Raw genomic sequence first — 49470 nt, 5'->3', positions numbered from 1 at the left:
TGAGTTGTCCCTCTAGGCACGGATATAAGGTGGTTTAAATGACCACGCAACCAATTTAGTTTGGTAATAAAGTATATATCAAAAGGAAAGCTTCTTCGCTTAGAGCTGGTGCTGATACCCAGATTTGAACTGGGGACCTCACCCTTACCAAGGGTGCGCTCTACCGACTGAGCTATATCAGCACTCAAAATGAGGTGGAGCGGGCAGCGGGAATCGAACCCGCATCATCAGCTTGGAAGGCTGAGGTAATAGCCATTATACGATGCCCGCAACACGTAACTCTGAGAGCTATTTCCTTAAGAATATGGTGGAGGGGGACGGATTCGAACCATCGAAGGCAGTGCCGGCAGATTTACAGTCTGCTCCCTTTGGCCACTCGGGAACCCCTCCAAATTTTCATCCATTTTCTAGATGCTTACCAGCACACGAGAGAAAATGGTGCCGACTACCGGAATCGAACTGGTGACCTACTGATTACAAGTCAGTTGCTCTACCTACTGAGCTAAGTCGGCGTAAGTGGTGCGCATTCTATTGAATGATTTTCTTGCTTGCAATAGCAAAAGCCAAAAAAAATTCGATTTTATAATTTTTTGGTCTGATTGATGCTTTTTCGTGCAATTCTCAGCTTTTTACATAGGATCTGTCGATATTATCATTTGCTTTATCGGCTTCATCCTGTATCGTCGGCGATCTCTATTTCCTATAGGTATTGAGTGTCTTATGAGTCCTTATATGTCTTTTGAGCGTGCGAAATGGGCCGAACTGCGTAATTCGGTACCCATGACATTGTCTGAAGAAGACTTAATAGAACTACAAGGGATTAATGAAAACCTCTCTATGTCTGAAGCGGTAGAAATCTATTTACCTCTTGCTCGTTTACTCAACCTCTATATCGCCGCCAGACAAAGTAGAAATGACGTCCTACACAATTTTCTTGATAATACGGAAACCTCTCCACCTTTTGTCATCGGTATTGCTGGCAGTGTTGCGGTGGGTAAAAGTACCACAGCGAGAATTCTAGAAGCCCTATTGTCTCGCTGGGATAATCACCCCAAGGTTGAGCTTGTGACCACCGATGGTTTTATCCATCCAAATAAAGTTCTAAACGAGCGTGGCATCATGAAACGTAAAGGCTTTCCAGAGTCTTACGACATGAAAAAATTAGTTCAATTTGTCTCTGATGTGAAAGCGTGCAAACGCCACGTCACCGCGCCGATCTACTCACATATCACCTACGATATTACTGAAGAGAAAAAGGTGGTTGATTTACCTGATGTGCTCATCGTGGAAGGCTTAAACGTGTTGCAAAGTGGCATGGATTATCCGCACGATCCGCATCGAGTCTTTATCTCCGACTTTCTCGACTTTTCTATCTTTGTCGATGCCAATACTCCATTGATCGAAAAGTGGTATGTCGAACGTTTTCTAAAATTTAGACAGGGTGCCTTTACCAGGCCAGGCTCTTATTTCAGCCATTACACACTGCTGACAGAAGATGAAGCGATAAATGAAGCCCAAAACATCTGGACTTCAATTAATGGCTTGAACCTAGAGCAGAACATTCTTCCTACGCGTGAACGTGCCCAGCTGATATTGAAAAAAGGCACCAATCACACGGTTGAGCAGATTTTACTACGCAAATAATCTTAAACTGGCGCTGGCCCATATTGGTTTTCGCTTTCATCCCCTTTAAGAAAGCCGCATTCAATCAATATCCAAGCGCCACACACCAGTGCCAATATCGAACCCCACACTTGTATTTGGCTGGTATCCATTGCGCCAGCGGCGGGCACCAGTAGGCGGCCAGCCACAACCGGGACATTCAACAGTAACCACCAATTTGACTTACCTCGGTCATGCCACCTTTTTGCGGTTACCGCCAAATCAGGATAGAGCAACACAATTAAAAATATTGATGACACCCATTCCGACTGCATGGGGAAGGCCTTGCTAATCAAACCCACAACCAGAAAAATAATGACGTAATAGGCCACATTCCAATACCAAAATATGGAGCGATTTAAGCGCCCCTGAAAAGAGAACAGGACATGTTTAAGGTGCATAGTGCTCTAACCTTATAGGTGATGAGGTTTAACTGATGATTTTTTGAAAACAGGCGCTATCCATATCTCGCACATCAATGGTCAGACTGTGAACATGGCTAGCTTGCTCTTGCAGGGCTGACATCAAGGCTCGTGACAACTGCCTTTTTTGCTCTTCTTCTCGACCAGAGAGCAACTCAAACCTGATATGTATAAAATCTTGGCTGTCGCCATCATTGCCAATCAGCCAAGTATGATAACGAAGTGCACGAGACTTAACGGATGCCTGATCAAATAAGCCACTTTCCATTGTCACTTTGTGCAGGTCTTCTAACAGCCCCTGTACGTTCACTCGCTCATCCACTGAATTTGAATATTCCAAGATAAGATTTGGCATCAGTCTTCTCTCCTTCTTCATTGCCACTGGGGTATGTATATCAACCTCCTAGTCAGAACACAAATCTCAAACCCCAGCTTGCCATGCCTCCGCTGATCAATGTTCTCGGCTCAAAGGCAAAAAACAGATGATTGGCATCATGATCATCTGTTATATTCTTTCACAATTACGATTGTTATTTACATTAATAAATTTGGAGATATTCCTATGCGTCGTCCTGTAGTGATGGGTAACTGGAAACTAAACGGTAGCAAGACTATGGTCACTGAGCTGCTAACTGGTCTTAATGAAGAGCTTGAAGGTGTTACTGGAGTGGACGTTGCTGTTGCTCCCCCTGCCTTGTATGTGGATCTTGCCGAGCGTTTGATTGAAGCAGGTGGCAATAAGATCATTCTAGGTGCGCAAAACACGGACCTTCACAACAGTGGCGCATACACTGGCGACATGTCTGCTGAAATGTTGAAAGATTTTGGTGCTACACACATCATTATTGGTCACTCTGAGCGCCGTGAATATCACAACGAATCCGATGAATTCGTCGCGCAGAAGTTTGCCTTCCTAAAAAAAAATGGCCTAAAACCTGTTTTCTGCATCGGTGAATCTGAAGCTCAAAACGAAGCCGGAGAGACTGAAACAGTTTGTGCTCGCCAAATCGACGCAGTAATCAACGCACACGGCGTTGAAGCGCTCAACGATGCGATTATTGCCTATGAGCCAATTTGGGCTATTGGCACGGGTAAAGCGGCAACTGCAGACGATGCGCAGCGCATCCATGCTTCCATCCGCGCACATATCGCCAAGAAAGACGCAGCAGTAGCTGAGCAAGTAATCATTCAATACGGTGGCTCTGTTAAGCCGGAAAATGCCGCGTCTTACTTCGCTCAACCAGACATCGATGGAGCATTAGTCGGTGGTGCATCACTTGATGCAAAAAGCTTTGCAGCGATTGCTAAAGCAGCGGCTGAAGCAAAATAAAACACCATCAACGACAATGATGATGAATAGCAAAGGTCAGCGCATTAGCGCTGGCCTTTCTTTTTAGCCTGTAGTGTCAAACGGCAGAATCGAGTATTCTAGGATTTTGTGACTATGACCCACCATCAATGCAAGACAAACACGGCCTACTGACCGCGCCTATTCGCCATGTATTAAGACGAATGACGATACCCATGATTTTTGGCATGGTGTCGATATTAATGTTTAATCTGGTCGATACTTTCTTCATCTCTTTATTGGGTACACAAGCATTAGCTGCGATCAGCTTTACCTTCCCGGTCACTTTTGCTGTTAACTGCATCACGATGGGGATCGGCGTTGGCCTATCAACGTGTCTTGGTCGTTTAATTGGCCAAGGTGAAATTAAAAGTGCAGCTCGATTATCCACTCATGGTTTAATTTTGGCGGTGTTACTTGTCGCCTCTGTCTCTTTGATTGGTTTCTTTACTATCAATCCACTTTTCGTGCTGCTTGGCGCGACAAGCAAAACATTGCCACTGATCAATCAGTACATGCAGGTTTGGTACCTCACCATTCCCTTGTTAGTCATACCAATGGCAGGCAACAGTGCAATTCGAGCAACTGGCGATACCAAAACCCCCGCGATCATCATGGTCATGGCAGGAGCCATAAACGGCCTGCTCGATCCAATATTGATTTTTGGCTATGGCCCCATACCCGAGTTAGGCATCCAAGGCGCAGCGATTGCAAGCGCCATTAGCTGGATGTGTGCCCTACTCGCATCGTTTTACATTCTCATCAAACGCGACAAGCTCATCACCTCGCCTAGCCAACAACACCTAGGGCAAGATTGGGCTACCATTCTTAAAATTGGCACGCCAGCGGCGATTACCAATGCCATGACACCAATTACTGGCGCCATCATCATGATGATTCTGTCAAGCTTTGGCACCGCGGCAGTCGCTGCGTACGGTGCAGCCCAACGCATTGAATCAATTTTAATTATTGTGCTGATGTCACTCACATCCGTGTTAACGCCGTTTATGGCTCAAAACCTAGGCGCTAAGAATCCACACAGAAGCTTTGCAGGTATGTTGCTTAGCATGCGCTTTTCGATTCTATTCCAGCTGTTGATCTTCATTATGCTGATCCCAATAAGCCTTTCTCTAGCGTCAATTTTTTCCAGTGACCATTCAGTACAACACATGATATGGCTGTATTTGATCATTGTCCCAGCCAGCTATGGGTTTCAAGGGGTAATCATGATGTTGGTATCGAGCCTAAATGCCCTTCATCAACCAATGAAGGCCCTGCAATGGAGCTTGGTCCGCTTGTTTATCTTTATCTTACCCGGCGCGTATATCGGTAGTTATTTCTACCACGTTGAAGGTTTGTTTGCAGGAATTGCGATTGGCAATATCGCGGGAGGAGTTGGCGGTTACTTGTACGGTTTGAAGCTAAGGAAGAAATACACCACTCCCGATGCAATAACACCGAGAGGGGAAATAAATGGTGACTAAGAGAATTAGGGGCTAAAGCTCTTCCTCATCGACTTCAAAGTCAATATTTAAAGGCTCTTGAGACAAAATAACACCTGTATTATCAGCATAAACATAGTCTTCTGGTAAGAAAGTCACACCACCGAAATTGACTGGCACATCAACTTCACCAACGCCATGCTGGGCCGCGCCAACAGGCACAGACGCTAACGCTTGAATTCCGATACTCATGTCTTCCAGCTCGTCCACTTCACGGACACAACCATAGACAATAATACCTTCCCACTCATTTTCTTCAGCCATCGATGCAATTTCAGCATCAATCAAGGCTCGGCGCAGAGAGCCTCCACCATCGACTAACAGTATTCGACCCACGCCATCTTGCTCTAATATGTCACGTATTAGGCTATTATCCTCAAAGCATTTGATTGTGGTGATTTGACCTGCAAACGAAACGCTGCCACCAAAGTTACTGAACATAGGTTCAACAACGTCAACTTGATCGATATAAATGTCACACAGTGCGGAAGTATTGTATTCCATAGCATTTTTTCTCATACCGTTAGTCACCTAAATCGAGTATATAGGGTGTATTAGTCAATGCAATGATAAAACGCAATTAACTGGTGATTGTTTGCACAACGATAACCCCGGAAAACAATATATTAATAATCAAACAACATTTAACCATTCCCGACATCATAGGTATAAAATGCCGAGGCGTTGGCGCATTCCATACCTGGTAAGCATGTTTGGCTAACACAATCGCAGAAAAGGCAAACGGAATACTCAGCCACACAGGCGTGGATTGCATGAAGAGGTAGGTAGAAAAGGCTAAAAATGCACCCAATAGTAGTAGCAGGTGATACCTTTTGGCCCTTTGAGTACCTAAGCGCACCACCACAGTTCTCTTGCCACATGCCGCATCGTTCTCGATGTCCCGCATATTGTTAACATTCAGCACAGACACCGCAAGTAAACCGCACCCCACGGAAGGAAGGATTAACCAATAGTCAAAGCTGCCTGTTTGCAGAAAGTAACTCCCAATCACGCCCAATAGGCCAAAAAAGATAAAGACAGAAATATCCCCTAAACCAAAGTAGCCATAAGGTTTGTTGCCCATGGTGTAAGTAATAGCGGCCACGATAGCAAGCAGCCCCAAGGCAATAAATATCAATATATTTTGCAAACTTTCTAGAGATACAAGAACAAGAGCGCTCCCAAAGATCACAGCTAACACAATATTGATGACGATTGCCCTTTTCATCGAAGCTTTGTCTATCAAGCCAGATTGCATCGCCCGCTTGGGCCCGATACGTTGCTCGTTGTCAGTGCCTTTCACTGCATCACCGTAATCATTCGCTAGATTAGATAATATTTGCAGCAACGTTGCCGTCAGCACAGCTAATGCGGTGACTATCCATGAAAAATGCCCTGAAGAGAACGACAATGCGCTACCAGTGACAATGGAGACCAGAGTAAGGGGGAGTGTTTTGGGTCTAGTGGCCTCGAGCCACAATCGATGATTCGTATTCATGACCATGAGCATAATGGCGAAACTCGACGCCCATATTGTGCCACATCATGTTTTGTTCGGTTAATCTAACCTGCAGAAACGAAGAAAGCCTGCCCCCGCAAGGGAACAGGCTCTACTTTTGACCTTAAAGAGATAAGAAAATTACTTAACGCGGCCAACGTACTCGCCTGAACGAGTATCGACTTTAATCACTTCACCAATTTGGATGAACAGTGGTACGCGAACCACAGCACCAGTGGTCAACGTTGCAGGTTTACCACCCGTACCCTGAGTGTCGCCTTTTAGGCCAGGATCGGTTTCTGTTACTTCTAGCTCAACGAAGTTTGGCGGCGTGACTACGATTGGGTTGCCGTTCCAAAGCGTTAGCATACATGTGTCGTTCTCTACCAACCACTTAGCGTTGTCGCCAACAGCTTTCATGTCTGCCGCGATTTGTTCGAAAGACTCGCTGTTCATAAAGTGGTAGAATTCACCGTCGTTATATAGATAATCTAGGTCAATATCCATAACGTCGGCAACTTCAACGCTGTCACCGGATTTAAATGTTTTTTCTAAAACCTTACCAGAAAGCAGCTTACGGATTTTTACGCGGTTGAACGCCTGACCTTTACCTGGTTTTACATACTCGTTTTCGAGAATGACACAAGGCTCGTTATCAAGCATAATTTTGAGACCGCCTTTAAATTCATTCGTGCTAACAGTAGCCATTTTTTCCTCTTTACCATTCTTCGAGTTAATTTCAATGCCACACATCATAACCCGAAAAGTCGAATCTGTTGAGCAAAACTGGCTCAGCCAATTAGCAAATTCAATAACTGATCCGATAAAACTTTTAAAACACCTAGAGTTAGACCCAACTCCTTGGCTTGAAGGTAGCAAAGCAAAAACACTGTTTGCCCAACGTGTGCCAATGAATTTCGTCGCTAGAATGGAAAAAGGCAACCCGAACGATCCTTTGTTGCAGCAAGTTTTGCCCATTGCTGAAGAGTTTCACCTTCATCCGGGCTATTCAAGCGATCCACTCGAAGAACAAAACAATGCTATCCCTGGATTGCTGCATAAATACCAAAATAGAGCCTTGATGATTGTCAAAGGAGGCTGTGCGATCAATTGCCGCTATTGCTTTCGTCGTCACTTTCCTTATCAAGACAACAAGGGCAGCAAAACCGTTTGGCAAAAGAGTCTTGACTATATCTCCACCCAAAAGCAACTAAACGAGGTCATTTTATCTGGTGGCGACCCACTGATGGCCAAAGATCATGAACTTGAATGGTTAATTGAGGGCATCAGTCAGATACCCCACATCAAGAGGCTGCGCATTCACAGCCGACTTCCGGTCGTGATTCCCGCTCGAATTACCGATAAGTTATGCGAACTGCTTAAATCTTCACGCTTGCAAATCGTGATGGTCACTCACATCAATCACAGTAACGAAATTCACTCAGAGTTAGTTGCAGCTATTGATAAGCTAAGAGCAAGCTATGTCACTATGCTTAATCAAGGTGTCTTGCTAAAAGGTGTCAATGACAATGTCGTCGCTCAACAAGCGCTCAGTGAATCTTTATTCGATGCAGGTATTTTGCCTTATTACTTACATGTGCTCGACAAAGTACAAGGTGCGGCTCATTTCTACGTTAGCGATGAGAACGCTAAGCAGATAATGGCAGGGCTGATTGAAAACGTATCAGGCTATCTCGTTCCAAAGCTCACCCGAGAGATTGCAGGCAGAGCAAGTAAAACACCGTTAGACTTACATCTAGAATAACGCGCCCCTCACGCAGCATACCTACAAAAACACCAGCGTAAGAAGCTGGTGTTTTGATAACAATTGGCATGAAGAATTAGAACAACTCTTTTGCGACATCAAACAAGTCATCGCGAACCGGGCGTTTCATATTTTCAATGGCATCGATGATATCGTGGTGAACCAGCTGTTCTTTTTGAATCCCGACACAGCGTCCGCCAAGCCCTTCAAGCAACAAATGCACGGCAAAGTTGCCCATACGAGACGCCAGTACACGGTCAAATGCGGTCGGGCGGCCACCACGCTGAATATGGCCAAGTACGGTTGCGCGAGTCTCTCGTCCCGTGGCCGCTTCGATTTCTTGAGCCAGCTCGTTGGCATCCATCATCAGCTCAGTGAGAGCGATAATGGCGTGCTTTTTGCCCTTTTTGATTCCATCTTGAATATTGTGGATCAGCTGCTCTTTATCCAAACCGGTTTCCGGTGTGATCATGTATTCGCAGCCACCCGCAATAGCAGACATCAGAGTCAGGTCACCACAGTGGCGGCCCATGATTTCAACAATAGAAATGCGCTGATGAGAAGAAGAGGTATCACGCAGGCGGTCAATCGACTCAATAACGGTATTTAGAGCGGTCAAATAGCCAATGGTGTAATCGGTTCCAGCGATATCGTTGTCTATTGTGCCCGGTAAACCGATGCAAGGGTAACCCATTTCAGTTAGCTTTTTCGCTCCCATGTAAGAGCCATCACCACCAACCACAACCAAGGCATCAATACCGTGTTGTTTTAAGTTTTCAATCGCTACTTTACGAACCGCTTCCTCTCTGAATTCAGGGAAGCGAGCCGATCCAAGGAAAGTACCACCACGGTTAATCACATCTGAGACACTGGAACGATCGAGCTGCTCAATACGGTTTTCATAAAGCCCTAGATAGCCGTCATAGACACCATACACTTCCAGCCCCTTTGACAATGCTGTCCGTACAACACCTCGAACAGCCGCATTCATCCCTGGGGCGTCACCGCCACTCGTTAAAACGCCGATCTTCTTAATCATGGTCACCCTCGATCTTTGCATAATTTGAATCAAGTTACGACTGCACGTTATTTATACAATCGATTTTCTGGTGCAATATGTTACATCGACACAGTAGGAATACTACTTTTATTTGCACTAAATCACGTAACTTTTCTACTTTTGTAAAAGTATTACAACTTTCTGTGCTTGCTTCGTTGATGCACATCAGCATCAGCGTCAATTATGACCAGCTTAGGTTGCAGCTCAATTACCCCATCCCAACTTACCCAATCTCAAGCTACCAATCTTGATATTTTTGTACCTTTTCTCCACCTAAAACGACAGAATAAGGATCTTGGTGAATCAACACATCTGCTTCTGGGAATAATTCTAGTATTTTTCTTTCCACTTCATCAGAAATTCGATGTGCTTCAATAAGTGGGATCTGATCTTCCAATTCTAAGTGCAACTGAATAAAACGCGTTGGGCCAGACATTCGAGTTCGCAACTGATGAACGCCAATCACCTCTTCAACGGCCAAGCAGCGAGTACGAATTTGCTTGATTTCCTCATCGGGTAGCTGTCTATCAAGCAAAGTTTGAATCGCGTTCATCACCATTTTAACCGCACTGTATAAAATGTAGATTCCAAGCCCGATAGCAAACACCGCATCGGCCTGTTTTACGCCTATCCAAGTTAGCACCAATGCAAGCAAGATGGCGATATTTAAATACAAGTCAGATTGGTAGTGTAAAGAATCAGCGGCAATCGCTTGACTGCCCGTTTTGTTCACGACGTATTTTTGAAATCGTACTAAAGCATAGGTAACGACAATAGCAAAAATACTGACATACACCCCAACCTGCGGCGAATGTAATTCTGCTGGCCTAAATAGGCGCTCAACACCATTTAAAATAAGAAACACCGCCGAACCAGAAATAAACATGGCCTGAGCCAGTGCGGCTAAGGATTCTGCCTTACCGTGACCAAATCTATGTTCCTTATCAGCAGGCTGAAGAGAATATCGGATAACCAACAAATTCACGACCGATGCCGAAATGTCTAATAGTGAATCAATCAGTGAAGCAAGTAGGCTCACCGAGCCTGTCACCCACCAAGCAAACACTTTAAAAATTAATAATATTGTTGCGACGATAGTCGCTGTCCATGCCGCAGAAGTGACAAGACGCGCGTATTCATTTTTCATAATGTAAGAATAGTAATTAGAAATGAGACTGACTGCCTCAAGTATAACTGCATTCTTAAAAATAGCTCGTAAAACTTGTCGCGTTTATGCAGAAAACCACCACAAAATTCAGCAAAAACAGCCCTACTGCAGCGAAATTGCAAAGTCACTAAGAGCGACATTGAGAAGCTTTTTTATTCTCAATTTGAACATATAGCGCTTTTTGCTTGCTTGTTAACACATTCAATATCGCATGTTGTTGTTCTATCAACCTTAAATTCAAATATGCTTGAGAGTTCGCCATATTATGCGTCAGCTCGCTTGCCGCAATATCATCTAAATGATCCGCTAGCAGTATTTTCTGCATTTCCATTCGAAAGGCTTGACGTACCTTCCCTCTTCTCATTAGAGCTTCTGTGGTGGCGTTTTTATTCAATAGCTCAAGATTGGCAATCTGCCCTTTTTGCTTATCCGTTAAGTTAAGTTGCTTTAATGCTGACTTGTCTAAGCCAAAGCCACACTCATTATCTAGCGTTGGAGATTGGCCGAAGTCCGCCGCATAGGCATATCTAGGCACTAACAATAAAGGAAGTAGCAAAAGAATAGGCACTGAATAAAGATAATACTTGTTTGTCATAGGTGTACACTTTGTCTCCATTTAGGGGGTGAATGGAGATTAGAGGCATGAGTGTAAGGCGGTGTAAACGCGGCGTAAAAAAACGTAAAGGTAGGTAATAAGAGCAGACAAAAAATTCGCTTTCTTGTCTGCGTCTCTGATATATGAGCTAGATAAATGGGGCTTAAGCTAGCTTCGGCATTGCTGTGCTCGCTCTTGCTCGAGCTGGGTGTACTTCGCTTTTTGCGCAGGCGTCAGAACATTTAACATGTCATGTTCTTGTTTCATCCTTTCGACACGATTTTGTACCTGAGCTTCTGCCATTTGTTTGGCTAACATGTCTGCCGCATTTTGATCGAAGTTGTCGGCAAGAATAAGCTTTTGTATTTGATCATGATAAGCCTGGCGAGCCTCAGCATTTTTTTGAAACTCTTGTTTTCTTTCTTCTTTGTTCGCCTGCTTCATGTCTTGCAGTTTATCTTTCTGCTCTTGGGTTAAGTCTAGCTGCTTGAGCACTCCTCGATCTATCCCAGGACGACATTTGTTCTTGCCACGATGACCGTCTTTTCCACCGTAAGCAAACACGCTGGCAGAGCCCAAAACCAAGGGGAGAATCACAGCAGCTAATACAAGTTTCTTTTTGTTTCTCATAGCGATACCTTTCGTCTAATTTGTCGTAGCAGCTGCAACCTGCAGCGCTTGAGTATAGACTAGACATTGTGCTGTAAAGCAACGTAAGGCAAGCGTAAAGAATCGTAAAGACCAAGAATTAAGTTCTTTGTTCGCCGAAAACCTGAGTAATATATACAAGCAGACTCCCTTTAAGAATTAGGCATTCCTATGGCAAACATATTGTTAATTGATGACGATACAGAGCTAACAAGCTTACTCAAAGAAGTACTCACTTTTGAGGGATTTGATGTCTCTGAGGCCAATGATGGTGAAGCAGGGCTATCCGCGTTAAACGAGCAGATCGATTTGATATTGCTTGATGTCATGATGCCAAAACTTAACGGTATCGAGACGTTAAAGCGTTTAAGAGAAAAGTGGCAAACGCCAGTATTAATGCTTACTGCTAAAGGCGAAGAGATCGATCGCGTCGTAGGCTTAGAGCTCGGTGCCGACGACTATTTGCCTAAGCCCTTTAGCGATCGCGAATTACTGGCTCGCATTCGTGCCATATTACGCCGCACAACATCACCAGCAAATAAAGCCAATGATTGCCTAGAATATCAAGACATCAAGGTCTTTCCTGGTCGCCAAGAGGCGTTCTGCCAAGAGATGTTGTTAGATTTGACGACCACAGAGTTTGCCCTGCTAACCCATTTTATTAGCAACCCAGGAGAGGTGGCGACTAAAGAAGTACTAAGTTTAGACGTTTTGGGTAAACGACTGTCCGCTTTTGATAGAGCCATTGATATGCATGTCTCGAATCTGCGCAAAAAGTTGCCCAACCGCGCAGATAACAAACCTAGAATCAAAACACTGAGAGGTCGCGGTTATTTGTTGGTTGAGGAATAACCATGCGCCTTCCGAAAATTTCCAGTTTATACGGGCGAATATTCGCGATTTTTTGGTTTACCATGCTGATGGTGCTGATTGCCGTGTTGTATCTCTCTCACCTTGACCCACGCAAACAGCACAACATTCCTACTCACGAAATTATTAAATACGAGCGGATTCGAGATTTTATACAAAACAAATATCGTGACCAAAACAATATTGACCGGATTATCGATGAGCTAAGTCGTCGCGCGCGCGCGGCCAAGCCCGGAAGGCCAAGCCTATTTCTGACTAACTCAAGCGGCACAATTTTCACCAAGCACTCTCGCCGCACCGTCTATCTGCGAGAGTTCAGAAACTTTGTCACTGGTGTCAGTGGTGACAAGCCCAAACAGCGCCTTTATGGCCACTTTTTGATTGCTGGTCCATTTAAGGTCAAGTTAGCCAATCAAGATCTACTGCTATTTTTCGGCACCAAATGGGACAGGCCACCGCCCTTTTTATTGCGATTATTTGATAAACCTTTTCAGCTTCTACTTGCAGTGATGGGTGTCAGTACACCTTTTTTGCTTTGGTTAGCTTGGGCACTGAGTCAACCTGCACGTAAGTTGGAGAAAGCGGCGCAACGGGTGGCAAAAGGAGAGTTTGTGGTGGACTACGATTTAGAAAAAGGCATGAGTGAATTTCAGCAAACAGGTAAAAGCTTTAATCAAATGGTCGAAGCAGTCAACCATATGATCTCTGGCCAGCAGAGGTTGTTATCCGACATTTCCCATGAATTGCGCTCGCCCCTAACCCGTCTTCGCATGGCCAACGCGTTAGCCACTCGAAAGCTCGGTGAAAGCTCAGAACTCAGTCGAGTGGATACCGAAGCACAACGACTAGAGCAAATGATAGGTGAGCTTTTAGAGCTCTCAAGAATGCAAGCCGATAGCCATTTGGAAAGAGAAACCCAGCCTATTTCAAGTTTATGGGAAGAAATCCTTAGCGATGCTCAATTTGAAGCAGAACAAATGGGTAAAGCCCTGCACTACTCACCTATCCCGGATCTCTCCATTTCTGGCAACCCTAAGCTGCTAATGAGCGCGGTAGAAAACATTATCCGCAACGCTATCTACTATGGCAAAGACCAAGTCTCAATAAACATCTTGGCTCATCAGGATAACCTACATATCTCAGTGGAAGATAATGGTGATGGTGTCCCTGAAAATGAAATGCAAGATATCTTTCGCCCCTTCTATCGAGTTTCCACCGCCCGAGATAGAAATAGTGGCGGTGCAGGACTTGGGTTAGCGATAACCGAAAGTGCCATTCGACAGCACAATGGGACCATTGTTGCCAGTCGCAGTGGCTTGGGCGGGCTTAAGGTAGACATTAGACTGCCCATCCATCATTGAGCGATATCAGCTTATACCCGAGTTACTTCTCGAAGTAATTTGGGTATATACTGCACGCTTCATTCACTCTGATTTAAACGCCATGCTTGATATCGCCCTTTATGAACCCGAAATTGCCCCCAATACTGGCAATATTATCCGCTTATGTGCCAATTGCGGCGCTAGGCTCCATCTGATTGAACCACTGGGTTTCGACTTAGAAGAAAAAAAACTTCGTAGAGCAGGGTTGGATTACCACGATCTGGCTAGAGTAAAGAGACACAAAAATTTCGATGCGTTTTTAGCCTATTTAGCCGAAGAAAAAGCCGACGGTTACCGCTTGTTTGCCTGCACAACAAAAACCACTGGTCATCATGTTGACGCAAGCTATAAACAAGGCGATGTGTTGTTATTTGGCCCGGAAACGCGCGGCCTACCCGCGGACGTCATTGATAGCCTACCATTTGAGCAACGTATTAGAATTCCTATGATGCCCGAAGCACGCAGTTTAAACTTATCTAACGCCGTCGCCATAATCGCGTTTGAGGCATGGCGACAACTGGGTTTTTCCGGTGGCCAATGAGCCTACTTCCGCTACCCTAGAGAAAGCTAAACGGCTTCTCTAGGGCTTATTGAGCTTGTCTCTGTCCTGTTCGTCTTTCGTCTCATATTCGCCTTCATAAGTACTGCCAGTCTCATCCTTGCCAAAAGGCGCTTGGTTAAAGCCACCTCTTGTGGCCATTTTAATTTCTGCTTTTTTCATGACATATTGAGATAAATGTTTTCGAGGCAGCGGAAGTAATAATATCATGCCCATCAGATCGGTGAGAAAACCGGGGGTAATAAGAAGAAAACCTGCCACCGCCAGCATCACTCCTTCAAATATTTCTTGAGTGGGGATTTCTCCTCGTTGCAGGCGTTGTTGTACCGAGATAAGCATTTTTAATCCCTGACTGCGCACTAAAGAGGCACCAACAAAGGCGCTAATCAGAACCAATGCAGCAGTGGGCCATAACCCAATGACACTGCCCACTTGAATAAATATCGCAATTTCAATCACAGGAATTGCTATAAACATGAAAAATAATAAGGCAAACACACGCGCTCCTTAATCAATCCGAACAGGTGTACACTTTTTGCTCCATTTGTCAGTTATCCATGCGATTAACTGCAAAATTGGTAAGAAAAAGTATATCTTTTAGCAAACATACCAAAGCTTTACGTTGAAGTAGACATTTTTAGTCCAAATTGCCCAGCACAACAAAGAATGACTTAAAACCAACCTCATGCCATTTCCAGCGGTGACAAATCAAAAAAAGGTGATCTAACTACTTTTTTTATCGCTTTTGTACAGTATGATTGCCCGTGTTTGTATGCCCACACATCTAGGGTCTGTGAACTTGGGTATATAAGGACAGTTTAGCACTATAAAGTCCAAGGATAGGATTACTAACTAAAACTCTAAGTATCCCTAATCACCTAATTTAATCTTTTGAGGACTTTTCAACATGTCTACTCTATCCACATCGCCTGAGATCCAATCCAAACCCATCCGAATTGAAGAAGATTTACTAGGGCAAAGAGAAGTACCAGCTGATGCTTATTACGGCATTCATACCCTAAGGGCGATGGAAAACTTTAATATCTCCAACGTCACCATTTCTGATGTGCCGGAGTTTGTTCGTGGCATGGTCATGACCAAAAAAGCAGCGGCGCTGGCCAACAAGGAGCTCGGTGTTATCCCTAGTGACATCGCTGAATATATTCTTCAAGCCTGTGACCTTATTCTTGAAACTGGCAAATGTATGGATCAGTTTCCGTCGGATGTCTTTCAAGGTGGCGCTGGCACTTCGGTCAACATGAACACTAACGAAGTCATTGCTAATGTGGCGTTAGAGCTGATGGGCAAAGAAAAAGGGCAATACGACATTGTTAACCCTAATGACCATGTCAACAAGAGCCAATCCACCAACTGCGCCTATCCAACTGGATTTCGCATTTCCGTTTTCAACAGCGTACAAAAGCTTACCGATGCGATTGAATATTTAAGGCAGGCGTTTGAGTTGAAAAGCCAAGAATTCAGCACCATCCTGAAAATGGGCCGCACTCAATTACAAGACGCCGTTCCTATGACGGTTGGCCAAGAGTTTCGTGCATGGTCAGTGACATTGAAAGAAGAAATTCGTGCACTGGAGTACACCTCTAAATTACTCCTTGAAGTAAACTTAGGTGCCACTGCAATTGGTACTGGTCTGAATGCCGCTCAAGGCTATCAAGAGCTGGCAGTAAAACATCTTGCCGCGGTGACAGGTTTAGACTGCATTCCAGCTGAAGACTTGATTGAAGCAACCTCAGACTGCGGCGCCTATGTGATGACGCACGGTGCCATCAAACGTCTTGCTGTCAAACTATCCAAGATTTGTAACGATTTACGCCTGCTGTCTTCCGGTCCTCGTGCTGGTCTAAACGAGCTGAACCTACCAGAGCTGCAAGCTGGCTCTTCCATAATGCCTGCCAAAGTGAACCCCGTCGTCCCTGAAGTGGTCAACCAAGTTTGTTTTAAAGTGCTGGGTAATGACAACACCATCTCCATTGCAGCAGAAGGTGGACAACTTCAATTGAATGTTATGGAGCCAGTCATCGCGCAAAGCATATTTGAATCATTGGATATTCTCACTAACGCTTGTGTAAACCTAAGAGATAAGTGCATTGATGGTATTACGGTCAATAAAGAGATCTGCGAAGGCTATGTTCACAATTCGATTGGTATCGTGACTTACTTAAACCCATACATAGGTCACCATCAAGGTGATATCGTCGGTAAGATTTGTGCTGAGACTGGAAAGAGCGTTCGCGAGGTCGTTTTAGAGCGTGGATTATTAACCGAAGAGCAATTGGATGAGATTCTTTCCACTTCCAATTTCATGCAACCAAAATACAACGCCAAACGCTACGAATAATCGCCACTTTTTAGGCCTTCTTTTGAGGGCCTTTTTCCTTGCTTCTCTTTCTAACACCTTCGCTGAACAAGGCTAATTTTGGCTTAGCGCACATAATTAAGTGACCTCATCGAATTAAATCAGCCTTGATGAAACTTATTTAGCGGTAATCCTGTCTGTTTTAGTTAGAATACCGCCAATCCATACGATAAAAATCAACTTATGCGCGCACTGTTTTCCCTGTTTGTTTTTGTAATCATTTCTCTCTCCGCTCCTGCTTTCGCCCAGCTTGGTGACAAAGTGTCATTACCAGGTGCAAATACTAGTTCTCCAACATTTGTTCCTGTCGACCAAGCGTTTGAATTTAGCCATATTAAGCAATCTGGCGTGGTCTACCTTGATTGGCAAGTCAAGCCCGGCTACTACCTGTATCAACGCTCTATTAAGGTTCAAGGAAATAAGGCGGAATTAGGCAGTTTTATTATCCCGCAAGGTAAGCCACACAAAGACGAGTTCTTTGGCGAGGTCAACATTTACACCTCACCGTTATCTATTGCTGTACCCGTTATCAGCCAACAACCAGGTGCGCAGTTAATTGTAGAGTATCAGGGCTGTGCCAAGGCAGGGTTTTGCTATCCACCTGAAACCAAGGTGGTCGATTTACAACCTGTTCAACTACAAAGCTCAACAACGCCAGTTCCCCCCGTCAAATCAGCGAGTGGAACGGTGCCAGCTTCATCGACCGCCAAATCTTCACCAAGTAGCGACGATTCCAGTGAGTCAATGTATTCCAAGTTTTTGGGTGATTACTGGTGGACACCTTTGTTATTTTTAGCCCTTGGAGTAGGTCTTGCCTTTACCCCTTGCGTGTTGCCAATGTACCCGATCCTCACCAGTATTGTTCTAGGTGGCGGCAGGCTCACCCATCGAAAAGCGTTTGCACTTTCCATGGTGTATGTACAAGGCATGGCGCTGACCTACACCATCTTAGGCCTCATCGTTGCGTCTGCTGGCCTGCAATTTCAAGCCGCAATGCAACACCCTTATGTCCTCATCGGTTTAAGTATTTTATTTGTCGCACTTGCCCTATCCATGTTTGGCCTTTATTCACTGCAACTGCCAAGCAAAATGCAAACTTGGCTAAACTCATTAAGCAACCAACAGCGTTCGGGCAACTACCTTGGTGTGTTTGCGATGGGCGCAATTTCTGGGCTGGTTTGCTCTCCATGTACCACTGCGCCGCTTTCTGGAGCATTACTGTACGTTGCACAAACGGGCAATCTCTTCATCGGTGGGATTACGCTTTATGCTTTAGCGCTAGGTATGGGCATCCCACTCATGCTAGCAGCCGTATTTGGCAATAAGTTACTGCCAAAATCCGGCGACTGGATGAACAAGATCAAGGTGTTGTTCGGTTTTATCTTGCTTGCAGCCCCCATTTTCCTAATAGAGCGTATTATTCCTGATTTTTGGACATCTATACTGTGGTCCATTTTGGGCATCGCTGCCTTTGGTTGGCTTTATCATGTAAAAAACAGTTTTCAGTTTGGTGGCTGGAGGCAAAGCTTGGTAGCCATTGTTGCTATTTTAGGCATCTTGTTTTCAGCACAACCTTTGCTTAATGACTGGTATTTACCTTCAGCATCTAAGGCGGTGAGTGGCCCGCAAATTCAATTTACTAGAATCCATTCCGTTGAGGAGCTCAATGCTCAGCTACAACAGGCCAAAGCCGAACATAAACCTGTCATGCTCGACTTTTACGCCGATTGGTGCGTTGCATGTAAAGAATTTGAAAAATATACCTTTCATGATAAGGCAGTTGAAGAAAAGTTAAGTCAGTTTGTCTTACTACAAGTGGACGTTACCAAAAGCCAGCCAGAAGACTTTAAACTTATGCAAAAGATGGGCGTGTTAGGCTTACCGACTATTGAGTTTTGGGATGCATCGGGCCAGCACCTCCCCTCAGCCAAGGTCACCGGATTTAAAAACGCCAACGCTTTCCTTGCGCATCTCAACCAATTCAACTTCACCAATACCTTGTAGTTAGGCATTGTTGTTTTTTAGCTTATTTCGCGCTCATATTAGCGAAATAAGCTAAAACCGTGACAACACATTCACATTTTTAAGAACAAAAAACTAAATTGGATGCATATAGGTTGTCGCCATTCACTAGAGACGGGTATAGTAGGGCAACAGCCATCCATCAGTACTTTGTTTATGGACTCAAGTTACACAATCGTTATTGCTGACGATCACCCTTTGTTCCGAAATGCACTTTTCCAATCAGTAAATTTGGCTGTTGAAAATGCAAATCTATTAGAAGCCGATTCGTTAGAAGCATTATTCTCTCTCGTGAAGAGCAATGAGGAGCCTGACCTTGTCCTACTGGATTTAAAAATGCCAGGCGCCAATGGTATGTCTGGCCTAATTCAACTGAGAGCCGACTACCCCAACCTGCCTGTTGTGGTGATTTCTGCCAACGAAGAGCCTTCTGTCATCTCACAAGTTAAAGCGCACGGTGCGTTCGGTTTTATTCCGAAATCCAGCGATATAAAGTCATTAATCGGCGCCCTAAATCAAATTCTTGGTGGTGAACCTTATTTCCCCGACATTTGCTCTGTTCATTCGCAAGCTTGCTTGGAGTTATCGCAAAAAATTGCCACGCTTACTCCTCAACAATATAAGGTGCTCACCATGCTGTCAGACGGTTTATTGAACAAGCAAATTGCTTACGACCTCAACGTTTCAGAGGCAACAATAAAAGCGCATATGACGGCCATTTTTCGTAAGTTAGGTGTTAAAAATAGAACCCAAGCGGTTATTTTGCTTCAACAAACAGAAACTGAACATTAAACGTTACACAATCTTCACAAATTTTAACTAAAACACGTTACACTAGAGATTAACCTATGGTCTGTTGACCTAGCCCATTCATCCCTCTGTTTTATTAACTCTGGGAGGTTCCTTTGCTTGATAATCTCATTACTCAGTTTGTACTTTTGTGGGCAGTAGTCGATCCTATCGGCTCTGTTCCTGTCTACATGTCACAAACCCATCACTTAGAGCTGAAGCAGCGCCGACTGGTTGCACTCAAAGCGGTTGCCATTGCGACCTTTGTTCTGTTGTTCTTTTTACTTGCAGGACAAATGCTGTTAGAAGCTATGCAAATCCCCCTACCCGCTTTTCAGGCCGCGGGTGGCTTGGTATTGCTCCTTTTCGCACTCAGCATGATTTTTGGTGAGAGCAAACCCGAAATTGAACAAAAAATTTCAGAAGAAATCAGTCACTCTGAATTGGCCAACCTCGCCGTTTACCCTTTAGCGATACCTTCTATCGCCTCTCCAGGCGCCATGATGGCGATTGTACTGATGACAGACAACCACAGGTACTCAGTGATCGATCAGACCCTAACGGCTGGCGTTACCTTATCGGTCATGCTGATTACGTTGTTATTGCTACTTAGCGCAACCAGCATACAAAAGCTAATTGGCACAGTGGGTGCTGCAGTGATAAGCCGAGTCATGGGACTCATATTAGCGGCGGTTGCGTTAAACAACCTGTTATTAGGAATTAAAGATTTTTACTTCTAGGCAGGAAAGATTGTTCAGGTCATGACCAACGCACTGTTGGCATGACCTGATATTTTAGCAAAATGACGGATCACCAATTGTTGTCATCGAAGCCGCCACCATCAAAGCCACCGAAGCTGCTATCATCGAAGCCGCCTGAATCAAAACCAGAGTTGTCAAAACCACTGTCGTTGTTGAAAGCGCCGTTATCGACATTACCAAATCCAGCGTCAGACGGTGAGCTGTTGTTCCAGTTGTCTGTACCGAGCCCATCATTGCCCGACATAAACCCACTCGATGTATCATTCCAACCGCCAGAGTCCATATTCTGGTTCATATCTGAGCCGTCAAATTGATTGCCACCTGGCGCCTCATTAATGATGGTTTCATTGACGATAGACTCACGACCACCACCGAGAATGCCGCCACCACCTAGCATGTGCGAGACACCTTCAAACAGCAATGCTCCACCGGCAACACCAAGCGCGGTACTCGCGGCTTGGCCCATAAAGCTGCTACCACGAGAAGGGCGGAAGTTTTGTGCTTGAGAGTAGTTGTTTTGTGGCTGCGAATACGCAGAGGAATAGCCATTGTTGACCATGCTCTGCTGACCAAAACCGCCATTACCAAAGCCACTCGTCGATGAACGATTGGTTGACTGGGAAGTGCCACCAAATAAGCCACTCAAAAAACCGCTTTTCTTCGGGCTCGAAGAAGCTTGTTGAACTTCTTGCTCTAGCTGCTGGATTTTCTCCTGACTGGCTTTAAGTGCTTGCTCTTGCAGTAGCACTGCTTGTGTCAGTAGGTACATAGATCGGGGCTGGTTGGACATCAGCTTCTGAATCAGTTTCTCGGCGTCCGTGTCAATATCTGACAATTGAGCTTGCTGAAGTCGCTGTGCCAAGTTTTCGATTAAAGCTTTTTCATCAGCGTTCATTTCTAACCTCTTAAGAAATCAATTTTAGTCAAAAATCAGTATCAGATTCATTTGTCTAGGCGCACTAACTAAACGTCAGTCACGCAGATTCCTTTCAGCAACATGTCCCAACTCGATACTTCACTTGCCTCGCCGTTTGGCGATCTGGAGTCAATGATCCAAGCCTTAGGTATACTCTCTTTGCCTGCACAGGCCAAGCATTATCACTTCTTGCTCATTTTATGATCAAACCAATTCGCAACATGAATACATTTAACAACAATACGAACGTGTAATTTAACCAATACATTGATTAAGCATCGCTCTAAGCTTAATCGCTTTGACAGGTTTGGGAATGAATTCGAAGCCCTCTAGATGAATACTTTCCGTCATAGTTTCTGTACGGTCAGCGCTAATGATTACCCCTAAGAATGGGCTTGAAATTGCCTGCTTTAATCCGGTAAGCACATCAATCCCAGTCAACAAACCATCTAATCGATAGTCAGAAAGTACAGCCGCAGGTGCCCAGTCTGAGGTTAATTGTGCAAGGCTCTGTTCCAAATCAGGCGCAACCCTGACATCACACCCCCAACGTTCGAGCAATGACTGCATGGCAACCAAAATCGTCTCTTCATTATCGACGCATAAGATTTTCATATTTTGTAAATTGGATATGGGCTTGTTGGCGGACTCCGACTGAGTAAGTCGCGGCTTTGCTGCTTTCGGTAAAGTGATCGAAAACACGCTGCCACACCCGGGGCGCGACTGCATGGCAAGCTGATGGCCTAATACATTGGCTATCCCCTTAGATATGGCCAGCCCCAACCCTAGACCATTGTGCGAGTTGCTACTATGCCCGCGGGTAAATTCATCGAAAATCTCTCGTTGTTTACTTTCATCGATTCCCTGGCCATTGTCCCAAACTTCTATTTTGACCTGATCCTGTTCTCGACGGACACCAAGCAGTACCTTTCCATTAGGGTTGTAACGAAAAGCATTAGTTAGAAAATTTTGAATCACGCGACGAAGCAACTTGGCATCCGACTTCACATACAAAGAGGACGCTACGGTATTGAAATGAATATTTTGCTCAGCAGACAAAGCGCCAAATTCCGCGTTGAGATTGCAAAGCACATCGTTGATGGCAAACGTTGACATGTGAATATCCAGTTTGCCGGATTCCAAACGAGAGATATCCAGTAAATCACTAATTAAGTCTTCAGCGGCATTGAGCGCACTTTCAATATGCTCGGACAAGCCCCGACTTTCTTTATCTTGACTCACTTCCGATAGCGATGAAGCAAACAGCCGAGCCGCATTTAGAGGCTGCATTAAATCATGGCTGACGGCGGCTAGAAAGCGAGACTTTGACTTAGATTCATACTCCGCTTTTTGCCGCGCTCCCACCAACTCTCGGTTTAAGGTTTGCAGCTCTTGCGTGCGTTCCAGTACCCGCTCTTCCAGCGTCTCATTTGCCTGCTTAAGCGCCTGCTCTGTTTTACGAAACTCGGTGATGTCGGTATAGCGCATCACAAACCCACCGCCTGGCATAGGACTTCCATGTACCTCAATAACCCGCCCCCCAGGCGCTTTTCGAGTTGAAGTGTGTGTCTTGCCTTGCTCCAGATAAAAAATTCGATGTCTGACATGCTCTTCCATTTCACCAGGATCGAACAGCCCATTTTGGGTATTGAACTGGATCATTTCCTCAAAAGGTCTCCCGACTTTGACCAAGCTAGACGGAAAGTTAAACAGCTCTTGGTATCTTTGGTTCCACGCTACCAACTTGTGTTGCTTGTCTATGACGGCTATGCCTTGATCAAGATGTTCAATGGCCCCTTGCAGTACGCCGCGGCTAAAATCGTAGATCTCTGACGCTTCATCCATAATGGTTGCAATATCTTCCAATTGCATACTACGCCCCTGCAGAGCAGACGTTAGCACTAACTTAGCTGACGACACCCCAAAAACACTGGCCAGTACCTTTTCGGTATAACGAATCAACGCGGAAGGTGCCTGCTGATTAGGCTCTATATGTTCGCCGTGAGTATGCCAAAACTCGCGAAACTCCCGGCGCATACGATCTCGGCCAACAAAACGCGAGGCCAATAACTCCAACTCACCAACGGTGACCCTACTTTGATAAACATTCACGCTATCGGTTTCTGGCATCGGCGAACCAATAAAGGCAGCACTAAGTAAGCGCTCACTTAGGCTCGTTCGAGTCATTAAAGACACCACGACATAAAATAATGCATTAACCAGTAGACTGAGTAACATGCCCCAATCCATTGGGTCCACACTCAGCCCCGCCCAAAGTGAACTCGGTGAAATTACCCAAAGTAAAAAGTTACTGCTGCTATCACCGGCCAGCCAACCCAACTGATACATGAGTGTCACCAGCCAAACGAAAAAGCCAGCGGCAAGTCCAGAATAGACACCCCGTCGATTGCCCAACCGCCAATACATCCCCCCGATCAGCGCTGGTGCAAATTGGCCAACCGCTGCAAAAGACAGAAAACCAATCTCCGCTAATGAGTGAACATTTTCTAACAGCAGATAGAATAACCACGCACTGAACATCAATAATAGGATGATTAACCTACGCGCAGAAATGAGTTGTTGAGTAAAGCGCCAGCGATGCTGGCTTACGATTTTTGTTCGACGTAGCAGGTATGGCACCACAATTTCGTTGGAAACCATAATCGACAAGGCAATCGTTGATACTACGACCATACCAAAAGCCGCTGACAGGCCACCAATAAAGGCAAACAAGGTTAAGCCGTACTGCCCCATACTGAGTGGCAAGGTCAACACGTGATTGAATCTTGCCGGCAACTCTAATAGGCCAATACCCGCCCAGGCGATTGGCAGGACAAATACCGCTAAGATCAACAAGTAGAGCGGAAAAATAACCCGTGCTTTCTTTAAATCTTGTAGTTTCTCGTTTTCCACCACCATCATATGAAATTGCCTTGGCAAGCAAATAATCGCCAGCCCAGCTAGCAGAGTGTGAATAAATAATGTGACAAGATCAGGCGGCTGATAGGTTTGTTTAGCGACATGTACGATGTCGACGATTTTGACCGAAAAAGCTAAGTAAATAGCAAATGCGCCCACCATGACATAAGCCAGCAACTTGATAATTGACTCAAACGCAATCACTTTCGTTAGGCCACGATGTTGCTCATTAGCTTCTAAATGTTGGTTACCGAAAAGAATGGTAAATAGGGCTAGGACACAGACAATAGAAAAAGACAGCAGCTCTTTATACTTACCGAGAAAATGAACCACATTAGGCGAAACCACTTCTAAGCCGAGTATAATGCCTTTAATCTGCAATGCGATATAGGGCAGCACGCCAATGACAGCACAAACGGTAAGTACCGTTGCCAAACTGTGTGACTTTCCATACCTTGCGGCGATAAAGTCGGCGATCGAGCTAACATTTTCCCTTTTAGATATGACGATAAGTTTCGCCAGAATGCGCCAACCAAAAACAAATACGATGATGGGAGCAATATAGACAGGCAAAAACGACCAAGGGTTTACACTGGCCTCACCAATCGTGCCAAAAAAAGCCCATGACGTGCAATACACTCCCAACGACAGACTATAAATCCACGGACGCCAACGATCTAACCAGCTTTTTCGCCTATCTCCATACCAGGCAAGCAAGAACAATAAGCTGAGATAAACCAAAGATAAAGGGACAACTAGCCAGCCCATTATATTTTCCTACCTTTTGACGATTTCGTTTATATAGTGATTTTGCTCTACCACTAGTTAATTTTGCTCTTCAGCACGTTTCGAAGCAAGCTGACTACCGAGCGACGGCAAAGGCTTTCTATCGATGCGAATGAATAATGCCAAGCCGCCCATCAAGGCCATCAACCAAAAGATATTTGCTCCCCAATACTCGTAACCCCAACCACTGATCGCGGTCATTATCGCAATGAAAGCGCCGAGAGGAATAGCATTGTATAACGCTTGCAATACCACAGTACGACTTTCTTCGCTTTGTTCTATATAACGAATGGTGGCGAGATGCGCAGTCGCGAACGTCACGCCATGTAGAAGTTGCACCACTACTAAAAGAGCCACTTCTGTACTTAGCGCCGTCAGTACCCAACGCACTATCACACCTATCGACGAGATAACAAACATGGCCCTTAGTGAGCGATTGGCGAATAGATATTTGCTAAGTGCAAACACCATGATTTCGGCTATAACACCCAGGCTCCACAAATAGCCAATGGTGGCTCCTGATATGCCCGCACTCTTCCAGTGAATGCTGCTGAAGCTGTAATAGGCAGCGTGACTACCTTGGATCAGTGACGTCAACAACAAGAATTTGATCACCTGCCAGTCCTTAAGCTGAGAGAATACTTTAGGCCTGTTTGAGGTGCGTTTTACATTGGAGGCTGGCATCGGATTGGTGTTACGAAAACTACAAAGAACAGAAGCCAGCGTGCCCACTAACGCGGTAACCACTATCACACCCGTGCCATAGAAGGAGATTAAATAGCCCACCACGGTCGAGCCAACAATAAAAGCAACCGAACCCCATAGGCGTGTGCGGCCATAGTCCAAGATTTTCAAACGCGAGTAGTAGTTCGCCATCGAATCAGACAAAGCCGTAATGAGACCACAACATAAATTAAATAGTACTGTTGCCAATGCGAGCAACCAGAAGTTTTCCTCAACAAAGTAATACAAAGCGATAAAGCTAGCCGACAGACAGGCAAAGATTCTTAATACCGGCAAGAACTGCTCAGCGAGATGAAAACGGGGTGTCAAAACGAGGTTGGCCACACATCGAGTCGCAAACCCGATGCCAATTAAAATACCGATATCGGGTGCTGAAATCCTTTGGCCTTCATACCATAAAGCCCAAAAAGGGAGATACACTCCATAGGCAAAGAAAAAACCAAAAATAAACTGGGATATCCATCGGTGAGGTGAGGGGGAATTCATCGTTCTTCCTAATCAATGATGCTTGAAATTCGCCTACCGTACGGCAAATTTTCATTCTGAGATTGAGTGAAGCTAGAGTTTACAACAAGATTATCAATGCCGTCTGAAGCCTGCACGATATTTCCCAAACATCCAAACCTAAACATGCTCACGTTGCTTACACTACAAAGTCGAACGAACAAAACCACACTCATCACATGGAATAAAAGTACTCAGCTTAAAGCATGACTGGTTACATAACCATCTTCAACAGTGTATTAGCGCCACTTAGTTTTAGTCGTAAAATAACGACCTACGCACTGTAACACAGGGAGTAATAACCAAACAAAAGCACCACATGTCATTGTTATTATTAAATTATAATACAGAGCACTCGACCTATTAAAACATAGCTCAACTCATGGAGTCATCGCTAACCCTTTACGCTGTGGGTGAAAGGAATCCCCATAACCCCCGACTTTGGCTATCAAATCAGATCAAATAATCACCAACCACCTTAAAGATTTGTTAAAACGACCACAATTTAATCTTTCCTAGATTGCCGCACCGTTAAGGTGAAAATATGCCGCCGATTCTTGTCGGCAATAACTTTGAACTTCCGCCAAACTGACGCAAACTAGCCAGAAAAAATTAACCAATTGCATAAATGGAGTTTTTTTTTCAATCAAAATAAGCATATTGATAAATAATTCGCTCACAAAACAGCCAAACAAATCAATCTACGCCTAAAGTCTAATTGCAGTGCGAATAACTCTAACCGAGAGTGGCGGACAGTGTCATAAGCCTGTGACACTGATAACAAAAAATTCCTAAATACACCGAAAGCCACCGATTTGGCGCAATAATGGGTTCAATTTTATATTTAACCTCTGCGAAACAAATAAGTGAATTTCCTGTAACGATTTAAAGCTCTAACATTATGCGTTTGCTGAATTCAGAAGGAGAGAAGCAATGAGCGAAGCCCATGTTTACCCGGTGAAAGAAAATATCAAAGCCACGACACATGCTGATCACCAGACTTACCTCACCATGTACCAACAATCCATTAGCAACCCAGTCGATTTCTGGGCAGAACATGGGAAGATTGTTGATTGGATCAAACCCTTCACTCAGGTTAAAAATACTTCTTTTGATACTGGCCATGTTGATATTCGTTGGTTCGAAGATGGCACACTCAATGTGTCAGCAAACTGTATTGATCGTCACCTAGCCACCAAAGGCGATGAAGTGGCGATCATTTGGGAAGGTGACAACCCAGAAGATGATAAGACGCTAACCTTTAATCAATTACATAAAGAAGTGTGCCGATTCTCAAATGCCTTAAAAGAGCAAGGTGTCAACAAAGGCGATGTGGTCTGTCTTTATATGCCTATGGTGCCAGAAGCCGCTATTGCTATGTTGGCATGTACCCGAATTGGCGCCGTGCATACCATCGTATTTGGTGGTTTTTCTCCAGAGGCCTTAGCAGGACGCATCATTGACTCAGACGCAAAAGTTGTCGTGACGGCTGATGAAGGTGTGCGCGGAGGCCGTGCCGTACCACTGAAGAAAAATGTCGATGAAGCATTGACCAACCCAGAAGTAAGCACCATTACCAAAGTATTGGTGCTACAACGCACAGGCGCTGATATTGAATGGCATTCCCACAGAGATGTCTGGTGGCATGAAGCGACGGCTAATGTATCAGACGAGTGCCCTGCTGAAGAAATGAAAGCAGAAGATCCTTTGTTTATTCTTTATACCTCAGGCTCAACGGGCAAGCCAAAAGGGGTGCTACACACCACAGGTGGTTATCTTGTCTATGCCACAATGACATTCAAGTATGTATTTGACTACCAAGAAGGCGAAACCTTTTGGTGTACTGCAGATGTGGGTTGGATCACTGGCCACACCTACCTTATTTATGGACCACTATCAAACGGTGCAAAAACCATTTTATTCGAGGGTGTACCAAACTACCCTGAAACCAGCCGTATGAGCCAGGTCGTTGACAAACACAACGTCAATATTCTTTATACCGCGCCAACGGCCATTCGTGCACTGATGGCAAAAGGCGATGAAGCGATAGGCTCAACCAGCCGTAGCAGCTTAAGAATCATGGGCTCAGTGGGTGAACCCATCAACCCAGAGGCTTGGGAGTGGTATTATCAAGCCATTGGTAACTCGAATTCTCCAATTGTAGATACGTGGTGGCAAACCGAAACCGGTGGCATTTTGATCACCCCACTGCCAGGAGCCACCGATCTTAAACCTGGCTCGGCAAGCAAACCATTCTTTGGCGTGCAGCCTGCTCTAGTGGATAACTTGGGTAATGTTGTCGAAGGCGCAACAGAAGGTAACCTGGTTATCCTAGATTCATGGCCAGGACAAATGCGCACCGTTTATGGAGACCATGAACGCTTTGAGCAAACCTACTTCTCAACCTTTAAAGGCATGTATTTTACTGGCGACGGCGCCCGTAGAGATGAAGATGGTTACTACTGGATCACAGGTCGTGTGGACGATGTTCTTAACGTTTCAGGCCACCGAATGGGCACAGCAGAAATTGAATCTGCTCTAGTGGCATTCGACAAAATTGCTGAGGCTGCCATCGTTGGCATTCCGCATGACATTAAGGGCCAAGCGATTTACGCCTACATTACCCTTAACGATGGCGAGTACCCGAGCGCGGAACTGCACAAAGAAGTCAAAGACTGGGTGAGAAAAGAAATCGGCCCTATTGCTACACCGGATGTATTGCACTGGACTGACTCTTTGCCGAAAACTCGTTCTGGAAAAATCATGCGCCGAATCCTAAGAAAGATTGCAGCAGGTGATACCAGTAACCTTGGCGACACCTCCACTCTTGCCGACCCTAGCGTTGTCGATAAACTTATCGAAGAGAAAAGCGCGCTAGTATAGCGGGCGCCAATATCCCAAATGACTTCAAGCCGCTATGACTCCATAGCGGCTTTATTTTTCCTCTACTCATCGCCTTTAAATGGCAATGAGACCCCACCTGGCGACATGAGCAATTGAGAAATATACATAGTTCAAATGTAACGCGTCAGGAGATTAGACCAGAAAAATGCTGCCATTTGCTCTGAATTGACTATAATCTGTGTCAATTTGTTAGCTTTCATCAAATTTAAACAAAAATTCCTTGATGAAGGGTGAAAAAATGTGGGAGTATTCGTATTCCTCTCATATTAATGAAAGATGGCTGCATAATGTCTACAAACTTAAGCATTCTCGTTCTAAATGGCCCAAACCTTAACCTATTAGGCCTTAGAGAGCCGACACATTATGGTTCCAACACACTGGGCCATATTGTTGAGAATTTAGAGAAGCAAGCCCAAAAGGAAAACATTGAGCTAGCACATCTCCAATCTAACAAAGAATATGAACTGATTGAAGCGATACATGCCGCACATGGTAAGGTCGATTTTATCATTATTAACCCAGCGGCGTTTACCCACACAAGTGTGGCACTAAGAGATGCATTGCTGGGTGTCGCAATACCATTTATAGAGGTGCACTTATCCAATGTGCATGCTCGCGAGCCCTTCCGCCACCATTCCTATCTGTCGGACAAAGCAGTGGGTGTGATTTGCGGCTTAGGGGCACAAGGTTACGAATTCGCTCTGTCTGCTGCTGTTAAACACTTGCAGTCACAGTAAGACCCATACTCTACAGCTCTCTGAGCTGTCTTAACTACAAGATAAAAGAGAAAGACATAATGGATATCCGTAAAATTAAAAAACTTATTGAATTAGTTGAAGAATCTGGCATTGCGGAGCTGGAGATTTCTGAAGGTGAAGAGTCGGTACGCATCAGTCGTAACGGTACTGCAGCGCCTGTTGCTCCTGTTCAATATGCGGCAGCGCCTGCGCCAGTAGCGGCACCAGCAGCGGCACCTGCTGCTCCAGCAGAAGCTGAACAAGCAGCACCTGCTAAAGCACCAACGGGTCACCAAGTGCTTTCTCCAATGGTCGGGACTTTCTACCGTGCTCCAAGCCCTGATGCAAAATCATTTATCGAAGTGGGCCAAAGCGTCACAGCAGGTGAAACACTTTGCATCGTTGAAGCAATGAAAATGATGAACCAAATCGAAGCTGACAAATCAGGCGTTGTGACTGCAATCCTAGTCGAGGATGGCCAACCAGTTGAATTCGATCAACCTCTTGTTGTTATCGAATAAGTAGAGGCCACATCTCATGTTAGATAAATTAGTCATCGCGAACCGAGGTGAAATTGCACTTCGTATTCTTCGCGCATGTAAAGAACTCGGCATCAAAACCGTTGCTGTACACTCCACTGCCGACCGTGATTTAAAACACGTTTTACTTGCGGATGAAACGGTTTGTATTGGCCCTGCTCGCGGTATTGATAGCTACCTAAACATTCCTCGCATTATCTCTGCAGCCGAAGTAACAGGTGCAATTGCAATTCACCCAGGTTATGGCTTCTTATCCGAAAATGCTGATTTTGCTGAGCAAGTAGAGCGCAGTGGCTTTATTTTTGTTGGCCCTAAAGCGGAAACTATTCGCATCATGGGTGACAAAGTATCAGCAATCAACGCCATGAAAAAAGCAGGTGTACCATGTGTGCCTGGCTCTGATGGCCCGCTTGATAACGATGCGACCAAAAACAAAGCTCATGCAAAACGCATTGGCTACCCAGTGATCATCAAAGCATCTGGTGGCGGTGGTGGTCGTGGTATGCGTGTGGTTCGCTCAGAAGGTGAGCTGGTCGAAGCGATTGCTATGACTCGTGCTGAAGCCAAAGCGGCATTCAACAACGACATGGTTTACATGGAGAAATTCCTTGAAAACCCACGTCACGTTGAAGTACAAGTTATCGCAGATGGTCAAGGCAATGCGATTCACTTAGGTGAGCGTGACTGCTCTATGCAGCGTCGCCACCAAAAGGTCGTGGAAGAAGCACCAGCTCCAGGTATCACCGCTGAAATGCGTAAGTACATCGGTGAGCGCTGTACACGTGCTTGTATCGAAATTGGCTATCGCGGTGCAGGTACGTTTGAGTTCCTATACGAGAACGGCGAATTCTACTTTATCGAGATGAATACGCGTATTCAGGTTGAACACCCAGTCACTGAAATGGTCACTGGCGTTGATCTGATTAAAGAGCAGCTTCGTGTCGCAGCAGGTCAACCGCTGTCTTACACTCAAGACGACATCAAAATCAGTGGACATGCGATTGAATGCCGTATTAACGCAGAAGATCCTGAACGCTTCCTACCCTCTCCAGGTAAGATCGAACGCTTCCACCCACCAGGTGGCATGGGCGTACGTTGGGAATCTCACATCTACGCAGGCTACAGCGTTCCTCCACACTACGATTCAATGATCGGCAAACTCATCACCTTTGGTGAAAACCGTGATGTTGCCATCGCTCGAATGAAGAATGCGTTGGGCGAGATGATTGTAGAAGGCATCAAAACCAACGTGCCGCTACAAGAATCGATTATGAACGATGAAAACTTCCAGCATGGTGGTGCAAATATCCACTACCTCGAGAAGAAGCTTGGCCTGCAATAACCCTGGCTAACCTGTTCTATCGTCAAGAAAAGCCGCCGATTCGGTGGCTTTTCTTATTTTTCCCTATTTTTGTTCGACATATGGCTTATGAAGTGCCCAAGTTTCATGCTAGACTTGGCGCCCTATCGTTAAGTTGTCGAATATTTAAGCGAATTAAACATGCCTTGGATACAAATAAAGCTCAATGCCACATCAGAAAACGCCGAATCCCTTGGTGATCTGTTGATGGAACAAACTGGCGCGCTTTCCATCACTTTTCTGGATGCTCACGATACGCCCGTGTTTGAGCCTTTACCTGGTGAAACAAGGTTATGGGGCGACACTGACATTCTGGCCTTATATGACGCCGAAGCCGACATAGAATTCGTCGTCAACACGCTTAAGCAAAGTAACTGGTTAGAAGAAGGCTTTGCCTACAAAGTCGAACAGTTAGAAGACAAAGACTGGGAGCGCGAATGGATGGATAATTTCCATCCTATGAAGTTTGGTGAAAGGCTTTGGGTATGCCCAAGCTGGAGAGACGTTCCCGAGCCGGATGCAGTCAATGTCATGCTTGATCCGGGCCTAGCCTTTGGCACAGGTACCCATCCAACGACAGCATTGTGTCTCGAGTGGCTCGAAGGGTTAGACCTTTCTGGTAAAACCGTTATCGACTTCGGTTGCGGCTCAGGTATTTTGGCAATTGCAGCCATTAAACTAGGCGCACAAAAAGTTATTGGTATTGATATCGATCCACAAGCGTTGCTTGCATCGAAAGACAATGCACAACGCAACGGCGTCGCGGACCAGCTTGAAGTGTACTTACCTAAAGATCAGCCTGAAAACTTGGTCGCCGATGTTGTTGTTGCCAATATCTTGGCTGGCCCATTACGAGAACTGTCTCCTATCATTAAAGACTTGGTAAATAGCCATGAAGGCCGTTTAGCCATGTCTGGTGTGTTAGATACACAAGCGGAAGATGTGGCCAATTACTACCGAGATCAATTCGACCTTGACCCTATTGCAGAGCAAAGCGAATGGTGCCGTATCTCAGGAATGAAACAAAGTGCTTAGCTAATTTTATACTAATTGGCTGATTTTTAGGCGAATTACAAAAACAATTTGTAAATGCTCAAATATTAGTCTTTTCACACAAGAAAAAAATGCGTAAAATGCGCGCCCTTGCTGAGACTAAACTGTGAAGACATTTTGAGAATAGGAAACTATCAACTTAAGAACAATTTAATTGTTGCTCCAATGGCTGGAGTCACCGATAGACCTTTCAGAGAATTGTGTCTTAAGTATGGTGCTGGAATGGCTGTCAGCGAAATGATGTCATCCAACCCCAAACTTTGGAATACGGCAAAGTCAAAACAGCGTATGGTACATGCAGGTGAATCCGGTGTCCGCTCGGTACAGATAGCAGGATCCGATCCCATCCTTATGGCCGAAGCTGCTCAATATAGCGTTGAGAATGGTGCCCAAATTATTGATATCAATATGGGTTGCCCGGCAAAAAAAGTGAACAAAAAGCTCGCGGGGTCCGCACTGCTTCAATATCCCGAACTTATCGAGCAGATATTAAAAGCGGTGGTAGGAGCTGTTGATGTCCCTGTGACATTGAAAACCCGTACAGGCTGGGACACAGAAAATAAAAACTGTGTTCAGATTGCCAAACTAGCCCAAGACTGCGGCATTCAAGCTCTTGCCTTACATGGCAGAACTAAAGCTTGTATGTACAAAGGCGAGGCAGAATATAACAGCATCAAAGCCGTCAAACGTGCTATCGATATTCCGGTTATTGCAAATGGCGATATTGATAGCCCTAAAAAAGCGAAACAGGTGCTCGAGTACACTGGCGCTGACGCTTTGATGATCGGTAGACCTGCACAAGGTCGACCATGGATTTTTAAACAAATCCAACATTACTTGGAAAACGGCACTGAAATGCCCGAGCTTCCCATCGAGGAAGTCAAAGGTATATTGCTAGGCCATGTCTCTGCTCTGCATAGTTTTTATGGGGAGTATTTAGGGCCACGCATCGCGCGTAAGCACGTGGGCTGGTATTTAAAAGAGCATGGACAAGCAGGTGAATTTCGCCGTACTTTCAACGCACTAGAAGCTGCAAATCAGCAACTTGACGCGTTAGAAAGTTATTTTGATAACGTTGCATCATAATTAGAGAAGAGCTAGACATAATATGTTCGAACAAAATCTGACATCAGACGCTTTAACAGTAACTACTGTCACTTCACAAGATCAAATCACACAAAAACCTTTGCGTGATTCCGTTAAAGCATCTCTTAAAAACTATCTTGCTCAATTGAATGGCCAAGAAGTTACTGAATTGTATGAATTAGTGTTAGCTGAAGTAGAACAGCCTCTTCTAGACACTATCATGCAATACACTCGCGGCAACCAAACTCGTGCAGCGACTATGATGGGTATCAACCGCGGTACGCTTCGTAAGAAATTGAAAAAATACGGCATGAACTAATCAAAATTAGTTAACCAATTGAATTTAAAGCCCTAGAAACTCAAGTTGTCTAGGGCTTTTATTTTTTTCTACACACCCTGCTCTATGCAAGTCCCTTCGAAAATACCTTCCATTCACATTAACAGCACCAGCATAATAAAAGAGACCGAAGGCCATTTTTTGACTTATAGGCACCACACCCTAAGATTTAAAATGTGGTTGTGCCCAGAAAAGGAACGTCTATGGTAGCTCGGACCCTACTTGTTATTGCCCTTGTTATTCTCACAAGTAGCGCATCTTATGCTAAACAAACCATTCTTGTGATTGAAAGTTATCATGCCGCTCATCCTTGGGGACAGGGATTTAATCGCGGCATCGCGGACGTTATTGACGATAAATACCACATCGATAACTTTTATATGGACACCAAGCGTCTTCCCCCAAGCCAATATGCCGCTCAAGCAGAGGCAGCATGGCAAAAATACCAAGCTATCAAGCCACCTTTGGTAATATTAACCGATGACAATGCACTAAAGTATTTGGGGAAAAAATTTGAAACAGAGCCGATATTAGTCGTTTATCTTGGTATCAACGCTAACCCTAGAAGCTATATTTCACTTCAAGCTAGAAATATTACCGGTGTTATTGAAAGGCCATTACTCACGCATTCATTGGCACATTTAAGCAGAATTTTGAAACCTGCACCTAAAAAGGTATTGGTATTGTTTGACGATGGCACGACATCTCAAGTCATGCGTGACGGTATGGGAGGTAAACAGTTTAGCATCTCAGATATCGACGTAACCGTTTCCACCATTGGTTCTTGGACAACCTGGCAAGAAACCGTCTTAAATGCCAAGAAAGACGGCTTTGATGCGATTATTACCGGCCTATACCACACCATAAAAGACAATAATGAGCCTGTGAAAGCAGACGACATCATTACTTGGACATCAGCCCATTCAGAAATACCGTTATTTGCATTCTGGTCATTCTCTATTGGAAAAGATAAAGCGGCGGGTGGATTGGTTTTAGATGGTTATTTCCAAGGTGAGCTGGCCGCCCAAATTGCGCTAAAAGGGCTTGCCGATGGGCGATTTAAAACCACATTTCCTCAGATCGCAGAAAAAGGCACCCTGATGTTTAGTGAAACTCAGCTTGAAAAGTGGCGCATTGTTTTGCCACCGGAAATGAAGAGCCGAGCCATTCTAGTCAAATAGCTACAAGCCGTTCGCTACTTAACGTCCATCAGTTCTCGTTTTGAGACAATGATTCCAAGCCTACCCTTTACCGAGTAGGCATGTTTAATGGACTAAAGGCTATCCCATAAATCCAGTACCGAACTCTGCTCCTTTCCTTTTTGCGAGTCTATTAACTCGTCAATCAATTGATCATACTCTTGGTGTCGCATGGAGAACTCTTTAGCGGACTCCAATAAGGTTGGAGTTAAGGGAATCGTCCCTTGATACTGGTAACAGCTATGCACTATCTGCCAGTCTTCTTTTGGGGCCAAATTATATGTGTTAAGTAGAGCTCCGAAAGGTGACAACAATGACTCTAACGCATCTAAAAGCGGCTGAGGTAAAGTTTGCTTAACCATAGGAAAGCCGTTACTGTCCAGTTTATCTAGCGTGCTCAGAGCGACTTTCTGCTTGTACACCCACAATTCATCGCTTTCTAACACTTGGTGAGCCTGAGTCCCCAGCGACGCCATGATCGTTTTGAATTCTTCTTTCAAATGCTTCAAGCCATCTACCCCAAGTCGAGAAACAACGTTGGGCTGAGCTTGAAGTGCAGATTTCATCAAACCATCAGCCATATTTCTCAAGCAGCATACTGACTCTTTAATCAAATGGTCTCGGTAAGCATCTAATTCATAAGTTTTTTGTGAGATTCTGTCCAGCAAATGCTCTACGTTAATTGTCATATTCTCTCCCCCAAAAGTGCTATACATCCATTGATTATAAAATGACGGACAACACGGTCCATGAGCAGCCAGAATAGCAAAGGAGGCATGGCAAAAAGTTGATCAAGTATGGTTTTAGAGCTTTTACGTTTTACGCAAAACTTTACTCTTTAAAGCCACAAATGGGAAATTCTCATACCTAAAACGTACTAGTCCAATGAAAGACAGAGCGCCTTCATAAAAAACACCCACACAAGTTCTGTGTGGGTGAAATAAAAATACTGCGCTGAAGAGGCTGGTGCAGTAATTGGCTATGTATGACCGTACTAACGATCACACTGGCCATTATGCAATCGGTTGGGCTAATAATCAGGTGGTAAAAATTGACAGGTGTAAATATGCACATGCTATTATATGCAACTTATTAACTGAGGTGTGGTCATGATATGGACGTAACATGTGCAAATATGGAAGCCGCTTGCCACGAATTCCGAACACTATTTAAAAGCCTGCCGACTAACGTATTACATATAAGCTTTACTACTATTGAACCATCCTCTCAGTCATTAAAAACCATTTCTAGCCAATACCATTGGCATGTGAGCTATTGGGAAGAGAATCTCAACTTACGTGTAGCCAGTCGTATGAAGTCTGGGATCAGTGATTGGCAAAAAAAAGATAGGCCACATCAAAGTTTTTTACTTCATCACAACGTACCTTATAAAACAGATGTTACCCAAGTATTACGAAATAAAGTTGATATTTTATCTATCGCAACTAAGCAGCCACTTGGAAACTATCACCAACAACAACTACTTCGAGCAAAGTCCGCCGTTTCTTTTCATGCGAATAAACTGTGGCGAAAACACAGTGTGTCCGCATTACCTTTACAAAGTGGGAATCATTGTGAACCTACTCAGCCTTTAGGAATTCCTCTGGATCAGGAGCACTTCCAATTTGCAGACATTATCCTCACGAGAAAAGAGCTAAGTACTATCAAGATGCTTCTAAGCCTAAAGTCACCAAAAGAAATTGCTTGGTGTCACCAATGCAGTGAAAGCGCTGAACGCAAAAGAATAGACATAATAAAACGCAAGCTCGGATGCCAAGGTAAACCTAAATCACATTTATTTAATGCACTTACACAGTACGGGATAGCACAAACATGTTGGGACAGTTACACCACGTAAGCATCACCTGCCATTCGATATCTTCTAATCTAGAGTTTTACCAAATGTTTGGATTTGAAAAGCACAAACACTATGAAGATGAAGAGGTGATCATCACTTTATTAAAGAACCAAGGTCACTCGCATATCGAATTGTTTCAGTTCAAATCAAGGGCGGATACCACTGACAGCCGTGAATTTATGGATATTCGTCAACCAGGGATATCACATATCGCACTGCAGGTAGAAGACATCGAAACGTGTCACGCAAACCTTCGCCACACGCGAACCTGTAGCCCTATAAAAAATGCCCGCTTAGGTGGCTTCAAGTACTTTTTTACTCAAGACCCTAATGGTAACAACGTCGAAATACTATCCACCACAGGAGAATAACCAATGTTAAGTTGGCCGCAAAGAGCCGTCGTCGTCTCTGGCAACGCGTTTGAATTTTATGATATTGCAGTGTTTGCCGCTATATCTCCCTATTTAGCCCACATTTTATCTGCAAATGGCATTGCCCACTCCAACTACATTGTGTGGGGGATATTTGCGCTACGTTTTTTGATTCGCCCTCTCGGAGGCATGTTTGTTGGTAAAATCGCGGACAGAAAAGGGAGAAAACCAGCCCTAGTTTTCACCAGCAGTCTAACGGGAATTGCGACACTGTTGATGGCGGTGATGCCAGTTAATCAGCTGGGCGATATTGTGGTCGTTGTTTTTTTGGTTCTGCAGATGATGCAAGCCTTTAGCTTTGGGGGTGAATACCCAACCATAATTCAGTATTTACATCAAAACAGTTTTCACAACCATCGTGCACGAATTAGTAGTTTCATTGTCGCAAGTTCGATAGTTGGTGTCATCGCATCTTTGCTCATCGTCACTTTATTGAAAAGCTACTTGACTAATGCCGAAATGCAGCAATTTGGCTGGAGAATACCTCTGGCTTTTGGTGCAGTTAATGTGCTGATGAGCTTCTGGTTTAGGCTGAAATTGCCCGTTCACGAAATGAAACGCTCCAACACCTCTTCAATCGAGCCATCATACTCAAAAACCACCAGCAAAGTGTTTTTTATATCCGTCACTGGCGCGGTTATTTTCTATATTCAAAATCTGTCGAGCGCTATTTTATCCAAGTCAGTGTCCATTGCCCACTTTAGTTTGATTAATTCCAGTTTGCTTCTTGTGCTTATCCTACTGGTGGGCGTGCTCACAGATAAATTGAGCTTTCCACGGCAAAGTTTTAAATTTGGCTTGCTCTGTGGGCTGGTCGCGCTATACCCGAGCTACTATTTGCTAAGTACACATAGCAACATTTTAATTCAGTGGTTTGCGCTTGGCTGCATTAGCATTATATCGGCACTGATACTGTCCAACCTAGCAGCTGTATTATTCGATGCATCTGAAGGCAACACGACATCACTTGCATTGGGCTATAATATCGCTTTGTCTATCTTTGGAGGCTTAAGCCCTCTGATCGTACAATACCTAACTGGTATCAGCGTTTCTTATGTTGGTGTATACGCCTCACTTGCCGTTATACCTGCTGTAATTGGTTTGTATATTTTCTCTCCAAGCAACACATTAACTGAAAAGTCTGCCGCGACAATTCACTAACACTTCCTTTATCTAGCAAAAAGGCTCCAATTAAGGAGCCTTTTACAACGAAACATAAAACCGGCAAATTACGTCGCCAATGAGAAACCGATCCCAACACTCTGTGTGCGATGGTCATATTCAATAAGGCTTTGCCCGTAACCATTAAAGTATTGCAACATCAAGCTCATATTAGATAGAACTGGAATGGTATAGTCCACCTCTACCGAGCCACGCTGCATACCACTTTCGATGTTTGTGATCGCCACTGAAGTCGTCATATTATTATCGAAACGATACAGGTATCGTATTTTTTCGTGTCCCAGGTAGTGCGCTATATTGGGGTTGTGCAAATCACTTGATTCCGGTTTAAAGACCAACTTCCAAGGCTTAATACTCAACAGCCAGTTATCGCCAGAGGTTTCTAGGTTAGCATAGATACGGTTCCAACTACGCTCGTATTCACCACCACGGCCATTCGACTGGTGCACTACTCCATAGCTTATCCGCCAATTTTTCTGAAAGTGATCGGAGAAAAAGACTTCTGGCTCGTAATCCGTCTCTCTAAAGTACTGAGACTTCGCGTAAAACTGCCAATAAAATAACTGAGTATAGCCTGCGTTTAAGCTGTAGTTCGGATTACCGAACATGTCGCGCCAGAGTGGCATCCTAAAGCTAAATTGGGATTTAAATTCTGAGTGCATGACCTCTTGGTCATCAGGTGTCTGACCAGTATAGACGGCTTGATAAGGGCTGCCTGTGTAGTAGAAAGGTAATATATAAGTGGGTTTGTAGAAGCTGATACCACCTGGTGTATCGCTAATTTTCCTTTCCTGTCTGATCTTTTGCTCCAGTATGGAGTCATTATCTGGCGCCGCAGAAGTGAGCAATTTTGATAATTTGCCGCCTAGACTACACGACTCATCTGACTTACCGGTCGCGGAAGCCTCGGTGGGTGTCGATACAGTCGAAGCTGAAGGGTTGGTTGTTGCCAAGGCAGGAAAACTTATTATTGTTCCTAGCACCACTACTATTGACGATTTTTTTAACGCGTTCATTTTTAGCACTCTATATTTTATACCATACGCTATCACTATATGCGGATCTGGCGAATGCTAACTGAGCGAACAGTAAACATCAATGCTAATGTTTAGCCACCTCCTAGAGTTGACATAACTTTTATAATTGATCAGTCAGTCACAGATTCGAAAAATAATGTCCACTGTCTTAAATCACAGACAGTCGTGTAAGTTCAGCGTTTTCTCCCTACCGAAACTACCGCTAAGCCAATCTCTTAACTACAGTTAAAACTATCAATAATAAAAAGCAACCTCAAAGGCTAGCTACAAAATAATTGGTATAAAGAAAGGAAGCGTACAATGAACTCACTGGCCCTTCGTTCCCTCACCATTCAAAAACGCCTGATTTTGATGATTGTGGTGTTAATGGTGATTTTGTTAATCCCTCTTGGTTATATCATCAATCAGTATGAAAATGACTTAATGAGTGCAAAACAAACCAAGACTCGGCACTTAGTAGAAACGGTATATAGCCTTATCGACCACTACCACCAGCAGGCACTCAGCGGAGCATTAACCGAGCAACAAGCAAAAGAGCAAGCTCATAAAGCAGTAGAAAAGCTGCGTTATGAAAAGAACGACTATTTCTGGATCAATGACAGTAAGCCTGTGATGATCATGCACCCAATCAAGCCCGCTCTTAATGGCAAGGATCTATCTAACGTCAAAGATCCTACAGGCAAAAAGCTATTTATTGAATTTGTCGATGTAACGAAAAAACACGGCGCTGGATTCGTTAACTATATGTGGCCAAAACCAGGCTCTGAAACCGATGTAGAAAAAGTATCCTATGTAAAATTGTTTAAGCCTTGGGGTTGGATTGTTGGTAGTGGTGTATATATAGATGATGTCAATCAGCTCGTCTGGGACAGAGTCCAACTTGTTTTGTATACCACGGTATTCTCGCTTCTAATTGCAGTGGTATTAGCCATCTGGATTAGCCGAAGTATTAGTGTCCCTTGTAAAAATACACTTGATGCGCTCAATGAAATTGCCAAAGGTGATGGTGATTTAACCAGAAGACTTCCCGAAGAAGGCAAAGACGAGCTTTCTCATATTGCAGAGGCATTTAATTTATTTACCCTTAAAATCCGTACGATTGTGCAAGACATGAGACCAGCAGGCGAAGGCATTGAAACCTCAGCGGTCGAGCTTAACAATGTTGCTCAAGACAGTTCTTCGAAAGCCAATACTCAACAGCAAGCGGTTGATACCGTCGCTTCAGCGATGAATGAGCTTCACGCCAGCAATCAAGAAGTGGCCAATGCTGCACAAAATGCGGCAACAGCGGCGCAAGAAGCCAGCGACAAGAGTTCTCAAGGCTCAAGTGTCATCGACAAAGCATCGACTCAAATTGACTCTCTATCTGAACTGTTAAGCCAAACAGAAACTAACACTCATAAACTGGCTCAGGATTCTGAAGATGTTGGTACTGTATTGGATGTTATCCGCGGTATTGCAGAGCAAACCAATTTATTGGCACTTAACGCCGCAATCGAGGCGGCTCGCGCTGGTGAACAAGGTCGAGGGTTTGCCGTGGTTGCTGACGAGGTTCGAACCCTTGCCACACGAACCCAATCGAGCACCGATGAAATTGAGCAAATCGTGTCCAATTTACAAGGCCGAGCAAAAGAAGTGACCGAATCGATGGCACAAACTCAAATTCAGTCGTCTCAGACTCAAGAGCACGCGGCAATGGCTAAAGAAGCATTGGGCTCAATAGAGGAACAGGTCAACATTATCTTGTCGCTTAACGAACAAATTGCAGAAGCCAGTTCGCAACAAACGTTGGCAACCGATGAGATCAGTCAAAACCTAACCAATATCGCTGATAACAGTGCTGAAACCACTTCTCAAGCAGAGCAAGTGGCTCAAGCCAGTCGCAGCTTGATGGAAACCGGTCAGCAACTACAAAACAGCCTAAGAACATTTAAGGTTTAAAGAAGGTTTACAACAAAGCCTAGGCTAGCGCCTAGGCTCATTTAACGCCGTCAAAATTGAACAATGTGCTGCACTATCTGTTGAATGCCCACAGCACGCATCATTTATTTTTTTAAGAGCGACTCGAATTTCTGTTAGTTCTGCAATTTTTTGATCAATCACAGTTAACTTACTTGAGGTTATCGCCTTGACCTCAGCGCAGCTGTGCTCTGTCGCTTCTAACTTTATTTCTAGCAGTTCTCGTATCTCTTCAAGGCTCAAGCCAAGTTGCTTCGCCTTAAGGATAAAATTAACCTGCATTTGGTTATCTTCATTATACAATCGATAGCCCGAGTCACTGCGCCCTGCAGGAGCAATTAACTGGTTCTTTTCGTAAAACCGCAGCGTATCTGAGCTCACTTGACAGCGCTTTGCTAATTCACCAATTTGGAACATATTCTGTTCACCTCTTCGACCTAATCAGTTTCAACTTACCTACCAACTTGATATTTTTTCGCCATGCCAAACGATTGCGCGAGCTTTTTAAGAATAAATTCGTTAGAATGTGCGCCGTCGGGCTAAAAGGCAAACTCCCTAAGTTTACTCAAAGGTGTTTGCCAAAACATAGAGACACATTAGCACAACGAACATAACCGTGGCTTTCACTCTAGGTTTTGGCAAATATCTTACACTATATAACCTGTGAATTGAGGAAGAAGGTAGCATGAACAACGCTCGTCCTATCCGCCGCGCGCTCATCAGCGTATCAGACAAAACTGGTATTGTGGAGTTTGCCAAAGCGCTATCCGACCGTGGGGTCGACATCTTATCGACTGGTGGAACCGCTCGCCTACTTACAAGCCATGGCCTAGATGTCACCGAGGTTTCTGACTACACGGGCTTTCCTGAAATGATGGATGGCCGAGTAAAAACCCTCCATCCAAAGGTTCATGGTGGTGTGCTTGGACGCCGTGGTCAAGATGATGACATCATGCAAGCTCATGGCATTAATCCCATTGATATGGTTGTCGTGAACTTATACCCATTTGCCGCTACTGTTGCAAAAGAAGGTTGTACGCTAGAAGATGCGGTCGAGAACATTGATATTGGCGGCCCAACTATGGTTCGCTCCGCAGCCAAAAACCACAAAGATGTGACCATTGTTGTCAACGCACATGACTATGATCGCGTTCTAACAGAAATGGATCAAAATGATCGCTCTTTGACGCTTGATACGCGTTTTGATCTTGCAATTGCTGCCTTCGAACATACCGCGTCATACGACGGCATGATCGCCAACTATTTCGGTACTATGGTGCCATCTTATGGCGACAACAAAGAAGGTGATAGCGAATCTAAGTTCCCACGCACCTTCAATCAACAGTTCATTAAAAAGCAAGATATGCGCTATGGTGAAAACAGTCACCAAGATGCCGCGTTCTATGTGGAATCTTCACCAGAAGAAGCCTCCGTATCAACCGCACGACAGATTCAAGGTAAAGCGCTCTCTTACAACAATATTGCTGACACCGATGCTGCGCTGGAGTGCGTCAAAGAATTTTCAGAGCCTGCTTGTGTTATTGTTAAGCACGCCAACCCATGTGGCGTAGCATTAGGCAGCAATATTTTAGAAGCCTACAATCGAGCTTACCAAACCGACCCCACATCTGCATTCGGTGGCATCATTGCATTCAACCAAGAGCTCGATGCCGACACGGCTACTGCTATCGTTGAACGCCAATTTGTTGAGGTCATCATCGCGCCGAAAGTATCACAAGGTGCCATCGAAGTCGTTGCAGCAAAGAAAAACGTTCGATTACTAGAGTGTGGCGAGTGGACGACCAAGACCACAGGCTTTGATGTAAAACGTATAAACGGTGGGCTGCTTGTTCAAGACCGTGACCAAGGAATGGTATCGGCAAGCGATCTAAAGGTAGTGTCTAAGCGTCAACCTAGCCAAGAAGAGCTCAAAGACGCACTATTTTGTTGGAAAGTCGCTAAGTACGTCAAATCTAATGCTATTGTTTACTCCAAGGGTGACATGACAATTGGTGTCGGCGCAGGTCAAATGAGTCGGGTGTACTCGGCAAAAATTGCCGGAATTAAAGCCGCAGACGAAGGACTGCAAGTGGAAGGCTGTGTCATGGCATCGGATGCGTTCTTCCCATTTAGAGACGGTATCGACGCGGCAGCACAAGCCGGTATTAAATGCGTGATTCAACCTGGTGGTTCAATGCGTGACGAAGAAGTCATCCAAGCGGCTGATGAGCATGGTATGGCGATGATTTTCACTGGTATGCGTCACTTCCGCCACTAATCCTAAAAGAGGAGTATCTGAGCTCCTTTTTTGCACCATTTAAGGAATTATAAGATGAATGTACTTGTCATTGGCGCAGGCGGCCGTGAACATGCACTTGGCTGGAAAGCGGCCCAAAATCCAAATGTAGATACAGTTTTTGTGGCCCCTGGAAATGCAGGCACAGCGTTAGAGCCAAAGCTTAAAAATATCCAGATAGACGTTGAAGATCTTGATGGTCTAGTCAAGTTCGCTCAAGAAAACGCGATTGAACTGACCATCGTTGGGCCAGAAGCTCCATTAGTCATTGGTGTTGTAGATGCATTCCAAAATGCAAACTTGCCGATTTTTGGCCCGACACAAGCTGCCGCTCAGTTGGAAGGCTCTAAGGCCTTTACTAAAGACTTTCTAGCCCGCCACCACATCCCCACCGCTGCGTACGCCAATTTTACCGAGATCGAGCCTGCTATCGCCTATGTGCGTGAACAAGGGGCACCAATTGTAGTCAAAGCAGACGGGCTTGCAGCAGGCAAAGGCGTCATCGTTGCCATGACACTCGAAGAGGCCGAAGCTGCAATTAAAGATATGCTCGCAGGTAATGCCTTTGGTGAAGCAGGCAGCCGTGTGGTCATCGAAGAGTTCTTAGAGGGTGAAGAAGCGAGCTTCATCGTTATGGTCGATGGCAAAAACGTTCTACCAATGGCAACCAGTCAGGACCATAAACGCGTCGGAGACAAAGACACAGGCCCCAATACAGGTGGTATGGGCGCTTACTCGCCTGCACCTGTCGTTACACCAGAGATTCATGACCGAATTATGCAGGAAGTCATTTATCCAACCGTTAACGGAATGGCAGAGGAAGGTCACCCATACACTGGCTTCCTATACGCTGGACTCATGATTGACAAAACGGGCACACCTAAAGTCATCGAGTACAACTGCCGCTTTGGCGATCCCGAAACACAGCCAATTATGATGCGAATGCAGTCTGATCTTGTGGAATTATGCCAAGCTGCCATCGAAAAAAGACTGGATAGCGCTGAGTCTAAGTGGGACCCACGCGCATCTATCGGTATTGTATTAGCAGCTGGTGGATATCCAGCGTCATACAATAAAGGTGATGTGATCACAGGGCTGCCTACCACAGACCTTGAAGGTGAAAAGGCCTTCCATGCTGGTACAGCAGAAAAAGAAGGCCGCATCGTCACTAATGGTGGCCGTGTTCTATGCGCTACCGCTCTCGGAGAAACGGTCTCACAGGCCCAGCAACGCGCATACTCGTTAGCTAAGCAAATTAGCTGGGATGGCATGTTCCACCGCAATGACATCGGCTACAGGGCAATTGAGCGCGAGCAAAGCTAATTAAAAGTGAAGCTAATTAAAAATAGTAACAGGCGCCAAAATTGAGCGCCTGTTTTCATTACCACCTAGAGCTTCAACTCATCATGCCAACGCTTTATTCATTGCTAAAATCTGGTCTCTGAATACAAGACTGGTTTTCATCTGCCATTAGCAACAACTTATTCACTTCCACTGAGTGACGTGATTTATTCCCTAGCAAAGCGATATAACTTTCCACTGATGACAAGCGGGTCGCCACAATTTTAGGTAGCGTTTGGTTAAATTCAAGTTTGTCGTAGACCTTACCAGAACAAGACTTGAATGACTTACCATTCCAAATCCCCTGAATCAATTCTGTACCTTGAGACTTTTGTCGATTCACTACCGTAGCTACATGCTGAGCTTCTTCTAGATAGCGCACGAGCTGAGCTTCGGTCAGCGGCAGGATTTGTCCATCCAAGCGATATTGCTGATAAATGGCTTCACCATTTTGGTCAAAGCGAATCACAATACTAAAGGGCACAAGCCCTTTACCGTTCTCTAGCGTTTCACCCTTCCTTATTAGCTCTCTAACGCTACCATTGGCCCACTTGTAATCGGTTTTATACCAACCGGACTGGCCATCGTTAACATAGTCTGCACTAGAGACCGGATATTGAATATTTTCAGTAACCCAATAGAAGCTGGTTGCATCGCCCATGATTTCACCACCCGTATATTGGGAGGTTTTCTCTAAATCAGTGAGAGATGAAGATGAACAGCCTACAAGTAAAGAGGTAATAAGAAAGAGAAGAATGTGTTTTTTCATGAGTTGGATAGACACCGAGATATGGGAAATACCTCGGTGAAGTGTAATCTACTTAACAGAATCTTTCAGCGCTTTACCTGCAACAAATGCTGGAACATTTGCAGCAGCGATTTGAATTTCTGCACCTGTTTTTGGATTGCGGCCAGTGCGAGCTGCACGATGGTTCACTTTGAATGTACCAAAACCAATTAGTTGAACCTGATCTCCTCCTTTAAGCGCGTCAGTCACGCCATCAAGAGTTGCTTCAAGAGCAGATTTTGCTTGAGTTTTAGATAGATCTGCTTTTTCAGCAATAAAATCGATTAATTGGGTCTTGTTCATTAGGTTTCCCTTCTCGTATGTTATCGAATTCAAGCTCACTCTAAAGCATAAACGCCCTGTCTGGCAAAGGTTTGTAGCCAATCTTTCGCTTTAATGACGTACTTTTGACCATAATATGAGTATTAACTCACAATTTGATACTTATTGACCTGCGTGAAAGCCCGTCAGTTCAGGCTCCAAGTGCAATTTATCACGTATGCAAGCATAAGTGTCAGCGACGAAACTATAGCCAAAAGATCCACGCTAACACGGATTGTTCGCTAGGCTTGAATGCCAATATTACTGACAGATTCTTCTCTTAATTCTTGGCGAAGTTCCTTAATCAGATCGATATCGCGCTCAACCGCTTCTCTTAGCGGCCTAAAAATCGCCCACTGCACATCCCATTCCATAGATACCGCTTGGTTATCCTTTTGATTGTCGTCTGTTATTGGCTCACCAGATTGCGCTTCTTCCAACTGAGCCACTGTAGCGACAGATTGCTGACTGACTTTCTGCATGCTTTCAAACAAATCGTCACGATCTAATAGGCCATGTAGCAAAGTAGACAAACCCACGCACGCATCTATCGCAGGATATACGCCATAGAAGTCGAATTGGTCCGAACTCGGTATAAGGTCTTCTAATTTCTCAAGCTGTTTTTCGAAGTTTACTTTCGCACTTTTCACCGTCAACATTTCCCAGACACTGTCGAGGATGTCGCGATAAATTCTCGCTTCTGCGTATTCTGTATTGGAACAAAACATGGCAAAGTTAGGGTACATACGCTCACACAAGCATGCCATAAAGGTAATTTGTTGCCATGGTTCAAGCTTCTCAAGTCGAACCTGAAGAGGGTTTCGTAGCATAATATTCATTTATTGCGAAAGAAAAGACAGCGGAAGTGTACTTGATATGTACTAAGGAAAAAAGCGAGCCGATGAATAAAATTTATCTACTTACAGAACATGATGAGCAATACCTAACGTTACTCAAGCACTGTCAGCTGCCTGATTTAGTCATCACAAATGATAAGAGTGAAGCCAATATACTGCTTGGCTCTCCTCCACTTGTTGCGAGTCACTTGGCTGACTTCCAGTCTTTACAGTGGTTGCAATCCACCTATGCTGGCGTAGAAGCCTTAATGGCCGCAGAGCTTAAAAAAGACTATCAACTCACTAATGTAAAGGGGATCTTCGGACAACTCATATCAGAATATGTCATTGGATACTGCATCCAGTATTTCCGTCACTTTCAACTGTATCAAACTCAGCAAACAGCGCGGTGCTGGCAAGCTCATCAGTATTCGTCTCTACTAGGAAAAAAAATGGCGATCCTAGGTACAGGGTCAATTGGTAATACTCTCGCGAAAACTTCTCAAGCTATGGGCTTTGAGGTTATCGGTATCAATAGAACCGGAATTCCCCCTAAAGACTCAGCATTTGATAATCTCTTTCACATTAATGAAGCGAGTTCTGCTCTTTCAGATAGCGATATTTTCGTTAGCACCTTGCCAAACACGCCACACACGTTTGGATTGTTAAACAAAGCGTTTTTTTCTTGTTGTCAGCATATTCTTTTCTTTAATGTGGGTAGAGGATCAACATTGGATGAAACAAGCTTACTTGAGTGCATTAATAATCAATATATTCAGCATGCTTTTTTGGACGTGTTCGAGCATGAGCCGCTACCTGACGACCATCCTTTTTGGCAACACGAGTCCATCACAATCACGCCGCATATCGCTGCTAGCAGCTTCCCTGAGCAAGTTATAGATACATTTAGGCAAAATTATGACAGGTGGAGGCATGGGTTTAGCCTTGATAATCTAGTGAGCTTTGACAAAGGTTACTAACATGATTGAGACGTTACTGAGTGAAATCAGAGCATGTCGAGTATGTGAGCCTTACTTGGAGTTAGGCGCTAACCCAATCGTACAAACCCATAGTTCAGCGAAAGTACTCATTATTGGTCAAGCACCTGGTACCAAAGTGCATCGCACTTGTGTGCCTTGGAACGACCCTAGCGGGGATAGGTTACGATTGTGGCTGGAGATGGATCGCAACACGTTTTATGATCCAACTAAGGTTGCGATTGTGCCAATGGGATTTTGTTATCCCGGAAAAGGGAAAAGTGGCGATCTGCCACCACGTAAAGAGTGCGCGCCACTATGGCATAAGAAGCTTCTCAAGAAGTTACCGAATATTGAAACCACACTGCTAATAGGACAGTACTCACAACAATACTACCTTTCCAATAAGCCGAAAACGCTAACTGAAACGGTACAACAATGGCGGAACTGGGCACCTACATACTATACACTGCCCCACCCATCTCCACGTAACACACTTTGGCTTAAACGGAACCCTTGGTTCGAATCTGATGTTGTCCCTCATATTAGAAATCAGATCGCATCCATACTCAGTAGTAGCAATTAAGTAACACGAAAAAGCCCTAGTCTCTCGACTAGGGCTTCATATTCAATGGCGGAGTGGACGGGACTCGAACCCGCGACCCCCGGCGTGACAGGCCGGTATTCTAACCAACTGAACTACCACTCCGCAGCTAAATTTTTCAATCCAAAGTCTTACTTATGACTGCTTTGGATAGCAAATTGCTGTTGTAACGCCGTCAGGTTTTGATTTGAGAAGCGCAGCGTACAAACGTACGTGAGCATCGCAGAATCAAAAGATGCAAGCTACAGCATCAATTTGTATTCAAAACCCGGCGATGACCTACTCTCACATGGGGAAGCCCCACACTACCATCGGCGCAGTTGCGTTTC

General features: G+C 44.7%; 46 protein-coding genes and 5 tRNA genes. 27 read left to right on the top strand and 24 right to left on the bottom strand.

Going from position 1 to position 49470, the window contains the following annotated elements; translation table 11 throughout:
• Positions 1–106: 106 nt before the first annotated feature.
• The 4 genes from M9194_RS19120 to M9194_RS19105 form a co-directional block, all read right to left on the bottom strand.
• A tRNA-Thr gene (locus M9194_RS19120) sits at positions 107–182 on the bottom strand.
• A 13-nt stretch (positions 183–195) separates the two neighbouring features.
• Positions 196–270: transfer RNA gene (locus M9194_RS19115), tRNA-Gly, on the bottom strand.
• A 35-nt stretch (positions 271–305) separates the two neighbouring features.
• Positions 306–390, bottom strand: a tRNA-Tyr gene (locus tag M9194_RS19110).
• Between the two features lie 46 nt (positions 391–436).
• Positions 437–512 (bottom strand) — tRNA-Thr (locus M9194_RS19105).
• A 208-nt stretch (positions 513–720) separates the two neighbouring features.
• Between M9194_RS19105 and coaA the strand changes: the two genes are divergently transcribed.
• Positions 721–1644: a type I pantothenate kinase gene (gene coaA / locus M9194_RS19100; RefSeq protein ID WP_250614296.1), complete on the top strand. Its 924-nt coding sequence runs from the start codon at positions 721–723 to the stop codon at positions 1642–1644.
• A 2-nt stretch (positions 1645–1646) separates the two neighbouring features.
• Here coaA and M9194_RS19095 read toward each other — a convergent pair whose 3' ends face one another.
• Together M9194_RS19095 and M9194_RS19090 are read right to left on the bottom strand one after the other, a co-directional pair.
• Entirely contained in the window at positions 1647–2063 is a 417-nt protein-coding gene (locus tag M9194_RS19095; protein WP_250614295.1) for a DUF805 domain-containing protein, read from the bottom strand.
• Between the two features lie 28 nt (positions 2064–2091).
• On the bottom strand, positions 2092–2439 hold the full coding sequence (locus M9194_RS19090) for a 5-carboxymethyl-2-hydroxymuconate Delta-isomerase (protein ID WP_250614294.1): 348 nt from the start codon (positions 2437–2439) through the stop codon (positions 2092–2094).
• 207 nt (positions 2440–2646) lie between these two features.
• On the opposite strand from M9194_RS19090, the gene tpiA reads away from it, so the two are divergent.
• Positions 2647–3414, top strand: a complete 768-nt coding sequence (gene tpiA, locus M9194_RS19085; protein ID WP_250614293.1) for a triose-phosphate isomerase — start codon at positions 2647–2649, stop codon at positions 3412–3414.
• A 128-nt stretch (positions 3415–3542) separates the two neighbouring features.
• Positions 3543–4916, top strand: coding sequence for an MATE family efflux transporter (locus M9194_RS19080; protein WP_250614292.1), 1374 nt, complete (start codon positions 3543–3545; stop codon positions 4914–4916).
• 12 nt (positions 4917–4928) lie between these two features.
• Here the strand turns inward: M9194_RS19080 and rraA are convergent, their stop codons facing one another.
• The 3 genes from rraA to efp form a co-directional block, all read right to left on the bottom strand.
• A complete protein-coding gene (gene rraA, locus M9194_RS19075) occupies positions 4929–5438 on the bottom strand; it encodes a ribonuclease E activity regulator RraA (RefSeq protein ID WP_250614299.1) in 510 nt (169 codons plus the stop codon).
• Between the two features lie 76 nt (positions 5439–5514).
• On the bottom strand, positions 5515–6432 hold the full coding sequence (locus M9194_RS19070) for a 1,4-dihydroxy-2-naphthoate polyprenyltransferase (protein WP_250614291.1): 918 nt from the start codon (positions 6430–6432) through the stop codon (positions 5515–5517).
• A gap of 141 nt (positions 6433–6573) precedes the next feature.
• Positions 6574–7140, bottom strand: coding sequence for an elongation factor P (gene efp, locus M9194_RS19065; protein ID WP_250614290.1), 567 nt, complete (start codon positions 7138–7140; stop codon positions 6574–6576).
• A gap of 34 nt (positions 7141–7174) precedes the next feature.
• Between efp and epmB the strand changes: the two genes are divergently transcribed.
• Positions 7175–8197, top strand: a complete 1023-nt coding sequence (gene epmB / locus M9194_RS19060; protein ID WP_250614289.1) for an EF-P beta-lysylation protein EpmB — start codon at positions 7175–7177, stop codon at positions 8195–8197.
• 76 nt (positions 8198–8273) lie between these two features.
• On the opposite strand, the gene pfkA is transcribed toward epmB, so the two are convergent.
• The 4 genes from pfkA to M9194_RS19040 form a co-directional block, all read right to left on the bottom strand.
• A complete protein-coding gene (gene pfkA / locus M9194_RS19055) occupies positions 8274–9236 on the bottom strand; it encodes a 6-phosphofructokinase (RefSeq protein ID WP_250614288.1) in 963 nt (320 codons plus the stop codon).
• A 259-nt stretch (positions 9237–9495) separates the two neighbouring features.
• A complete protein-coding gene (fieF, locus tag M9194_RS19050; RefSeq protein ID WP_250614287.1) occupies positions 9496–10404 on the bottom strand; it encodes a CDF family cation-efflux transporter FieF in 909 nt (302 codons plus the stop codon).
• Positions 10405–10552: 148 nt separating this feature from the next.
• The gene (locus tag M9194_RS19045; protein WP_250614286.1) at positions 10553–11020 is read right to left on the bottom strand and encodes a Spy/CpxP family protein refolding chaperone; all 468 of its coding nucleotides are present in this window, start codon (positions 11018–11020) and stop codon (positions 10553–10555) included.
• Between the two features lie 168 nt (positions 11021–11188).
• Entirely contained in the window at positions 11189–11650 is a 462-nt protein-coding gene (locus M9194_RS19040) for a CpxP family protein (RefSeq protein WP_250614285.1), read from the bottom strand.
• 189 nt (positions 11651–11839) lie between these two features.
• Between M9194_RS19040 and M9194_RS19035 the strand changes: the two genes are divergently transcribed.
• The 3 genes from M9194_RS19035 to trmL all read left to right on the top strand — a co-directional run bounded on the left by M9194_RS19035 (position 11840) and on the right by trmL (position 14461).
• Entirely contained in the window at positions 11840–12520 is a 681-nt protein-coding gene (locus M9194_RS19035) for a response regulator (protein ID WP_250614284.1), read from the top strand.
• A gap of 2 nt (positions 12521–12522) precedes the next feature.
• Positions 12523–13899, top strand: a complete 1377-nt coding sequence (cpxA, locus tag M9194_RS19030; RefSeq protein ID WP_250614283.1) for an envelope stress sensor histidine kinase CpxA — start codon at positions 12523–12525, stop codon at positions 13897–13899.
• A gap of 82 nt (positions 13900–13981) precedes the next feature.
• On the top strand, positions 13982–14461 hold the full coding sequence (trmL, locus tag M9194_RS19025; RefSeq protein WP_250614282.1) for a tRNA (uridine(34)/cytosine(34)/5-carboxymethylaminomethyluridine(34)-2'-O)-methyltransferase TrmL: 480 nt from the start codon (positions 13982–13984) through the stop codon (positions 14459–14461).
• 39 nt (positions 14462–14500) lie between these two features.
• On the opposite strand, the gene M9194_RS19020 is transcribed toward trmL, so the two are convergent.
• Complete coding sequence (locus M9194_RS19020) at positions 14501–14977, bottom strand: FxsA family protein (protein ID WP_250614281.1); 477 nt, start codon at positions 14975–14977, stop codon at positions 14501–14503.
• Between the two features lie 409 nt (positions 14978–15386).
• On the opposite strand from M9194_RS19020, the gene aspA reads away from it, so the two are divergent.
• The 4 genes from aspA (at position 15387) to M9194_RS19000 (ending at position 20407) form a co-directional block, all read left to right on the top strand.
• Complete coding sequence (gene aspA / locus M9194_RS19015; protein ID WP_250614280.1) at positions 15387–16838, top strand: aspartate ammonia-lyase; 1452 nt, start codon at positions 15387–15389, stop codon at positions 16836–16838.
• A gap of 201 nt (positions 16839–17039) precedes the next feature.
• Positions 17040–18860, top strand: coding sequence for a protein-disulfide reductase DsbD (locus M9194_RS19010; protein ID WP_250614279.1), 1821 nt, complete (start codon positions 17040–17042; stop codon positions 18858–18860).
• A 174-nt stretch (positions 18861–19034) separates the two neighbouring features.
• Positions 19035–19670, top strand: coding sequence for a response regulator (locus M9194_RS19005; RefSeq protein WP_250614298.1), 636 nt, complete (start codon positions 19035–19037; stop codon positions 19668–19670).
• 113 nt (positions 19671–19783) lie between these two features.
• Positions 19784–20407 (top strand): MarC family protein, encoded by a 624-nt coding sequence (locus M9194_RS19000; RefSeq protein WP_250614278.1) that lies wholly within the window; start codon positions 19784–19786, stop codon positions 20405–20407.
• A gap of 70 nt (positions 20408–20477) precedes the next feature.
• Here M9194_RS19000 and M9194_RS18995 read toward each other — a convergent pair whose 3' ends face one another.
• From M9194_RS18995 to M9194_RS18985, 3 genes are all read right to left on the bottom strand, one after another.
• A complete protein-coding gene (locus M9194_RS18995) occupies positions 20478–21323 on the bottom strand; it encodes a DUF2076 domain-containing protein (RefSeq protein ID WP_250614277.1) in 846 nt (281 codons plus the stop codon).
• 276 nt (positions 21324–21599) lie between these two features.
• Positions 21600–25034 (bottom strand): hybrid sensor histidine kinase/response regulator, encoded by a 3435-nt coding sequence (locus M9194_RS18990; protein WP_250614297.1) that lies wholly within the window; start codon positions 25032–25034, stop codon positions 21600–21602.
• A 54-nt stretch (positions 25035–25088) separates the two neighbouring features.
• Positions 25089–26279: a 3-phenylpropionate MFS transporter gene (locus tag M9194_RS18985; RefSeq protein WP_250614276.1), complete on the bottom strand. Its 1191-nt coding sequence runs from the start codon at positions 26277–26279 to the stop codon at positions 25089–25091.
• 951 nt (positions 26280–27230) lie between these two features.
• Between M9194_RS18985 and acs the strand changes: the two genes are divergently transcribed.
• The 8 genes from acs to M9194_RS18945 all read left to right on the top strand — a co-directional run bounded on the left by acs (position 27231) and on the right by M9194_RS18945 (position 35494).
• A complete protein-coding gene (gene acs / locus M9194_RS18980; RefSeq protein WP_250614275.1) occupies positions 27231–29180 on the top strand; it encodes an acetate--CoA ligase in 1950 nt (649 codons plus the stop codon).
• A gap of 308 nt (positions 29181–29488) precedes the next feature.
• Positions 29489–29938 carry a type II 3-dehydroquinate dehydratase gene (gene aroQ, locus M9194_RS18975; RefSeq protein WP_250614274.1) on the top strand — a complete coding sequence of 150 codons (450 nt, stop codon included), beginning with the start codon at positions 29489–29491 and terminating at the stop codon, positions 29936–29938.
• Positions 29939–29997: 59 nt separating this feature from the next.
• On the top strand, positions 29998–30459 hold the full coding sequence (gene accB, locus M9194_RS18970; protein WP_250614273.1) for an acetyl-CoA carboxylase biotin carboxyl carrier protein: 462 nt from the start codon (positions 29998–30000) through the stop codon (positions 30457–30459).
• Between the two features lie 16 nt (positions 30460–30475).
• Entirely contained in the window at positions 30476–31819 is a 1344-nt protein-coding gene (accC, locus tag M9194_RS18965; protein WP_250614272.1) for an acetyl-CoA carboxylase biotin carboxylase subunit, read from the top strand.
• A 159-nt stretch (positions 31820–31978) separates the two neighbouring features.
• Entirely contained in the window at positions 31979–32872 is an 894-nt protein-coding gene (gene prmA, locus M9194_RS18960) for a 50S ribosomal protein L11 methyltransferase (RefSeq protein WP_250614271.1), read from the top strand.
• Between the two features lie 135 nt (positions 32873–33007).
• The gene (gene dusB / locus M9194_RS18955) at positions 33008–33976 is read left to right on the top strand and encodes a tRNA dihydrouridine synthase DusB (protein ID WP_250614270.1); all 969 of its coding nucleotides are present in this window, start codon (positions 33008–33010) and stop codon (positions 33974–33976) included.
• A gap of 22 nt (positions 33977–33998) precedes the next feature.
• Entirely contained in the window at positions 33999–34295 is a 297-nt protein-coding gene (fis, locus tag M9194_RS18950; RefSeq protein WP_237363670.1) for a DNA-binding transcriptional regulator Fis, read from the top strand.
• Between the two features lie 221 nt (positions 34296–34516).
• The gene (locus tag M9194_RS18945) at positions 34517–35494 is read left to right on the top strand and encodes an ABC transporter substrate-binding protein (protein WP_250614269.1); all 978 of its coding nucleotides are present in this window, start codon (positions 34517–34519) and stop codon (positions 35492–35494) included.
• A 92-nt stretch (positions 35495–35586) separates the two neighbouring features.
• On the opposite strand, the gene M9194_RS18940 is transcribed toward M9194_RS18945, so the two are convergent.
• Positions 35587–36201, bottom strand: coding sequence for a hypothetical protein (locus M9194_RS18940; RefSeq protein ID WP_250614268.1), 615 nt, complete (start codon positions 36199–36201; stop codon positions 35587–35589).
• A 425-nt stretch (positions 36202–36626) separates the two neighbouring features.
• On the opposite strand from M9194_RS18940, the gene M9194_RS18935 reads away from it, so the two are divergent.
• Genes M9194_RS18935 through M9194_RS18925 form a run of 3 tightly spaced genes read left to right on the top strand, consistent with a single transcriptional unit; the run spans position 36627 to position 38962 of the window.
• Positions 36627–37370: a helix-turn-helix transcriptional regulator gene (locus M9194_RS18935; protein WP_250614267.1), complete on the top strand. Its 744-nt coding sequence runs from the start codon at positions 36627–36629 to the stop codon at positions 37368–37370.
• The gene (locus M9194_RS18930) at positions 37346–37741 is read left to right on the top strand and encodes a VOC family protein (protein WP_250614266.1); all 396 of its coding nucleotides are present in this window, start codon (positions 37346–37348) and stop codon (positions 37739–37741) included. The genes M9194_RS18935 and M9194_RS18930 overlap by 25 nt, the downstream gene beginning before the upstream one ends.
• 3 nt (positions 37742–37744) lie before the next feature.
• The gene (locus tag M9194_RS18925) at positions 37745–38962 is read left to right on the top strand and encodes an MFS transporter (RefSeq protein ID WP_250614265.1); all 1218 of its coding nucleotides are present in this window, start codon (positions 37745–37747) and stop codon (positions 38960–38962) included.
• Positions 38963–39030: 68 nt separating this feature from the next.
• On the opposite strand, the gene M9194_RS18920 is transcribed toward M9194_RS18925, so the two are convergent.
• Positions 39031–39999: a phospholipase A gene (locus tag M9194_RS18920; RefSeq protein WP_250614264.1), complete on the bottom strand. Its 969-nt coding sequence runs from the start codon at positions 39997–39999 to the stop codon at positions 39031–39033.
• Positions 40000–40320: 321 nt separating this feature from the next.
• On the opposite strand from M9194_RS18920, the gene M9194_RS18915 reads away from it, so the two are divergent.
• Positions 40321–41961, top strand: coding sequence for a methyl-accepting chemotaxis protein (locus M9194_RS18915; protein WP_250614263.1), 1641 nt, complete (start codon positions 40321–40323; stop codon positions 41959–41961).
• A gap of 24 nt (positions 41962–41985) precedes the next feature.
• Here M9194_RS18915 and zntR read toward each other — a convergent pair whose 3' ends face one another.
• Positions 41986–42396, bottom strand: a complete 411-nt coding sequence (gene zntR, locus M9194_RS18910; protein ID WP_250614262.1) for a Zn(2+)-responsive transcriptional regulator — start codon at positions 42394–42396, stop codon at positions 41986–41988.
• 268 nt (positions 42397–42664) lie between these two features.
• On the opposite strand from zntR, the gene purH reads away from it, so the two are divergent.
• On the top strand, positions 42665–44257 hold the full coding sequence (gene purH / locus M9194_RS18905) for a bifunctional phosphoribosylaminoimidazolecarboxamide formyltransferase/IMP cyclohydrolase (protein WP_250614261.1): 1593 nt from the start codon (positions 42665–42667) through the stop codon (positions 44255–44257).
• A 54-nt stretch (positions 44258–44311) separates the two neighbouring features.
• Entirely contained in the window at positions 44312–45598 is a 1287-nt protein-coding gene (gene purD, locus M9194_RS18900) for a phosphoribosylamine--glycine ligase (protein ID WP_250614260.1), read from the top strand.
• A gap of 94 nt (positions 45599–45692) precedes the next feature.
• On the opposite strand, the gene M9194_RS18895 is transcribed toward purD, so the two are convergent.
• The 3 genes from M9194_RS18895 to M9194_RS18885 form a co-directional block, all read right to left on the bottom strand.
• Entirely contained in the window at positions 45693–46385 is a 693-nt protein-coding gene (locus tag M9194_RS18895) for a DUF1481 domain-containing protein (protein WP_250614259.1), read from the bottom strand.
• A gap of 48 nt (positions 46386–46433) precedes the next feature.
• Entirely contained in the window at positions 46434–46706 is a 273-nt protein-coding gene (gene hupA, locus M9194_RS18890; protein WP_250614258.1) for a nucleoid-associated protein HU-alpha, read from the bottom strand.
• Between the two features lie 260 nt (positions 46707–46966).
• Entirely contained in the window at positions 46967–47554 is a 588-nt protein-coding gene (locus tag M9194_RS18885; protein ID WP_250614257.1) for a YjaG family protein, read from the bottom strand.
• Between the two features lie 71 nt (positions 47555–47625).
• Here M9194_RS18885 and M9194_RS18880 point away from each other — a divergent pair, with 71 nt between their 5' ends.
• On the top strand, positions 47626–48540 hold the full coding sequence (locus M9194_RS18880) for a D-2-hydroxyacid dehydrogenase (protein WP_250614256.1): 915 nt from the start codon (positions 47626–47628) through the stop codon (positions 48538–48540).
• A 1-nt stretch (position 48541) separates the two neighbouring features.
• Positions 48542–49123: a uracil-DNA glycosylase family protein gene (locus tag M9194_RS18875; protein WP_250614255.1), complete on the top strand. Its 582-nt coding sequence runs from the start codon at positions 48542–48544 to the stop codon at positions 49121–49123.
• Between the two features lie 46 nt (positions 49124–49169).
• Here the strand turns inward: M9194_RS18875 and M9194_RS18870 are convergent.
• Positions 49170–49246 (bottom strand) — tRNA-Asp (locus M9194_RS18870).
• Positions 49247–49470 lie beyond the last annotated feature (224 nt).

The sequence above is a fragment of the Vibrio sinus genome, assembly GCF_023634645.1.
GTDB classification, from domain to species: Bacteria; Pseudomonadota; Gammaproteobacteria; order Enterobacterales; family Vibrionaceae; genus Vibrio; species Vibrio sinus.
This window is presented reverse-complemented; position numbering and strand designations above follow the sequence as displayed.

Excerpts from the sequence above, each read along its gene's own strand:
- coaA (WP_250614296.1), top strand. The coding sequence starts at position 721 with ATGAGTCCTTATATGTCTTTTGAGCGTGCGAAATGGGCCGAACTGCGT.
- M9194_RS19095 (WP_250614295.1), bottom strand. The coding sequence starts at position 2,063 with ATGCACCTTAAACATGTCCTGTTCTCTTTTCAGGGGCGCTTAAATCGC.
- M9194_RS19090 (WP_250614294.1), bottom strand. The coding sequence starts at position 2,439 with ATGCCAAATCTTATCTTGGAATATTCAAATTCAGTGGATGAGCGAGTG.
- tpiA (WP_250614293.1), top strand. The coding sequence starts at position 2,647 with ATGCGTCGTCCTGTAGTGATGGGTAACTGGAAACTAAACGGTAGCAAG.
- M9194_RS19080 (WP_250614292.1), top strand. The coding sequence starts at position 3,543 with ATGCAAGACAAACACGGCCTACTGACCGCGCCTATTCGCCATGTATTA.
- rraA (WP_250614299.1), bottom strand. The coding sequence starts at position 5,438 with ATGGAATACAATACTTCCGCACTGTGTGACATTTATATCGATCAAGTT.
- M9194_RS19070 (WP_250614291.1), bottom strand. The coding sequence starts at position 6,432 with ATGAATACGAATCATCGATTGTGGCTCGAGGCCACTAGACCCAAAACA.
- efp (WP_250614290.1), bottom strand. The coding sequence starts at position 7,140 with ATGGCTACTGTTAGCACGAATGAATTTAAAGGCGGTCTCAAAATTATG.
- epmB (WP_250614289.1), top strand. The coding sequence starts at position 7,175 with ATGCCACACATCATAACCCGAAAAGTCGAATCTGTTGAGCAAAACTGG.
- pfkA (WP_250614288.1), bottom strand. The coding sequence starts at position 9,236 with ATGATTAAGAAGATCGGCGTTTTAACGAGTGGCGGTGACGCCCCAGGG.
- fieF (WP_250614287.1), bottom strand. The coding sequence starts at position 10,404 with ATGAAAAATGAATACGCGCGTCTTGTCACTTCTGCGGCATGGACAGCG.
- M9194_RS19045 (WP_250614286.1), bottom strand. The coding sequence starts at position 11,020 with ATGACAAACAAGTATTATCTTTATTCAGTGCCTATTCTTTTGCTACTT.
- M9194_RS19040 (WP_250614285.1), bottom strand. The coding sequence starts at position 11,650 with ATGAGAAACAAAAAGAAACTTGTATTAGCTGCTGTGATTCTCCCCTTG.
- M9194_RS19035 (WP_250614284.1), top strand. The coding sequence starts at position 11,840 with ATGGCAAACATATTGTTAATTGATGACGATACAGAGCTAACAAGCTTA.
- cpxA (WP_250614283.1), top strand. The coding sequence starts at position 12,523 with ATGCGCCTTCCGAAAATTTCCAGTTTATACGGGCGAATATTCGCGATT.
- trmL (WP_250614282.1), top strand. The coding sequence starts at position 13,982 with ATGCTTGATATCGCCCTTTATGAACCCGAAATTGCCCCCAATACTGGC.
- aspA (WP_250614280.1), top strand. The coding sequence starts at position 15,387 with ATGTCTACTCTATCCACATCGCCTGAGATCCAATCCAAACCCATCCGA.
- M9194_RS19010 (WP_250614279.1), top strand. The coding sequence starts at position 17,040 with ATGCGCGCACTGTTTTCCCTGTTTGTTTTTGTAATCATTTCTCTCTCC.
- M9194_RS19005 (WP_250614298.1), top strand. The coding sequence starts at position 19,035 with ATGGACTCAAGTTACACAATCGTTATTGCTGACGATCACCCTTTGTTC.
- M9194_RS18995 (WP_250614277.1), bottom strand. The coding sequence starts at position 21,323 with ATGAACGCTGATGAAAAAGCTTTAATCGAAAACTTGGCACAGCGACTT.
- M9194_RS18985 (WP_250614276.1), bottom strand. The coding sequence starts at position 26,279 with ATGAATTCCCCCTCACCTCACCGATGGATATCCCAGTTTATTTTTGGT.
- acs (WP_250614275.1), top strand. The coding sequence starts at position 27,231 with ATGAGCGAAGCCCATGTTTACCCGGTGAAAGAAAATATCAAAGCCACG.
- aroQ (WP_250614274.1), top strand. The coding sequence starts at position 29,489 with ATGTCTACAAACTTAAGCATTCTCGTTCTAAATGGCCCAAACCTTAAC.
- accB (WP_250614273.1), top strand. The coding sequence starts at position 29,998 with ATGGATATCCGTAAAATTAAAAAACTTATTGAATTAGTTGAAGAATCT.
- accC (WP_250614272.1), top strand. The coding sequence starts at position 30,476 with ATGTTAGATAAATTAGTCATCGCGAACCGAGGTGAAATTGCACTTCGT.
- prmA (WP_250614271.1), top strand. The coding sequence starts at position 31,979 with ATGCCTTGGATACAAATAAAGCTCAATGCCACATCAGAAAACGCCGAA.
- fis (WP_237363670.1), top strand. The coding sequence starts at position 33,999 with ATGTTCGAACAAAATCTGACATCAGACGCTTTAACAGTAACTACTGTC.
- M9194_RS18945 (WP_250614269.1), top strand. The coding sequence starts at position 34,517 with ATGGTAGCTCGGACCCTACTTGTTATTGCCCTTGTTATTCTCACAAGT.
- M9194_RS18940 (WP_250614268.1), bottom strand. The coding sequence starts at position 36,201 with ATGACAATTAACGTAGAGCATTTGCTGGACAGAATCTCACAAAAAACT.
- M9194_RS18935 (WP_250614267.1), top strand. The coding sequence starts at position 36,627 with ATGGACGTAACATGTGCAAATATGGAAGCCGCTTGCCACGAATTCCGA.
- M9194_RS18930 (WP_250614266.1), top strand. The coding sequence starts at position 37,346 with ATGTTGGGACAGTTACACCACGTAAGCATCACCTGCCATTCGATATCT.
- M9194_RS18925 (WP_250614265.1), top strand. The coding sequence starts at position 37,745 with ATGTTAAGTTGGCCGCAAAGAGCCGTCGTCGTCTCTGGCAACGCGTTT.
- M9194_RS18920 (WP_250614264.1), bottom strand. The coding sequence starts at position 39,999 with ATGAACGCGTTAAAAAAATCGTCAATAGTAGTGGTGCTAGGAACAATA.
- M9194_RS18915 (WP_250614263.1), top strand. The coding sequence starts at position 40,321 with ATGAACTCACTGGCCCTTCGTTCCCTCACCATTCAAAAACGCCTGATT.
- zntR (WP_250614262.1), bottom strand. The coding sequence starts at position 42,396 with ATGTTCCAAATTGGTGAATTAGCAAAGCGCTGTCAAGTGAGCTCAGAT.
- purH (WP_250614261.1), top strand. The coding sequence starts at position 42,665 with ATGAACAACGCTCGTCCTATCCGCCGCGCGCTCATCAGCGTATCAGAC.
- purD (WP_250614260.1), top strand. The coding sequence starts at position 44,312 with ATGAATGTACTTGTCATTGGCGCAGGCGGCCGTGAACATGCACTTGGC.
- M9194_RS18895 (WP_250614259.1), bottom strand. The coding sequence starts at position 46,385 with ATGAAAAAACACATTCTTCTCTTTCTTATTACCTCTTTACTTGTAGGC.
- hupA (WP_250614258.1), bottom strand. The coding sequence starts at position 46,706 with ATGAACAAGACCCAATTAATCGATTTTATTGCTGAAAAAGCAGATCTA.
- M9194_RS18885 (WP_250614257.1), bottom strand. The coding sequence starts at position 47,554 with ATGCTACGAAACCCTCTTCAGGTTCGACTTGAGAAGCTTGAACCATGG.
- M9194_RS18880 (WP_250614256.1), top strand. The coding sequence starts at position 47,626 with ATGAATAAAATTTATCTACTTACAGAACATGATGAGCAATACCTAACG.
- M9194_RS18875 (WP_250614255.1), top strand. The coding sequence starts at position 48,542 with ATGATTGAGACGTTACTGAGTGAAATCAGAGCATGTCGAGTATGTGAG.